The 57,671-nt window shown below is 67.5% G+C and carries 46 protein-coding genes and 1 tRNA gene (2 of these 47 cut by a window edge); 29 read left to right on the forward strand and 18 right to left on the reverse strand.

What is annotated here, in order from left to right:
- Nucleotides 1-471, forward strand: partial view of a hypothetical protein gene (locus VYI76_RS02155; RefSeq protein WP_326523127.1) — the 3' portion only. The gene continues 66 nt to the left of window position 1, outside the view; the window shows 471 of its 537 coding nt (coding positions 67-537); its start codon lies off the left edge, out of view; its stop codon occupies nt 469-471.
- Between the two features lie 2 nt (nt 472-473).
- Nucleotides 474-1,826, forward strand: coding sequence for a DGQHR domain-containing protein (locus VYI76_RS02160; RefSeq protein ID WP_326523128.1), 1,353 nt, complete (start codon nt 474-476; stop codon nt 1,824-1,826).
- A gap of 235 nt (nt 1,827-2,061) precedes the next feature.
- Here the strand turns inward: VYI76_RS02160 and VYI76_RS02165 are convergent, their stop codons facing one another.
- Nucleotides 2,062-2,691, reverse strand: coding sequence for a DUF3363 domain-containing protein (locus tag VYI76_RS02165; protein WP_326523129.1), 630 nt, complete (start codon nt 2,689-2,691; stop codon nt 2,062-2,064).
- 41 nt (nt 2,692-2,732) lie between these two features.
- Here VYI76_RS02165 and trbE point away from each other — a divergent pair, with 41 nt between their 5' ends.
- The 8 genes from trbE (at nt 2,733) to VYI76_RS02205 (ending at nt 10,809) form a co-directional block, all read left to right on the forward strand.
- Nucleotides 2,733-5,192, forward strand: a complete 2,460-nt coding sequence (trbE, locus tag VYI76_RS02170; RefSeq protein ID WP_326523209.1) for a conjugal transfer protein TrbE — start codon at nt 2,733-2,735, stop codon at nt 5,190-5,192.
- Entirely contained in the window at nt 5,192-5,938 is a 747-nt protein-coding gene (gene trbJ / locus VYI76_RS02175) for a P-type conjugative transfer protein TrbJ (RefSeq protein ID WP_326523130.1), read from the forward strand. The genes trbE and trbJ overlap by 1 nt, the downstream gene beginning before the upstream one ends.
- A gap of 134 nt (nt 5,939-6,072) precedes the next feature.
- Nucleotides 6,073-7,368 carry a P-type conjugative transfer protein TrbL gene (gene trbL / locus VYI76_RS02180; RefSeq protein ID WP_326523131.1) on the forward strand — a complete coding sequence of 432 codons (1,296 nt, stop codon included), beginning with the start codon at nt 6,073-6,075 and terminating at the stop codon, nt 7,366-7,368.
- A gap of 5 nt (nt 7,369-7,373) precedes the next feature.
- Nucleotides 7,374-8,186, forward strand: a complete 813-nt coding sequence (gene trbF / locus VYI76_RS02185) for a conjugal transfer protein TrbF (RefSeq protein WP_326523132.1) — start codon at nt 7,374-7,376, stop codon at nt 8,184-8,186.
- Nucleotides 8,183-9,136 (forward strand): P-type conjugative transfer protein TrbG, encoded by a 954-nt coding sequence (gene trbG, locus VYI76_RS02190; protein WP_326523133.1) that lies wholly within the window; start codon nt 8,183-8,185, stop codon nt 9,134-9,136. The genes trbF and trbG overlap by 4 nt, the downstream gene beginning before the upstream one ends.
- 103 nt (nt 9,137-9,239) lie before the next feature.
- Nucleotides 9,240-10,364 (forward strand): TrbI/VirB10 family protein, encoded by a 1,125-nt coding sequence (locus VYI76_RS02195; RefSeq protein ID WP_326523134.1) that lies wholly within the window; start codon nt 9,240-9,242, stop codon nt 10,362-10,364.
- A gap of 2 nt (nt 10,365-10,366) precedes the next feature.
- Nucleotides 10,367-10,597: a DUF2274 domain-containing protein gene (locus VYI76_RS02200; RefSeq protein WP_326523135.1), complete on the forward strand. Its 231-nt coding sequence runs from the start codon at nt 10,367-10,369 to the stop codon at nt 10,595-10,597.
- Nucleotides 10,594-10,809 (forward strand): DNA-binding protein, encoded by a 216-nt coding sequence (locus VYI76_RS02205; protein ID WP_326523136.1) that lies wholly within the window; start codon nt 10,594-10,596, stop codon nt 10,807-10,809. The genes VYI76_RS02200 and VYI76_RS02205 overlap by 4 nt, the downstream gene beginning before the upstream one ends.
- A 121-nt stretch (nt 10,810-10,930) precedes the next feature.
- Here VYI76_RS02205 and VYI76_RS02210 read toward each other — a convergent pair whose 3' ends face one another.
- Together VYI76_RS02210 and VYI76_RS02215 are read right to left on the reverse strand one after the other, a co-directional pair.
- Entirely contained in the window at nt 10,931-12,148 is a 1,218-nt protein-coding gene (locus VYI76_RS02210; protein WP_326523137.1) for a tyrosine-type recombinase/integrase, read from the reverse strand.
- A gap of 176 nt (nt 12,149-12,324) precedes the next feature.
- Nucleotides 12,325-12,411: transfer RNA gene (locus VYI76_RS02215), tRNA-Leu, on the reverse strand.
- A 121-nt stretch (nt 12,412-12,532) separates the two neighbouring features.
- Here VYI76_RS02215 and VYI76_RS02220 point away from each other — a divergent pair.
- The 5 genes from VYI76_RS02220 to gltB all read left to right on the forward strand — a co-directional run bounded on the left by VYI76_RS02220 (nt 12,533) and on the right by gltB (nt 21,086).
- Nucleotides 12,533-13,462 carry a complex I NDUFA9 subunit family protein gene (locus VYI76_RS02220; RefSeq protein WP_326523138.1) on the forward strand — a complete coding sequence of 310 codons (930 nt, stop codon included), beginning with the start codon at nt 12,533-12,535 and terminating at the stop codon, nt 13,460-13,462.
- Between the two features lie 3 nt (nt 13,463-13,465).
- Nucleotides 13,466-14,263, forward strand: coding sequence for an undecaprenyl-diphosphate phosphatase (locus VYI76_RS02225; RefSeq protein ID WP_326523139.1), 798 nt, complete (start codon nt 13,466-13,468; stop codon nt 14,261-14,263).
- A gap of 159 nt (nt 14,264-14,422) precedes the next feature.
- Nucleotides 14,423-15,880, forward strand: a complete 1,458-nt coding sequence (locus VYI76_RS02230) for an NAD(P)-dependent oxidoreductase (protein ID WP_326523140.1) — start codon at nt 14,423-14,425, stop codon at nt 15,878-15,880.
- On the forward strand, nt 15,877-16,572 hold the full coding sequence (locus VYI76_RS02235; RefSeq protein WP_326523141.1) for a hypothetical protein: 696 nt from the start codon (nt 15,877-15,879) through the stop codon (nt 16,570-16,572). The genes VYI76_RS02230 and VYI76_RS02235 overlap by 4 nt, the downstream gene beginning before the upstream one ends.
- On the forward strand, nt 16,572-21,086 hold the full coding sequence (gltB, locus tag VYI76_RS02240) for a glutamate synthase large subunit (RefSeq protein WP_326523142.1): 4,515 nt from the start codon (nt 16,572-16,574) through the stop codon (nt 21,084-21,086). Before VYI76_RS02235 ends, gltB begins: the two co-directional genes overlap by 1 nt.
- Before the next feature lie 147 nt (nt 21,087-21,233).
- Here gltB and VYI76_RS02245 read toward each other — a convergent pair whose 3' ends face one another.
- From VYI76_RS02245 to VYI76_RS02255, 3 genes are all read right to left on the reverse strand, one after another.
- The gene (locus tag VYI76_RS02245) at nt 21,234-22,676 is read right to left on the reverse strand and encodes a M48 family metalloprotease (RefSeq protein ID WP_326523143.1); all 1,443 of its coding nucleotides are present in this window, start codon (nt 22,674-22,676) and stop codon (nt 21,234-21,236) included.
- Nucleotides 22,677-22,770: 94 nt separating this feature from the next.
- A complete protein-coding gene (locus VYI76_RS02250) occupies nt 22,771-24,588 on the reverse strand; it encodes a DUF885 domain-containing protein (RefSeq protein ID WP_326523144.1) in 1,818 nt (605 codons plus the stop codon).
- A 101-nt stretch (nt 24,589-24,689) separates the two neighbouring features.
- The gene (locus VYI76_RS02255; RefSeq protein ID WP_326523145.1) at nt 24,690-24,869 is read right to left on the reverse strand and encodes a DUF4169 family protein; all 180 of its coding nucleotides are present in this window, start codon (nt 24,867-24,869) and stop codon (nt 24,690-24,692) included.
- A 50-nt stretch (nt 24,870-24,919) separates the two neighbouring features.
- Between VYI76_RS02255 and ssb the strand changes: the two genes are divergently transcribed.
- Complete coding sequence (ssb, locus tag VYI76_RS02260) at nt 24,920-25,474, forward strand: single-stranded DNA-binding protein (RefSeq protein WP_326523146.1); 555 nt, start codon at nt 24,920-24,922, stop codon at nt 25,472-25,474.
- 60 nt (nt 25,475-25,534) lie between these two features.
- The gene (locus VYI76_RS02265) at nt 25,535-26,707 is read left to right on the forward strand and encodes a GNAT family N-acetyltransferase (protein ID WP_326523147.1); all 1,173 of its coding nucleotides are present in this window, start codon (nt 25,535-25,537) and stop codon (nt 26,705-26,707) included.
- A gap of 3 nt (nt 26,708-26,710) precedes the next feature.
- On the opposite strand, the gene VYI76_RS02270 is transcribed toward VYI76_RS02265, so the two are convergent.
- From VYI76_RS02270 to VYI76_RS02285, 4 genes are read right to left on the reverse strand one after another with little or no spacing between them, the layout of a single operon-like run.
- Entirely contained in the window at nt 26,711-27,487 is a 777-nt protein-coding gene (locus tag VYI76_RS02270) for an energy transducer TonB (RefSeq protein ID WP_326523148.1), read from the reverse strand.
- 48 nt (nt 27,488-27,535) lie between these two features.
- Nucleotides 27,536-28,483 (reverse strand): aldo/keto reductase, encoded by a 948-nt coding sequence (locus VYI76_RS02275; protein ID WP_326523149.1) that lies wholly within the window; start codon nt 28,481-28,483, stop codon nt 27,536-27,538.
- Entirely contained in the window at nt 28,480-28,671 is a 192-nt protein-coding gene (locus tag VYI76_RS02280; RefSeq protein WP_326523150.1) for a hypothetical protein, read from the reverse strand. Before VYI76_RS02280 ends, VYI76_RS02275 begins: the two co-directional genes overlap by 4 nt.
- The gene (locus VYI76_RS02285; RefSeq protein WP_326523151.1) at nt 28,671-28,982 is read right to left on the reverse strand and encodes a hypothetical protein; all 312 of its coding nucleotides are present in this window, start codon (nt 28,980-28,982) and stop codon (nt 28,671-28,673) included. The genes VYI76_RS02280 and VYI76_RS02285 overlap by 1 nt, the downstream gene beginning before the upstream one ends.
- Before the next feature lie 157 nt (nt 28,983-29,139).
- Here VYI76_RS02285 and VYI76_RS02290 point away from each other — a divergent pair, with 157 nt between their 5' ends.
- From VYI76_RS02290 to metH, 4 genes are all read left to right on the forward strand, one after another.
- Nucleotides 29,140-30,093: an ArsR/SmtB family transcription factor gene (locus VYI76_RS02290; protein ID WP_326523152.1), complete on the forward strand. Its 954-nt coding sequence runs from the start codon at nt 29,140-29,142 to the stop codon at nt 30,091-30,093.
- On the forward strand, nt 30,093-31,031 hold the full coding sequence (gene metF / locus VYI76_RS02295) for a methylenetetrahydrofolate reductase [NAD(P)H] (protein WP_443018888.1): 939 nt from the start codon (nt 30,093-30,095) through the stop codon (nt 31,029-31,031). The genes VYI76_RS02290 and metF overlap by 1 nt, the downstream gene beginning before the upstream one ends.
- Nucleotides 31,028-32,074 carry a homocysteine S-methyltransferase family protein gene (locus tag VYI76_RS02300; RefSeq protein WP_326523154.1) on the forward strand — a complete coding sequence of 349 codons (1,047 nt, stop codon included), beginning with the start codon at nt 31,028-31,030 and terminating at the stop codon, nt 32,072-32,074. Before metF ends, VYI76_RS02300 begins: the two co-directional genes overlap by 4 nt.
- A 100-nt stretch (nt 32,075-32,174) precedes the next feature.
- Nucleotides 32,175-34,826, forward strand: a complete 2,652-nt coding sequence (gene metH / locus VYI76_RS02305; protein ID WP_326523155.1) for a methionine synthase — start codon at nt 32,175-32,177, stop codon at nt 34,824-34,826.
- A 57-nt stretch (nt 34,827-34,883) separates the two neighbouring features.
- Here metH and VYI76_RS02310 read toward each other — a convergent pair whose 3' ends face one another.
- The gene (locus VYI76_RS02310; protein WP_326523156.1) at nt 34,884-35,618 is read right to left on the reverse strand and encodes a Crp/Fnr family transcriptional regulator; all 735 of its coding nucleotides are present in this window, start codon (nt 35,616-35,618) and stop codon (nt 34,884-34,886) included.
- A gap of 125 nt (nt 35,619-35,743) precedes the next feature.
- Here VYI76_RS02310 and murA point away from each other — a divergent pair, with 125 nt between their 5' ends.
- Nucleotides 35,744-37,027, forward strand: a complete 1,284-nt coding sequence (gene murA / locus VYI76_RS02315) for a UDP-N-acetylglucosamine 1-carboxyvinyltransferase (RefSeq protein ID WP_326523157.1) — start codon at nt 35,744-35,746, stop codon at nt 37,025-37,027.
- Between the two features lie 40 nt (nt 37,028-37,067).
- Nucleotides 37,068-38,585, forward strand: a complete 1,518-nt coding sequence (locus VYI76_RS02320; protein ID WP_326523158.1) for a serine hydrolase domain-containing protein — start codon at nt 37,068-37,070, stop codon at nt 38,583-38,585.
- Between the two features lie 39 nt (nt 38,586-38,624).
- Here VYI76_RS02320 and VYI76_RS02325 read toward each other — a convergent pair whose 3' ends face one another.
- Nucleotides 38,625-39,119, reverse strand: a complete 495-nt coding sequence (locus VYI76_RS02325) for a hypothetical protein (RefSeq protein WP_326523159.1) — start codon at nt 39,117-39,119, stop codon at nt 38,625-38,627.
- A gap of 106 nt (nt 39,120-39,225) precedes the next feature.
- Here VYI76_RS02325 and ppc point away from each other — a divergent pair, with 106 nt between their 5' ends.
- Nucleotides 39,226-41,901: a phosphoenolpyruvate carboxylase gene (ppc, locus tag VYI76_RS02330; protein ID WP_326523160.1), complete on the forward strand. Its 2,676-nt coding sequence runs from the start codon at nt 39,226-39,228 to the stop codon at nt 41,899-41,901.
- Nucleotides 41,902-42,001: 100 nt separating this feature from the next.
- On the opposite strand, the gene VYI76_RS02335 is transcribed toward ppc, so the two are convergent.
- Complete coding sequence (locus VYI76_RS02335) at nt 42,002-42,769, reverse strand: competence/damage-inducible protein A (protein WP_326523161.1); 768 nt, start codon at nt 42,767-42,769, stop codon at nt 42,002-42,004.
- Nucleotides 42,770-42,817: 48 nt separating this feature from the next.
- On the opposite strand from VYI76_RS02335, the gene map reads away from it, so the two are divergent.
- The 3 genes from map (at nt 42,818) to glnA (ending at nt 45,657) form a co-directional block, all read left to right on the forward strand.
- A complete protein-coding gene (map, locus tag VYI76_RS02340; RefSeq protein ID WP_326523162.1) occupies nt 42,818-43,639 on the forward strand; it encodes a type I methionyl aminopeptidase in 822 nt (273 codons plus the stop codon).
- A 171-nt stretch (nt 43,640-43,810) separates the two neighbouring features.
- A complete protein-coding gene (locus VYI76_RS02345) occupies nt 43,811-44,149 on the forward strand; it encodes a P-II family nitrogen regulator (RefSeq protein ID WP_326523163.1) in 339 nt (112 codons plus the stop codon).
- Between the two features lie 95 nt (nt 44,150-44,244).
- A complete protein-coding gene (glnA, locus tag VYI76_RS02350) occupies nt 44,245-45,657 on the forward strand; it encodes a type I glutamate--ammonia ligase (RefSeq protein ID WP_326523164.1) in 1,413 nt (470 codons plus the stop codon).
- Between the two features lie 265 nt (nt 45,658-45,922).
- On the opposite strand, the gene VYI76_RS02355 is transcribed toward glnA, so the two are convergent.
- Both VYI76_RS02355 and VYI76_RS02360 read right to left on the reverse strand, forming a co-directional pair.
- A complete protein-coding gene (locus tag VYI76_RS02355) occupies nt 45,923-46,282 on the reverse strand; it encodes a response regulator (protein WP_326523165.1) in 360 nt (119 codons plus the stop codon).
- Nucleotides 46,279-48,057 carry a PAS domain-containing protein gene (locus tag VYI76_RS02360; RefSeq protein ID WP_326523166.1) on the reverse strand — a complete coding sequence of 593 codons (1,779 nt, stop codon included), beginning with the start codon at nt 48,055-48,057 and terminating at the stop codon, nt 46,279-46,281. Before VYI76_RS02360 ends, VYI76_RS02355 begins: the two co-directional genes overlap by 4 nt.
- Nucleotides 48,058-48,150: 93 nt before the next feature.
- Between VYI76_RS02360 and VYI76_RS02365 the strand changes: the two genes are divergently transcribed.
- Both VYI76_RS02365 and VYI76_RS02370 read left to right on the forward strand, forming a co-directional pair.
- The gene (locus tag VYI76_RS02365) at nt 48,151-49,473 is read left to right on the forward strand and encodes a M20/M25/M40 family metallo-hydrolase (protein ID WP_326523167.1); all 1,323 of its coding nucleotides are present in this window, start codon (nt 48,151-48,153) and stop codon (nt 49,471-49,473) included.
- Nucleotides 49,474-49,572: 99 nt separating this feature from the next.
- Nucleotides 49,573-50,997 (forward strand): aldehyde dehydrogenase family protein, encoded by a 1,425-nt coding sequence (locus tag VYI76_RS02370; protein WP_326523210.1) that lies wholly within the window; start codon nt 49,573-49,575, stop codon nt 50,995-50,997.
- Between the two features lie 6 nt (nt 50,998-51,003).
- On the opposite strand, the gene VYI76_RS02375 is transcribed toward VYI76_RS02370, so the two are convergent.
- From VYI76_RS02375 to VYI76_RS02385, 3 genes are all read right to left on the reverse strand, one after another.
- A complete protein-coding gene (locus tag VYI76_RS02375; RefSeq protein ID WP_326523168.1) occupies nt 51,004-52,557 on the reverse strand; it encodes a Fic family protein in 1,554 nt (517 codons plus the stop codon).
- Nucleotides 52,558-52,754: 197 nt separating this feature from the next.
- Nucleotides 52,755-56,948 carry a translocation/assembly module TamB domain-containing protein gene (locus tag VYI76_RS02380; protein WP_326523169.1) on the reverse strand — a complete coding sequence of 1,398 codons (4,194 nt, stop codon included), beginning with the start codon at nt 56,946-56,948 and terminating at the stop codon, nt 52,755-52,757.
- Nucleotides 56,945-57,671: the 3' end of an autotransporter assembly complex protein TamA gene (locus VYI76_RS02385; RefSeq protein WP_326523170.1), read on the reverse strand. Its footprint extends 1,247 nt past the window's final position; only the last 727 of its 1,974 coding nucleotides appear in the window; the start codon falls outside the window, past its right edge; its stop codon occupies nt 56,945-56,947. Before VYI76_RS02385 ends, VYI76_RS02380 begins: the two co-directional genes overlap by 4 nt.

Consider the following 57,671-nt stretch of genomic DNA (forward strand, 5'->3'; position numbering starts at 1 on the left):
AATCGGCCCAAAGCACAGATTTCCTTCTGGACATTCCTGGCCGTCGGCATCGTGCTGCTCGGCGGCCTAGCAGTCTGGATCGAGTTTTATCGATACGCATTCATCTCCCCTGCGCCAAAGTCTCTTCCTGATCTTCACCCGTTGCAGCTCGCGCTTGCGACGGCGGGCCTTGCGATCGGGGGCCCGGCCGCAATGCAAATGCTTTATAGCCGGGACAAGCTCTGCATCGTCACCGCTGTTATTCTGTTCACGGTCGTAATGATCTTCGCGATGTATCTGATGGTTTTCGGCGAGGCGCATCAGACCGGCACGCTGGTCGGGGGTCTCATTTGTCTCATACCAGCCATTTTGGCGTGGGTGCTCGCCAATGGCGAAGACGATATCTTCCAGGATGAGGTCCGTGACGACGCCTCCACCGGTGGAAACCCGATGCGGCCGCTTGGGTCTCCTACGACGGCCGTGAAGGTTTAGCGATGGCCCAGACCGTCTATCCGCTCCGGGTGCCCGCCCTGCGTGTCGACCAACCCGTCGGCACCTTCTTCGCCGTGGTCCTGACGGCGCGCACGCTCCTCGACGTGGCGTTCAGCGATGTGGTCAGCGCCAAGCTGAACCAGCTGACTGGGGGCTATGACGTCGATGGCGCGCAGCGACTGTCGGACCCGCGCCGGCTGGACGCGATCGCGCGCTACATCAATCGCGTCGATGCCAGCTTTCCGAACTCGATCATTCTCGCCGCGAACATGCACAGCACGTCGACACGCATCGAAGGCGATATCGATGTCGACGATGACGAGCAGGGAGACGAAGCGGAGGAGCAAGCCGAGCTCGCCAAGCGCTGGTCGATCGAGCAGGTGCCGCCGCCCCAAGCCGCTGAAGGCCCCCAAGCCGGAGCCGAGGCGAACGCGGTAGCCGATGCCGGACTAGAGATTGCTGTAGAGGGTGAAGAATATTTCCTGACCATTCCGACCAGCGAGAAGCTTGCCGCGGTCATTGACGGCCAGCACCGCCTGTTCGCCTTTGCGAGAGCCGACCCGGCGCGGCTCGACGATCGCTTGCTATGCTCCGTATTCATCGATCTGCCGAAATCGATGCAGGCGCAGATCTTTGCGACGATCAATTCGAACCAGAAGGCGGTCGACAAGAGCCTCACCTACGAATTGTTCGGCTATAATCTCGCGGACGAGCCCGAGGATCAGTGGAGCCCCGAAAAGCTCGCCGTCTTCCTGGCCCGGCGCATCGCGACCGACCCCGATTCGAAGATGAAGGGCCGGGTCGCCGTGGCACCGGTCAACGATTTCGCCTCGGCCGCCGCGATCGCCAAATCAACGATGAAGATCTCTTTCGCGGTGATCGTGGGCGGCATTGTCCGTCTGATCAGCTCCAATCCGAAAGAGGATGCCAACAAGCTTAAAAAGACCGCTGCCACCAAACGCAGCGCGCTCCCGCTCAGCAAGCCACCACTCCGAAGCGTCTACATCGAGGGAGATGATGCGTTCCTGTACGCAGCGACACGCAATTTTCTGAACGCATGCGACACCCTCTTCTGGGCTGAAGCGCCGCCCAGTTCCTTCATCAGGAAAACGGTCGGCGTGCAGGCGCTGTTCGACATCTATCGCGAGATCGCGAAGTCCATGTTCGAGGAAGGCGACATGACCGAAGAGGCTTTCATCGCACGACTGCAGCCCGCGGCCGGTGTAGATTTCGCCAACGTCAGGTTTCAGAACGCTTCCGGGTCAAACCGCACGGCGATCCGGCGTATCATTCGCGTGCGAATGGGCCTCCTCAGTGCGAATGAATTGCCTCCGGGAGATGAGCAATTTCTCTAAGCATGATTAGAATGCGCTGGGATCAAAGATGGTTAGTAATATCGGTCTGTTGTAAATCGGGGCTTCGGAACTACGGCGCAGGTTCCCATGTTTACCGATACCACCTGCCCGCAGCGTTCGCTTAATGGTCTGCAACCGCTAAGATTTGGCGGAAACAGAATTGCAAGCGCTGAAGCGAGTGATATCGACAGCGGAGCGCCATCGACCGGCGAACGGAACGACACAGAACGGTGGCTCAACCGATCGTGGGGCCTGTACGAGCGGGCCCGAACTGCCAGTTGATGCCGTCCGCGCGCATGATTCCCGAAGCCGCTTTGCCGATGTTGCGCTCCAGCATCTCGCGCCACGGCACCAGGGTAAAATCCCGCGACCGCTCCACCAACCCATAGCTTCCGCTCTCAAGGTCGACACGACGCGCAATCACGCCCTCGATCCGATCACCCATGCGGGACGGCTCGAACGGCTTGCCGAGATGCTCGCTAAGCCGGCCGCCAGCGGTTGCCAGCTCACGTTCCCGTAACTCTTCTAGCGCGTTGCTCCGCAAGCGGAACAACTGCGGCTTGCCATTGGCAAGCTGCTGCTCGACAAGCCACTGGCGCCGAGCCGTCAGTGCAGTCCGAACCTCACGGCCGAAACCCGCATCGCGCACCGATCTGGAGGCGCCCGATTCCAGCTGAAGGTCGAGCCAGGTCGGCGCCTCCTTGGTCGCCAGCTCGGCGATCGGCGTCCGGGACAGAATGGAGAGCACCACCGGCCGGTCGCGTTGCTGGCGCTGGGCGAACGTCTCCGCCCGGGCGAGATGGTCGCGAGGAATGGTCCAACTGCCGTCGTCGTGGCGCTCCGGGCCAGCACCTGCGCGACGCATGACTTCAAGCCTACGGACATGACTGGTGGCGAATGCCTCGCTTGCTGAGCCTGCGCGAATATCGCAACCGGGCCGACCGGCTCGCCGACCATCTGCCCTGGGCGTCGCTGATCGCGCCGGGCGTGATCCTCAACAAGGATGGCAGTTTCCAGCGGACGGCGCGGTTCCGCGGACCGGATCTCGAGTCCGCTACCGAAGCCGAGCTGATCTCCGCCTGTGCCCGTGCCAATAATGTGCTCAAGCGCTTCGGCACTGGCTGGGCGCTGCACTTCGAGGCCGAACGCCGCGAGGCGCTGGGCTACCCGGTGAGCGCCTTCCCGGAAGCGGCGTCGTGGCTGGTCGATGAGGAGCGCCGCGCCGGATTCGAGAATGCCGGACAGCATTTCGAGAGCCGCTATCACCTAACGCTCACATTCATGCCGCCCGCCGATCAGGCCGACACCGCCGGACGCGCGCTGGTCGAGCGTAGCGACGATCACCAGGGTCGTGACTGGCGGCAAGCGCTCGACGCCTTCGTGGCGGAGACCGACCGCGCGCTTGATCTCTTCTCAGGGTTCATGCCGGATGTTCAGGCGCTCGACGATGCCGAGACGCTGACCTTTCTGCACGGCACAATCTCGACCGCGCGGCATCACGTCGCCATGCCCGAGACGCCAATGTATCTCGACGCCGTGCTCGCCGACACGTCGCTGACCGGCGGGCTCGAGCCCCGGCTCGGCAACCAGCATCTCCGCACGTTGACTATTCTCGGATTCCCGAACCTCAGCCGCCCCGGAATCCTCGACGCGCTCAATCATCAGGATTTCGGCTATCGCTGGGTCACGCGCTTCATCGCGCTCGACAAGACCGATGCGACCAAGGCGCTGACCAAGCTGCGCCGGCAATGGTTCAACAAGCGCAAGTCGGTGACCGCGATGCTGCGCGAAGTCATCTACAACCAGCCGGTCCAGCTGCTCGACAGCGACGCCGACAACAAGATGGTCGATGCCGATCTCGCGCTCCAGGCGCTTGGCGGCGATCATGTCGCGTTCGGCTACCTGACCACGACGATCACCGTGTCGGACGCCGACCGGGCCCGCGCCGACGAGAAGGTCCGTGCGGTCGAGCGGATCGTCAACGGCCTCGGTTTCACCACGATCCGCGAAAGCATCAACGCGGTTGAAGCCTGGCTCGGCTCGCTGCCCGGCCATGTCTACGCCAATGTCCGCCAGCCGATCATCCATACGCTGAACCTCGCGCACCTGATGCCGCTGTCGTCGGTCTGGGCAGGGCCGGTGCGCAACGCACATCTCGATGGGCCGCCCTTGCTCTATGCCGAGACCAGTGGCTCGACGCCGTTCCGGCTCAGCACCCATATCGGCGATGTCGGCCATATGCTGATCGTCGGACCGACCGGCGCCGGCAAATCGGTGCTGCTCGCGCTGCTGGCGCTCCAGTTCCGTCGCTACGCCGGGGCGCAGGTCTATGTCTTCGACAAGGGCTTTTCCGCGCGCGCCGCGGTGCTGGCGATGGGCGGCGCGCATCATGCGTTGGGTCTGGGCAGCGAACATGACGGCGAGGCCCGCGCCATTGCCTTCCAGCCGCTGCGCCACATCGACCGCGGCGATGAGCGTGCCTGGGCAGCCGAGTGGATCGCTGCCCTGCTGGTTCACGAGCATGTCGCGGTCACGCCCGAGATCAAGGAAGCACTGTGGTCGGCACTCAACAGCCTCGCCACCGCGCCGGTCGAAGAGCGGACGCTCACCGGGCTGTCGCTGCTGCTGCAATCGACCGCGCTCCGCTCGGCGCTGTCGCCATACACGCTGGAAGGTCCATTCGGCCGGCTGCTCGACGCGGCCGAAGACGATCTCGCCATCGCCGATGTCCAGTGTTTCGAGACCGAAGCGCTGATGGGACAGGCGGGCGTCGTCGCGCCCGTGCTGACCTATCTGTTCCACCGGCTCGAGGAGCGGTTCGACGGGCGTCCGACCTTGCTGGTGCTCGACGAGGCTTGGATCTTCCTCGACCATCCGCTGTTCGCCGCGCGCATCCGCGAATGGCTGAAAACGCTGCGCAAGAAGAACGTCGCGGTGGTGTTCGCGACCCAGAGCCTCGCCGACATCGCCGACAGCTCGATCGCGCCGGCGATCATCGAGAGCTGCCCGCAACGCATATTGCTGCCGAACGACCGCGCGATCGAGCCGCAGTCGCGTGCCGCCTATGAGCGGTTCGGCTTGAACGACCGGCAGATCGAGCTGGTCAGCCGCGCGACTCCGAAGCGGCAATATTATCTGCAATCCGCGCGCGGCAACCGCCTGTTCGAGCTGGGCCTTGGCCCGATCGCGCTCGCGCTGTGCGGAACCTCCGATCCCGCCACCCAGGCGCGCATCGACGCGGTGCTTGCCGAGCATGGGCAGAGCGATTTCGCTGCGCGGTTCCTGAGCGATGCCGGCCTCGACTGGGCAGCGGCTCTGCTCGCCGATTTTCCCGAATTCCAAGCCCCCCAAGAAGGAGAAGTGTAGTGCGTATTTTCACCCGCAAGATCCTGATCGCCTCGGCGCTCAGCATCGGCACCGCCGGATCGCTGGCGATGGGCCTCATGACGGCCAGCACGCCAGCGCAGGCGCAGATCAGCGTGTTCGATCCCACCAACTATAGCCAGAATCTGCTCACCGCGGCGCGGACGCTCACCCAGATCAACAACCAGATCCAGTCGCTCCAGAACGAAGCGGCGATGCTGATCAACCAGGCCAAGAACCTCAGCCGGATCGACTTCCCCCAACTCCAGCAGCTCAACCAGAACCTCGCTGCGATCGACCGGCTGATGGGGCAGGCACAGGGCATCGACTTCCGCATTGACGGATTGGACCAGCAGTTCAGCCAGCTATTCCCAAAGGACTTCAACAACGCGCTGACCGGTAACAGCCAGGTGGTCGCGGCCAAGGCGCGGCTCGATGCGGCGATGTCGGGATTCCGGCAGGCGATGGGCGTGCAGTCGCAGATCGTGACCAACGTCCAGAGCGATGCCGGCGTGCTTCGCGACATCGTTGCCCGCAGCCAAGGCGCCGAGGGTGGCTTGCAGGCGCAACAGGCGACCAACCAGCTGCTTGCGCTGACCGCGAAGCAGCAGTTCCAAATCCAGACCCTGATGGCGGCGCAATACCGTGCCGAAGCAACCGAAGCCGCACGCCGTGCGCAGGCTGAGGCCGAAGGGCGAGCGCGGACCAGGAAGTTCCTCGGCACCGGCCAGGCCTACACGCGCCAGTAACGGCACCGACGAGCTGAGGCGGCGTGCTCCTCGCTCCCCGAACACGCCGTCTCGCCGCGGGGTCCGCAGGGCCTTCCCCCCTCATGGCCGCCGGACCCCGCGGCACCTTCCCTCGATATGAAAGCAGCTGAGCCGTGCAGGACCTAGGTGTCATCGATCGCTTCATGCAGGCCTTTATCCGCTACATCGACAGTGGCTTCGGCCTGCTGGGTGGCGATGTCGGCTTCCTGACCACGACGCTGATCGGGATCGACATCACGCTCGCCGGCCTGTTTTGGGCGATGGGCGGGGAAGACAATGTCCTCGGCCGACTGATCAAGAAGATCCTCTATGTCGGCGTGTTCGCGTTCATCCTGAACAGCTTCTCGACGCTGGCTGACATCATCTTCAAGTCGTTCGCACAGGCCGGGCTCACGGCCGGGGGCGGAACGCTCAGCGCCGACGATCTGCTTCGCCCGGGCCAGGTGGCCTCGACTGGCTCCTCGGCGGCATGGCCGCTGCTCGACCAGGCGTCGAGCATGATGGGGTTCATCAGCTTCTTCGAGAACTTCATCACCATCATGGTGCTGCTGTTCTCCTGGGCGATCGTCATCCTCGCCTTCTTCATCCTCGCCGTGCAGATGTTCGTGACGATCATCGAGTTCAAGCTGACCACGCTCGCCGGCTTCATCCTCGTGCCCTTCGCGCTGTGGAATCGCACCAGCTTCCTTGCCGAGCGGGTGCTGGGCAACGTCGTATCCTCGGGCATCAAGGTGATGGTGCTCGCCGTTATCGTCGGCATCGGTTCCAATTTCTTCTCCGAGTTCGTCTCGTCGATGCAGGGCCAGGAGCCCGACCTCGGTGCTGCGATGAGCCTGGCGCTCGGCGCGCTGTCGTTGTTCGGCCTCGGTATCTTCGGCCCCGGTATCGCCTCGGGATTGGTATCAGGCGCGCCGCAGCTCGGCGCGGGTGCCGCGCTCGGCACCGCGGTCGGCGCGGCCGGCGTCACCATGCTCGCTGGCGGCGCTACGATGGGCGCGGCGCGCGCAATTGGCGGTGGCGCGCTCGGCGCGATCCGAGCCGGCACCAGCATGGGCAGCGCCGCTTCAACCGCGGCGCAGCTCGGCAAGGAAACCGGCGGCTCTGCGATTGGCGGCATGGTATCGGCAGCCAAGGGCGCCGCCGCGCAGAAAATGGAAAGCACGTTGGGCTTGGGCGCTGCCGCCGAGCGCGGGCGCAGTGCGGCCTGGTCCGCGCTCAATCGCTCGCCCGCATCGTCGTCTGCGGGCGGCGGCGTCGGCGGCGAGGCTACCAATGGAGCGCCGGCTTGGGCACGCTCGATGCGCGCGCAGCAGACCGCCCGCCATCACCGCCAGATCGCGGTTCACACGCTTCAGCAAGGTGACCGCGGCGGCGGGTCTGCAAACCCCGACATCAAGGAAAAGGAGTAACTCGCATGCGATTCAAGCGCGCGGTACAGCGCTACGGGCGAACCCCCGAGCCTGAGACCCCCTATCAACGCGCGGGCCAGCTGTGGGACGAGCGGATCGGTTCCGCGCGTGTCCAGGCCCGCAACTGGCGGCTGATGGCATTCGGCGGTCTATTCCTGACCACCGGTCTCTCCGGCGGGCTGGTCTGGCAGTCGATGCAGAGCCGCGTCGTACCCTATGTGGTCGAAGTCGACAGTCTCGGCGAAGCCCGCGCGGTGACTCCGGCAGCGACCGACTACAAGCCCACCGATCCCCAGATCGCCTGGCATCTCGGACGGTTCATCACCAACATCCGCGCAAAGTCGCTCGACGCAGTCCTGATGCGCGAGAACTGGCTGTCCGCTTATGATTTCGCGTCGCCGCGCGGCGCGATCTTCCTCGGCGAATATGCCCGATCGGCCAATCCGTTCGGGGACGTTGGCGACAAGACGGTCTCGGTCCAGGTCACCAGCGTCGTTCGGGCCTCCGAGACCAGCTTCCAGGTGAAGTGGCTCGAGAATGCCTTTGAGCGCGGCAGCCTGGCTGGGACGTCGCGCTGGACGGCGATCCTCACCGTCACAGTCAAGCCGCCTAGGAATGCCGAGACGCTGCGCAAGAACCCGCTCGGCCTCTATGTCGACGCGATCGACTGGAGCCGCGAACTCGACACGCCGGCGCCCGCGACGCCGCAGCCCCCGCCGACGTCCGGGGTGCCACCGGCTTCGAACCTGCCGCTCGGCTCGCCCCTCGATTCCAATCTTGCTGCGCCCACGCAGCCGCAACTGGAGAACCGTCAATGAAAGCCGTCTTGTTCGCGGCGACCATGCTGGTCGGCGCCACCGCCTCCGCGCAGACAGCCGCGCCGCCGCTGTCTGTGCCCTTTCCGTCCCCGACCGCAACACCGGCTCCAGTGCCGGTCGCGACGCCAACCCCGGCACCAGCGCGAGCCCAAGTCCGCCATCGGCCCAAGCCGCCATCGCCGGCCATGGTCCGAGTCCGTACCGCCAACCGAGAGGCCATGCAGGAGCCGCAAGCCCGCGGGTTCCTCAATGCGGTGCAGGTCTATCCGTTCAGCGACGGCGCGCTCTACCGGCTTTACGCAGCACCCGAGCGGGTGACCGACATCGCCTTGCAGCCCGGCGAGGCGATCATCTCGGTCGCGGCAGGCGATACCGTCCGCTGGACGGTCGGCGACACGACCAGCGGCTCGGGCGAAGCCAAGCGCATGCACATCTTGGTGAAGCCGTTCGCGGCAGGCCTGAGCACGAACCTCATCATAACGACGGACAGGCGCGCCTATCATGTGCAGCTCGAAAGCACCGCGGCGACAGCGATGGCGGCGCTGTCCTGGACCTATCCGCAAGACGAGCTGATCGCGATCCGCCGTGAGGTCGAGCGGGAGAAAGCGACGGCGCCGGTTGCCAGTGGTCTTGCCATCGAACAGCTCAATTTCGGCTATGTGATCAGCGGCGACAATCCCGCGTGGCGACCGCTTAGGGCATTTGACGATGGCCGCCAGACGTTCATCGAATTTCCGTCGAGCATCACGGTCGGCGAGGCGCCTCCCTTGTTCGTCCTCGGCGCAACCGGCGACGCGCAGCTGGTCAACTACCGCGTCGCCGGCCGCTTCTATGTCGTTGATCGGCTGTTCGCCGCGGCGGAATTGCGTCTCGGAGAGAAGAAGCAGGCGATCGTCCGGATCGTCCGTGGGGGCGGTAATCGCCGATCGAACCGTCGGAGGGCGTCATGAACGATACCCCTCCCGAAACACCGATCCCGGCAAAGACTGATCCCGAAACCCTCGTGCTGCGGGGAGAAGTCCCGGGCGCGTGGTACGATTCCGGCGCGGGGCCGTGATTGCGATCGCCGCGCTCGGCTCCACCGCGATTGTCGGGACAGCGTGGGTCGCGCTCAAGCCGGCAGCATTTCATGTTGTTGCCGGGAGCGATGATCGCGGCGCGGCGGGCGCCAAGGCACCGGCCGACGCGCTTGCCAATGCACCGAAGAGCTATGGCGATGTGCCGCAGCTTGGCCCGCCCTTGCCTGGCGATCTGGGACGGCCGATCCTCGAGCATCAACGTGCGATCGGCGCGGCCATGCCGCCTGCCGGTCTGGATCAGGCGGCGCAGGCGGCTGAAGCCGAGCGCCAACGTGTCGCCGCCGAGCGCAAGGCAGCACGCGAATCCGGGGTGATGGTGCAGGTATCCGGCGCAAAAGCCGGAGCGGCCAGCGAAGCACCTGGAGGAACGGCGGCATCAGTTCAGACGGCGGCCGCGACCGGAGCCAACCCCCGCCTCGCGCTCGATCCCGAGCGCGACCCAAACGGGCAGCAGCGCAAAGCCGACTTTCTCGCCGGCAAGGACGGCGGCGCGGACATCAACCCGCATGCGCTCGTCGGTCCAGCGTCGCCGTGGACGCTGAGCGCAGGCAGCGTCATCGCCGCGAGCCTGATCACCGGGCTCAACTCAGATCTGCCGGGGCTCGTCACCGCACAGATTACCGAGAATGCCTATGACAGCGTGACGGGAAGGACGTTGCTCATTCCCCAGGGGGCACGGCTGATCGGCAGCTACGATAGCGTCGTGGCGTTCGGCCAGAAGCGCGCGCTGGTGGTGTGGCAACGCATCATTCTTCCAGACGGTAGCTCGATCCGCATCGACAATGTGCCTGCGACGGATACCGCCGGTTATGCTGGACTATCCGACAAGGTCGATGTCCATACTTGGCAGTTGCTCAAGGGCGTTGCGCTATCGACCCTGCTCGGGGTCGGCTCGGAGTTGAGCTTCGGCAGCAGCGAAAGCGATCTCGTTCGCTCGATTCGTGAATCCGCTCAACAAAGTGGTTCGCGCGCCGGCGACCAACTTGTGACGCGCAACCTCAACATCCAGCCGACGCTTCGCGTGCGCCCCGGCTGGTCGCTGCGAGTTGTGGTGCACAAGGACATCATCCTGCGCCCTTGGCGCTTCGCCGGGAGGTAGCCGTGGCTGATCTTAAACTCGGCAAGCTGCCTGATCGAACACCGGTCAAGCTCGCGGTGACGATAACGCCGGCCCTGCAAGCCGCCCTGCAAACTTACGCGACGATCTATTCCGAGACTTACGGAGTGGAGGAGCCGATTGCCGAACTGGTGCCTGCGATGCTCGCTTCCTTCCTCGACAGCGACCGAAGCTTCGTGCGCGAGCGCGACGCACGGCAGCGGGGGCAAAAATGATCGAGCGGGCGTGGGAGCAGAAGATCGAGCCGCTGACCGTTCGTGTCTCGACCGCGGTGCGGATCACTGGTCTCAGCCGATCGCGGATCTATGAGTTGATCCAGTCCGGCGACCTGGAGACGACGAAGGTCGGACGCGCGACGCTGGTGCAGTATCGGAGCCTGAAGCTGTTGACGGGCAATCACGCCTCAAACGCGGATGGGCCGGCATGAATGTATCAAAGCCTCGCTGGGCACTCCATCCACATAGTCGTCGATCCTGTGACAAATCCTCGGACAGGATGGAGCACTATCCGAGGAAATGTCACATCGAGGTCGCGCGCCGTGCCGCTTGCTAACCTCCCTTGAATTCTAGCAGGAGCGGCTTGTCGCCGCGGCGCAGGAGGTCGAGCTGGTCGGACCAGTGCTGCATCATCCGTACCCGCTCGTCCCAATATTCGCCACGGGCATAGATACGCCGCACCTGATTGGTATCCACATGCGCGAGCTGCCGTTCGATCGCGTCGGCATGCCATAGGCCCGACTCGTTGAGTAGGGTTGCCCCCATCGCGCGGAACCCGTGCGCGGTCATCTGATCGGTGGTGTAGCCGAGCTTACGCAGCCCCTGGTTGACCGCGTTCTCCGACATGGCCTTGCGCGGCTTGCCCAGGCACGGGAACAAATACTTCCACCAGTGCGTGTGCTCGTGGAGTTCCTTCAGCATTGCGATCACCTGACGCGAGAGTGGCACCCTGTGCGGGCGCCGCATCTTCATTCGCTCCGCCGGGATCGACCAGACGGCATCCTCGAAATCGATGTGCGCCCACTCCGCCTGCCGGAGCTCGCCGGGGCGCAGAAGCACATGCGGCGACAGGCGCATTGCCACGCGTGTCACCAGATGGCCGGAATAGCCGTCGATGGCGTTGAGGAGTTTGCCGACCTCCTTTGGATTGGTAATCGCCGCGAAATGCTTCGGCTTCGGAGTCGCGATCGCACCACGCAGGTCGGCCGCGACATCCCTGTCGCAGCGCACTGTAGCCACGCCATAACGGAACACGCGGCTCAGGACGCTACGCATCCGCCGCGCGCTTTCGTAGGCGCCGGTCGCTTCGACCTTGCGAAGCACCGCCAGCGCCTCATGCGGGGTAATGTGGGCGATAGGCAGGCTACCGATGACGGGATAGGCCTTGCAAAGCAGCCATTCGATCTTCTCGATCGTTACCTTTGCCAGCCCGTCGCGCTCGCATTTGATAAGCCACTCCTCCGCCACCGCCTTGAAGGTGTTGGCTGCGGCGAATTTCGCGGCGATCCGCATTCGTTTTCGCTCCATCGCTGGATCGATGCCCTCGGCAATCTGCTTTCGCGCCGCCTCCCGCTTCCCTCGAGCGTCGGCGAGGCCCAGCATCGGGTATGCGCCGAGGTGCAGGGTCTTCTGCTTGTCGAGGTATCGGTAGTTCATGCGCCAGAGCTTTCCTCCGGCCGGGGTGATGGTGAGATAAAGGCCAAGGCCATCGCGCAGGTTGTAGGCCTTCGCCGCGGGCTTGGCGGCGGTGATCTGGATGTGAGTCAGCATGTTGGTCGTCCCAGCAAGCCGGGTCGATCCGAGACCATCGAAAACACCAACAATTTGATGGTGCTTTTGGTGGTCCTAACCGGATTTCACCGGACGGTGTCCGGCGATCCTCGGTCAAGAAATGCTGTGAAACCAGCCGCTTACTGGACGCTGCTGGACCTATCCAGAGCCAGTATTGGTGCCCAGAAGAGGACTCGAACCTCCACGCCCTTGCGAGCGCCAGCACCTGAAGCTGGTGCGTCTACCAATTCCGCCATCTGGGCACGGGGTAGGCCGGCGCCTCTAGGGGAGCGTGGCGGGCGTTGTCAACTGTCCTGGTGGGTTGCGGGCGGGCGCCGGGCGCGGCATGGCGGTCCGCGCATTCCAGACGAAGGCTTGAGAGCGATGAAGGACAGGTTGGTCACGCTGGTCGGCGGCGGCGGTTTCGTGGGGCGCTATGTCGCCCAGGCGCTGCTGACGGCCGGCGCCCGGGTGCGTGTGGCGCAGCGGGCGCCGCAGCGCGCCTTCTTCCTCAAGCCGCTGGGCGGGCTCGGCCAGACCCAGTTCGTCGCCGCCGACGTGACGCGGCCGGCGAGCCTGGCGCGCGCCGTCGCGGGAAGCGACGCGGTGGTGAACCTGGTCGGCAGCTTCGCGCGGATGCAGGCGATCAACGCCGATGGGGCAGGCGCGGTCGCGCAGGCAGCGGCGGACGCGGGCGCCGCGGCGTTCGTCCATGTCTCGGCGATTGGCGCCGATGACGAATCACCCTCTGCCTATGGACGCAGCAAGGCGGCAGGTGAGGCGGCGACGCGCGCGGCCTTCCCGGACGCGATCGTCGTGCGGCCGTCGATCGTGTTCGGGCGGGAGGATGCGTTCACCAATCGTTTTGCCGGGCTGGCGGCAATGCTGCCTGTGATGCCGGTGCTGCGCGGCGCGGCGCGGTTTCAACCGGTCTACGTCAAGGATATCGCGCGTGCCGTCGCGGCCGTGCTGGCCGATCCGGAAGCGCATGCCGGCAAGACCTATGAACTGGGCGGGCCGGACGTGATGACGATGCGCGATGTCAACGAGGTGCTCGCGAGGATGGTCGGCCGCGATGTCGGCATCGTCGACGTGCCGGACGCGGTCGGCGCGGGCATTGCGATGCTGGGCTTCCTGCCCGGCGCGCCGATCACCGCTGACCAGTGGAAGATGCTCCAGCGCGACACGGTGGTGACGGGCGAAGACGGATTCGCGGTGCTGGGCATCGTGCCGGTGCCGCTGGCGGCGGTCGCGCCCGACTGGCTGGTGCGGTTCCGCCGCCACGGCCGCTTCGGCAAGCGCCAGCCGGCCTGACGGATGGACATCCTGACCGCGATCATCCTCGGCATCGTCGAGGGTATCACCGAGTTCCTGCCGGTTTCGTCGACCGGGCATCTGATCCTGGCGACCGAGCTGATGGGCTATGACGCGGCGCGCTGGTCCGTCTTCAACATCGCGATCCAGCCCGGCGCGATCATGGCGATCGTCGTCATCTACTGGCGGACGTTCGTCGCGGTGGCGCGGGGCCTGCTGACGTGGGAACCGGCATCGGTCGCGTTCGTGCGCAACCTGTTGCTGGCGTTTTTCCCCGCCGTCATCCTGGGGCTAGCGTTCGGCGACCAGATCGAGGCGATGTTGGAGAATGCCGTGATCGTCGCCTGGGCCCTGATCGTGGGCGGGGTCGCGATCCTGATCGTCGAGCGGCTGGCCAAGACCGACAATGTGCTGGGCATTTCCGGCGTGTCGATCGGCCAGTCGATCAAGATCGGGCTGGTCCAGTGCATCGCGATGATCCCGGGCGTCAGCCGTTCGGGCGCGACGATCATGGGCGCGATGGCGCTGGGGATCGATCGGCGGACGGCCGCGGACTTCAGCTTCTTCCTGGCCTTGCCGACGCTGTCGGGCGCGACGGTGCTCCAGCTCTACAAGCATCGCGACGCGATTACCGTAGGCGACCTGCAACTGATCGCGATCGGATCGGTCGTGGCGTTCGTCGTGGCGCTGATCGTGGTGAAGGCGTTCCTGAGCGTCGTGACGCGGTACGGCTTCGGGCCGTTCGCCTGGTATCGAATCGTCGCGGGATCGGCCGCGCTGGTGTGGCTCTCGACAAGATAGGTCCGTATCGGAATTATAATTCTGTTAGATTGTTGCACCGCGGTGAAATAAGCGCAAAATCCGCCCTGTAAAAGGTCAGTTATATTGCCCTTTATGGATAAAATGACGTGACATCATAGCGTTTCTCCGCCTAGCCGCACGGTCGAAAGGATGTGTGCGATGGCCGGGGAACAGATGTTGAAGTTCGTTGACCGCGATCAGGCCTATCCGGCGAAGCGGACGGCGGCCGAGCGGGCGGAGGATTTCCGCGAGATCGCGGAGCGCTATGCGGTGCCGACCGCCGAGGACCAGGCGGCGCGCTGTTCGCAATGCGGCGTCCCCTATTGCTCGGTGCATTGCCCGCTGCACAACCATATCCCCGACTGGCTGCGCCTGACCGCCGAGGGGCGGCTGCGCGAGGCGTATGAACTGTCGAACGCCACCTCGACCATGCCCGAAATCTGTGGCCGCATCTGCCCTCAGGACCGGCTGTGCGAGGGCAATTGCGTGATCGAATTTTCCGGTCACGGTGCGGTGACGATCGGATCGGTCGAGAAGTTCATCACCGACACGGCGTGGGAGGAGGGCTGGGTCGAACCCCTGGTGCCCGGCCCGGCGCGTGGCCAGTCGGTCGGGATCATCGGCGCGGGGCCGGCGGGCCTCAGCACGGCGGAATATCTGCGCGGCTACGGCTATGACGTCCATGTCTACGACCGGCACGATCGCGCCGGCGGGCTGCTGACCTACGGTATCCCCGGCTTCAAGCTGGAGAAGGAAGTGGTGATGCGCCGCGTCGATCGGCTGAAGGCCGCCGGCATCATGTTCCATGAAGGTTTCTCGGTTGGAGAGGATGCTTCGCTCGACCAGCTCAGGGCGAAGCATGATGCGCTGCTGGTCGCGACGGGCGTCTACAAGCCGCGCGCGATCGCAGCACCCGGGGTCGGCGCGGCGGGCGTGGTCGAGGCGCTCGACTATCTCACCGCGTCGAACCGCAAGGGCTTCGGCGATGCGGTGCCCGCGTTCGACGACGGGTCGCTCGATGCGAAGGGCAAGCATGTCGTCGTGATCGGCGGCGGCGACACCGCGATGGATTGCGTGCGCACCGCCGTGCGCCAGGGCGCCGCCAGCGTGAAGTGCCTCTATCGCCGCGATCGCGCCAACATGCCGGGCAGCCAGCGCGAGACGCAGAATGCCGAGGAGGAAGGCGTCGAGTTCGTCTGGCTCTCCGCGCCCCAGGCGTTCGAGGGTGGCGACGTGGTGACGGGGGTGAAGGCCAATGCGATGCGGCTGGGCGCCCCCGACGCGAGCGGCCGTCGCGCGCCCGAGGTCGATCCCGACGGCGGCTTCTCCGTGAAGGCCGATCTGGTCATCAAGGCGCTGGGCTTCGATGCCGAGGACCTGCCGACGCTGTTCGGCGCGGCGGAGCTGGGCGTCACCCGCTGGGGCACGCTGCGCGTCGATGCGAAATCGATGATGACCAGCCTCGACGGCGTGTTCGCCGCCGGCGACATCGTGCGCGGCGCCAGCCTGGTGGTGTGGGCGATCCGCGACGGGCGGGACGTCAGCGCGGCGATGCACGGGTATCTGAAGGCGCGGGCGCGGACGGCGCGGGCGGACAGGGTGAAGGTGGCGGCATGAGCATGGTTCTTGCCCTGCTGCTCGCGACGCAGGCCGCTCCGGCGGGGGCTGCGGCCCCGGCGCCGGTGGCGGTAGATCCCGCGCGCCTGCCCGTCGCCACCCGCGTTGCCGGGCGGTTGATGCCGGACGGCACCTATCGCACGATGATGAAGGCGATGACCGATCAGGTGATCGGCATGATCTCCGGTCAGATGAGCGACCTCCCGATGCGCGACATCGTGCGTCTGGGCGGCCTGTCGGAAGACGAGGCGGCGAAGCTCGGCCCGGCGACGATCAACGACATGATGGAGGTTCTCGACCCCGCCTATCAGCGACGCACCGACATCACGATGCGGGTAATCTTCGACGAGATGGGCGAGCTCATGACGGGAATGGAGCCGGAATATCGCGCCGGTCTGGCCGACGCGCTTGCGTCGCGTTTCACGCGCGAACAGCTCGGCGAACTCGACGCCTTCTTCGCGACGCCGACGGGCGCCGCCTATGCCGGCCAATCGCTGGCGCTCTACACCGACCCTACGTTGATGGCGCGGATGCAGGGCATGATGCCCAGGATCATGAGCGCGATGCCGGGGATCATGAAGAAGGTCGAGGCCGCCACCGCAGACCTGCCCAAGGCGCGCGACCCCGAAACGCTGACCACCGAGGAAAGGGCGCGGTTGGAAGCGCTGCTCCGGCTTGAGGACGACAAGTGATGACGACGCTGGCATCCGAACGCGCCCGCCTTGGGCGCGAGGGCATGTACCGCCCCGAATTCGAAGGCGACGCCTGCGGCGTAGGCATGGTCGCCGCCACCGATGGCCTCCCGTCGCGGCGCGTGGTGCAGGCCGCCGTCGATGCGCTGAAGGCGGTGTGGCACCGCGGCGCAGTGGATGCCGACGGGATGACCGGCGACGGCGCTGGCATCCATGTCGATCTGCCGGCCAAATTCTTCGACGATTGCGTCGTCGCCTCCGGCCACCGCGTGCTGCCGAACCGGCTGGCGGTGGGCATGATGTTCCTGCCGCGCACCGATCTGGGCGCGCAGGAGGCGTGCCGCACGATCGTGGAGAGCGAGATCATCGCGGCGGGCTGGACGATCTACGGCTGGCGGCAGGTGCCGGTGAACGTCGCGGTGATCGGCCAGAAGGCGCAGGCCACCCGGCCGGAGATCGAACAGATCATGATCGCCGGCCCCCTGCCCGACGAGGCGACGGCGGCCGAGTTCGAGAAGGAACTCTATCTCGTCCGCCGGCGGATCGAAAAGGCGGTGATCGCCGCGCAGATCCAGGGTTTCTACGCCTGTTCGCTGTCGTGCCGATCGATCGTCTACAAGGGGCTGTTCCTGGCCGAATCGCTGTCGGTCTTCTACCCCGACCTGACCGACGACCGGTTCGAAAGCCGCGTCGCGATCTTTCACCAGCGTTATTCGACCAACACCTTCCCGCAATGGTGGCTGGCGCAGCCGTTCCGCTGCCTCGCCCACAATGGTGAGATCAACACGATCCGCGGCAACAAGAACTGGATGCTCAGCCACGAGATCAAGATGGCCAGCATCGCGTTCGGGGAACGCAGCGAGGATATCAAGCCAGTGATCCCGGCCGGCGCCAGCGACACCGCCGCGCTCGACGCGGTGTTCGAGGCGATTTGCCGTGCCGGTCGCGACGCGCCGACCGCCAAGATCATGCTGGTCCCAGAGGCGTGGCAGGCCGGAGAAATCCCGCAGGCGCACCTCGACATGTACCGCTATCTCGCGAGCGTGATGGAGCCGTGGGACGGCCCCGCCGCGCTGGCGATGACCGATGGGCGCTGGGCGGTGGCGGGGATGGATCGCAATGCACTGCGCCCCTTGCGCTATACGCTGACCGGCGACGGCCTGCTGATCGTGGGTTCGGAAACCGGCATGGTCGTGGTGCCGGAGACCAGCGTGATCGAAAAGGGCGCGCTGGGCCCGGGCGAGATGATCGCGGTCGATCTGGACGAGGGACGCGTGCTCCATGACCGCGAGGTCAAGGATCGCATCGCGGGCGAGGCCGACTATGCGTCGATGATCGGCGAATTCGTTGGCGTCGACGACCTGCCGGATGCGCCGGCCTCGCTGCCCGTGTGGGACCGCGCTGCGCTGTCGCGCCGCCAGGTCGCCGCCGGCCAGACGCTGGAGGACATGGAGCTTATCCTGAGCCCGATGGTCGAAGGCGCCAAGGAGGCGATCGGATCGATGGGCGACGACACGCCGCTCGCCGTCATCTCCGACAAGCCGCGGCTCATCAGCCAGTTCTTCCGCCAGAATTTCAGCCAGGTGACCAACCCGCCGATCGACCCCCTGCGCGAACGGCACGTCATGTCGCTCAAGACGCGGTTCGGCAACCTCGCCAACATCCTCGACCAGCAGGCGGCGCCGTCGAAGGTGCTGGTGCTCGAAAGCCCGGTGCTGACCAACGGCGACTGGGATCGGCTGAAGGCGCATTTCGGCGCTTCGGCGGCCGAAATCGACTGCACCTTCCCGGCAGGCGGCAGCGCCGACGACCTGCGCCGCGCGATCGCCGATATTCGCGCGCAGGCCGAACAGGCGGTGCGCCAGGGCAAGTCCGAACTGTTCCTGACCGACGAACATGTCTCCGCCGATCGTGTCGCCATTGCCGGCGTGCTGGCGGCTGCGGCGGTGCACACCCACCTCGTCCGCCGGGGGCTGCGCAGCTACGCCAGCATCAACATCCGTTCGGCCGAATGCCTCGACACGCACTATTATGCGGTGCTGATCGGTGTCGGCGCGACGACGGTGAACGCCTATCTGGCCGAAGGCTCGATCCGCGATCGCCACTCCCGCGGACTGTTCGGCGACCTGTCGTTCGACCAGTGCCTGAGGCGGCACCGCACCGCGATCGACGAGGGGCTGCTCAAGATCATGTCGAAGATGGGGATCGCGGTGATCTCCAGCTATCGCGGCGGCTATAATTTCGAGGCGGTCGGCTTGAGCCGCGCGCTGGTGGCGGACCTGTTTCCGGGGATGCCGGCCAAGATCTCGGGCGAGGGCTATGCCTCGCTGCACCTGAACGCCACGCTGCGGCACGACGCGGCGTATGACAGCGCGGTAGCGACGCTGCCGATCGGTGGCTTCTATCGCCAGCGCCACGGCGGCGAGACCCACGCCTTCTCCGCACAGCTGATGCACACGCTGCAGACGGCGGTGGCGACCGACAGCTTTTCGACCTACCTCGCCTTCTCGCGCGGGGTGCGCGATCTGCCGCCGGTCTATCTGCGCGACTTGCTGGAGTTCAATTTCCCGCGTGACGGCGTGCCGATCGATTCTGTCGAGGCGATCACCGAGATCAGGAAACGCTTCGTCACGCCCGGCATGTCGCTCGGCGCGCTCAGCCCCGAAGCGCACGAGACGCTGGCGATCGCGATGAACCGCATCGGCGCACGCGCGGTCTCGGGAGAGGGCGGCGAGGCGTCCGAGCGCTACACGCCCTATGAGAACGGCGACAACGCCAATTCGGGCGTCAAGCAGATCGCCAGCGGTCGCTTCGGCGTCACCGCCGAATATCTGAATGCCTGCGACGAGATCGAGATCAAGGTCGCGCAAGGGGCCAAGCCTGGCGAGGGCGGCCAGCTGCCCGGCTTCAAGGTGACCGAACTCATCGCCAAGCTGCGCCACGCGACGCCGGGCGTCGGCCTCATTTCGCCGCCGCCGCACCACGATATCTATTCGATCGAGGATCTGGCCCAGCTGATCTACGACCTGAAGCAGATCAATCCGCGCGCTCGGGTGTGCGTGAAGCTGGTCAGCTCTGCGGGCATCGGCACGGTCGCGGCGGGCGTAGCCAAGGCGCATGCCGACGTCATCCTTGTCGCCGGCCACAACGGCGGCACCGGCGCATCCCCGCAGACCAGCATCAAATATGCCGGCACGCCGTGGGAAATGGGTCTGTCGGAGGTCAACCAGACGCTGACGCTCAATTCCTTGCGCGGGCGGGTGAAGCTGCGCACCGATGGCGGGCTGAAGACCGGGCGCGACATCGTCATCGCCGCGATTCTTGGCGCGGAGGAATTCGGCATCGGCACGCTCTCGCTGGTCGCGATGGGCTGCATCATGGTGCGCCAGTGCCATTCGAACACCTGCCCGGTCGGCGTCTGCGTGCAGGACGAGAAGCTGCGCCAGAAGTTCACCGGCGCGCCGGAGAAGGTCATCAACCTGATGACCTTCATCGCCGAGGAAGTGCGCGAGATCCTGGCCCGGCTGGGCGTCACCAGCCTGGACGAGGTGATCGGCCGCACCGAACTGCTCCGCCAGGTCAGCCGCGGCGCCGAGCATCTCGACGATCTCGATCTCAACCCGATCCTCGCCAAGGTCGACGCGACCGACGCCGAGCGCCGCTATTCGCTGCCGACGTGGCGCAACGCCGTGCCCGACAGCCTCGATGCGCAGATCATCAAGGACGCGGCGGCGGTGTTCAGCCGGCGCGAGAAGATGCAGCTGACCTACAGCGTGCGCAACACCCATCGCGCGGTCGGCACCCGCCTGTCGAGCGAGGTGACGCGCGCGTTCGGGATGACCGGGCTCGACGACGGCCATGTCACCGTGCGGCTGCGCGGTTCCGCCGGCCAGTCGCTGGGCGCGTTCCTGTGCAAGGGCATCACGCTGGAGGTGTTCGGCGACGCCAACGACTATGTCGGCAAGGGGCTGTCGGGCGGGATCATCGCGGTGCGCCCGATGGTGTCGTCGCCGCTGGCGTCCAACGAGAACACGATCATCGGCAACACCGTGCTGTACGGCGCGACGGCGGGCAAGCTGTTCGCCGCGGGCCGCGCGGGCGAGCGGTTCGCGGTACGCAATTCGGGCGCCCAGGTGGTGGTCGAGGGCTGCGGTGCCAATGGCTGCGAATATATGACCGGCGGCATCGCGGTGATCCTGGGCCATGCCGGCGCGAACTTCGGCGCGGGCATGACCGGCGGGATGGCGTTCGTCTATGATGCCGACGACGGTTTCGAACGACGGGTCAACCCGGAGACGCTGACGTGGTGCCGCCTGTCGTCGTCGCATTGGGAGAATGTCCTGCGCGGCCTGATAGAGGCGCATGTCCGCGCGACCGACAGCAAATGGGCTGCCGGCCTGCTCGAGGACTGGGACCGGGCAAGCGCGCGTTTCTGGCAAGTCTGCCCGAAAGAGATGATCGCGCGCCTCGACTATCCGCTCGACGATGCCGAGGCGCTGGTCGCGGCGGAATAGCAAGGACGGGTCGACATTCAGGTCAGACGCAGCCGAAAATGGCGGTTTCGCGTGACCCGGAGCGCAGCGTACTTCCGGTACGTGAGCACCGGAAGCACACGGAACCGCCGTTTGCGCAGCCGAAATGACCTGAATGTCGATCCGGCCTTACCCCCCAACCACCAGTTTCACCAGCGTGCCGGGGCGCAGCGCGGCGTTCGCCGCCAGCCCGTTGAGCGTCAGGAAACGCTCGCGCTGGAAGGACGGATAGGCCATCTGGCGCGCCAGGCTGTCGATCGTATCGCCGGCGCGGATCGTGTGGATGCGGATGCGCTTGCCGCGCACCGCTGCCGCTTCCGCCTGCGTCATCGTCGTGAAGCTGGCGAGCAGCGGATCGAACGCGCTCGCGCCGCTGCCGGCCGGGGTGACGATCGTCCAGACATAGGTGGTGGCGGGAAAGCCGATCGCGATCACGGTCGCGTCCACGCGCTGGTTGTTGGCGGAAGCGGTGACGCTCGCCATCGCCGCCTGGCGCCCGTTGATCGTCGTGCCGCGGATCTGGCCGGGGTCGATCTGCCCGCCCAGCGTCTGGAAGCGCTGGGTGACCGCCGCCGCTGGGTTCGTCGCGCCGCCGCCCGCCGTCAGCTGCGCCTGGCCGCGCTGGCCCGCCACCGTCACCGCCTCGGTCGAATTGGCGATGGTGTAGCCCGCGGGCGCGGTGAACCTGATCCGCATTTCCGGGTGAAGGAAATTCTGGCCGTCGATCACGCCCTGCGCGGGATCGTCATCGTAGGGCATGCCGTCGAGCATGCGCAGGAATGCGGTATCCTGTCCCGTGGCGGGCCTGCCCGCGCGGCTCTGTTGCGCCAGCGTGCGGGCGCGGTTGACGCGCTCGGCGCTCGACGGGTGGGTGCTGAGCCATGACGGTGTGGTCGCGGCGGTACGCCCCGCGACGCGCGCGCCCAGCGAGGTGCTCGCCCCTAGCTGATTGAGGATCAGCGGCGCGGCATTGGGGTTGTAGCCGGCGCCGGCGACATAGCGGACACCCAGTGTGTCGGCCTGATATTCCTGATCGCGACCATATTTGAGCGAGTAGAGCCCGGCTGCCTGCTGCGCGCCGGATCCGATCAGCTGACCCAGCGTCGAATCTCCCGCCACCGCACCGACCACCCCGGCCAGGATGCCGCCGATCGTGGAGGTCTTCTGTCGTCCAGCCGAATGGCGCGCGGCGACATGGCCCACTTCATGCCCCAGCACGAAGGCCAGTTCGTCCTCGCTGTTCATCAGCGCGAGCAGCTGGCGCGTCACGTAGACATAGCCGCCTGGAATGGCGAAGGCGTTCTCCACCGGCGAGTTGAGTAACTGGACGGTGAAGTCGTTCTGCGAGTTGGACAGCCCGGATTGCAGCGCCACGCGCTTGCCCACCCGCTCGACGAACGCCGCCTGCGGGCCGTCGTAGCGCCCGCCGAATTCGGCGACGAGCTGCGGATTCGCCTGTGCCCCCTGTGTGCGGTCCGACTGGGTGATCGCCCGCGCCGCCTGGGCCGAGGCGGCAACGGGTGACAGCGCGAGTCCGGCGGCAGCGGTGGCGAGGGTCAGGCGGCGCAGCATGGATCAATCTCCCTTGTCGTCGGGAGAAAGCAGATTTGGCCGGCGGGTTCCACAGGTGATCGCCGCATCCCCTGACGGAAGCGCCCTCCCCTCATCAGGCCAGCGCGCGTGCCCGCTCCTCGACCAGCCGCTCGAGGATCGTCAGCGGCACCGCGCCGTCGTGCAGCACTTCGTGGAACTTCCTGATGTCGAACTTGGCGCCCAGGATCTTCTTCGCATTGTCGCGCGCGCGCAGCCACGCGATGTGGCCCACCTTGTAGCTGCATGCCTGCCCCGCCTGGGTGCAGTAACGCTCGACCTCGCGCTGCGAGCGCGGGCGGGCGAAGCCGGTGGTCGCGACCATATAGTCGGTCGCCTGTTCGCGGGTCCAACGCTTGGCGTGAATACCGGTATCGACCACCAGCCGCGCGGCGCGAAACAGGAAGGATTGCAGATATCCCGCCTTCTCCAGCGGCGTCGCATAGCCGCCCAGTTCGTCGGCGACCTGTTCGGCATAGAGCGCCCAGCCCTCGCTGTACGCGCTGAAGCCGCCGACCTTGCGGATGATCGGCTGGTCGCTGCCCTGCGCGATCGTGATCTGCAGGTGATGGCCCGGCACGCCTTCATGATAGGTCAGCGAGGGCAGAGTGTATTTTGGCCAGTCGCCGACCGATTTCAGATTGATCCAGTAGATCGCCGGCCGCGACCCGTCGAGCGCGGCGCGGGTATAATAGCCGTTCGACGCGCCGTCCTGGATCTCGACCGGCACGGCCTGGATCATCAACGGGGCGTTGGGCGGATCGTTGAACGCGCGCGCCAGCTTCGCCTGCATCGCCGCGTTGCCGGCATTGAGGCCGTCGATCAGTTCCTTCTTGCTGGCCGGCGTGTCGAGGTACAGCTGGTCGGCGCGCGCGTTGAGCGCGGTCAATCGCTCGCCGACACTGCCCCTGGTCAGCCCCTGGCTCTTGAGGATCGCGTCGAGCTGCGCGCCGATCTCCGCCACCTGCTGCTGGCCGAGCCGGTGAACCTCGTCGGGCGTGAACTTCGTCGTGGTCGCCTGTTCGAGCGCGGCGGCGTAGAGTTCGGCGCCCTTGGGCACGTCCCACAGGCCGGCGGACTTGCGTGCGGTGCGGCGCAGCTTCGTCACCAGCGCGATCTGGCGGTCGAGCGCGGGATAGACCTCGCCCTCGACGATCTTGGCGCAGCGCGCGCCCCAGTCGCCGGGGATTTTCGTATCCGTCCGCCGCACGATCGAGCGGGTCAGCGTGCTGTCGACGGCGGCGGGCTTGCGCAGCGCGGCGAGCTGGCCGAGCGCAAGGTCGAGCGAGAAGTCCGGGGCGAGATAGCCGCGCGAAGCCTGTTCCGCCTGGTTCGCGCTGTCCTGGTCAAGCGCCCTGGCGAAGGCTGAGGTTCGCGCCAGATAGGCCTCCGCATCGGCGGCGTCGGCGATGCTGTGCGACGTGTTCAGAAAGTCGGGCGTCGAGAAATAGGCGCCGCCGTTCTGGGTGATGACGAACGGGCGCTGCGGCGAATCGAGCCCGAATTTCTCCGGCGCGACGGTCTGCGAAGCGAGCTGGTAGAGCACCACGTCGCGGTTGAGCACGGCGCCCTTTGACAGGGTCTTGGGATCGACCGCCGCGATCGCCGCGATCGCCGCCCTGGTGCGCGCGAGGTTCTCCGCCTTCGCCGCCGGGCTGCGATCCGACAGCCGGCTCTTGAGCGGCGCGCCCGGCCCCTTGTCGAAGCCGAGCGAGGTGGCGAGTTCGGGCGAGCGCATCACCGCCTCGCGGAAAGTCTTGTCGAACAGCGCGTTGAGCCCGGCGTCGCCCGGTCCGGCGGAGGGCTTGGGCGTCGCCTGCGCCATGACAGTGCCGGGCAGCAGGGCGACAGCGCCGGCCGCGGTGCCGGATGCAAGGAAATGACGACGGTCCATGGGCATTCTCCGGACGTGAGAGCGGTTGCGCGGAGCTTACGCCTGCCGGCGCGCCGGGCAAGCGGGGTTACGTGGTGCCTCGCGCAAGTGTGGCGCCGCCGTCAGTCGTCCATCCGCTTCGCTCCGTCGAGCAGCGCGACCCGTTGCGCGTCTTCCAGCGCCGTACGCTGCTTCTCGCCTTTGGTCCGGCCGAACTTCGCGCGGTTCGCCTGGGCCTCGCCCGCCCTCGCCGCTTTGGCCTTCGCCTTGCGGACGCGGTTGAGATTGACGATTTCGGCCATGGCTTCCTACATGCCGGTTCGACCCCTCGAATCCAAGGCAGAAGCGAAACATGGCCGGCAGCGTCAACAAAGTCATCCTCGTCGGCAACCTGGGGCGCGACCCCGAGAGCCGGTCGTTCCAGAACGGCGGCAAGGTGGTCGAGCTGCGCATCGCCACGTCGGAAAGCTGGAAGGATCGCAATTCGGGCGAGCGCAAGGAAAAGACCGAGTGGCACACGGTCAAGGTCTTCAACGAAGGTCTGGCCAACGTCGCCGAACGCTATCTGCGCAAGGGCAGCAAGGTCTATATCGAAGGCGCGCTGACCACCCGGAAATGGCAGGACCCGCAGGGCAACGACCGCTACTCGACCGAAATCGTGCTGCAGGGCTTCAATTCGGTGCTGACGATGCTCGACGGCGCGCCGGGCGGCGGGGGCGGTGGTGGTGGTGGCGGCTACCAGCGCGGCGGCGGGGATGATTTCGGTGGCGGCGACGATTTCGCCGGCCAGTCATCGCGCGGGGGCGGCAATTTCAACGCGGGCGCGCAGAAGAGCTCGGGCGCCGGGCGTGGCAATGATTTCGGCGGGGGTTACGGCGACGATCTCGACGACGACGTGCCGTTCTGATCGCTCGCTGTCCGGCCTGCGCTTACCTTCTGGCAGGATTTGCCGGCTACATCCTCGTGAATGCAGCCGATCAAAGCTCCATCGACCGTCACGGTCGAGTGCGTCGCCGGCTTTCCGGCGGAGATCGACGCGCTCGCCGCGCGCGGGCCGGTCGATCGCGGCTTCCTGCGCGCCGCCTGGTTCGCCGCCGCGACCGGAGATGACGGCCGCACGCTGATCGCGCGGCGCGATGACGGATCGCCGCTGCTCGCCATTCCCACCGCGCCCGCCGGCCCCGCCCTCGTCGGGATGCGTGCGGTGCCCGGCAGCTACTGGCCGTTCCGCTCGATCCTGATCGCACCCGATGCGACCGCCGAGGAACTGGTGGCCGCGCTGCGGCACCCGGTCGCGGGCGACATGCTGATGCCGATGTGGCGCCTCGGGCCGGTCTACGCCGACGACCCTGCCGTGCCGAAGGTCAAGGCGGCGGCGGGCCGGGCCGGCTGGACGGTGCTGACCCGGCGCGTGGGGCACAGCTTCACCTTCGATCTGGCCGCTGCGGCGGACGACGGCTGGCCGCGCAAATCGACCCGCCGGCGGCTCGCGGGCTATGAACGGCAGCTGGCCGAGCACGGGCCGGTCGCGGTGCGCCACCTGCACGGGGCGGCATGGGACGACGCCGTGCTCGACACGCTGGGCGCGATCGAGGCGAACAGCTGGATCGCCCGCACCACCGACGGCAGCGGGGCCAAGTTCCTGACCGCGGCGCAGCGTGACCTGTGGCGCCGCGCGCTCGCCGATCCGGCACTCGCCGGCAGCCTCTCGGCGACGATCCTGTCGGTCGGTGACGCCGCAATCGCCTTCTCGTTCGATCTGCGCGCCGGCGACCGGCAATATGCCATCGCCAGCAGCTATGACGATGCCTGGGCGGCCTTTCGCCCCGGACGGATCGTCACCTTCCATCAGTTCGGGCAGGCGCACGCGCAGGGCGTGCGGACGATCGATCTGGGCACGGGCGACAGCGGCTACAAGCGCGAGATGGGCGCGCGGGCGGGCTGCGAAATCCTCGACCTGCTGGTCGTGCGGAGCCGGCCGGCGGCATCGCTGCTGCGCATCCGATGGGGCGAGGAATCGCGGATCGGCCGCGCCGGATTTCTGGAGGGCGCCGGGGAGCGCCGCCGGTTCGGCGACCGGATCGAACCCTGGCTGGCGGCCGGCGCCATGGCCGCCGCTGCGCTTACGCTCGCCGAATAACCGTTACCGGCCGCGCCGGCGGCGGACGGGGGGCGGTTCTTCGAGGTCGACCGCAGTCATCTCGTTCACCCATTCATGCGTCTCGACGATGTCGGCGGCGACCGGACGTCGGGCGGCGTCGCGCGACGGGCGGAAACGGAAGCGTTCGACGATCAGGCGGCAGGTCATCTGGTCGAGCAGCGGAACCCCGCTGGTTCGGGTGATCCGGCAATTGCCGACGCGACCGCTGGTCATCACCGTATAGCGCACCCCGACGGCGCCGCCGCGCGTCGTTTCGCGGAGCGCGTCGGGAAAATCGGAGTCGCGCAGCCGGCCGCTGCGCCATTCGGGCGGGGTCTCGTCGCCGCCACCGCCGTCGCCGTCACCGCCCGCGCCGCTGCCCAGCCCGTTGCCGGTCCCGCCCGCGCCGGTTCCCGGCCCGGCGATGTCGGCCGATCCCGTCGAGGCATCGGTGCCAGTCAGCGGGACGGGCGCCGCGATCACCACCGGCGGCAGCGGCAGGGCCGGCGGGGGCGCCACAAGCTCGGTCGCGCGCGATCGCAGGTTGGGCGGAGACGCCGCGCCCTCGGGGCGTCGCGAGGGGGAGCTGCGCTTCTCGACTGTCTTCGGCTCGGTTCGCGGCGAGGGCTCGACCGAAAACACGCTCATCGCCTCGTCGTTGGTCGTACGAAAGGTCGTCGTGAGCCCGACGATCAGCGCCCACAGCAACGCGGCCTGGATCGCCACCGCGACGATCGCGGCGGGCAGACGGTCTCGGGTCGGAGGCGCATAGCCGGACATGCCGCCCGGCTAAACGCATCAAACTGAACCTCGGTTGAGTCGCGCGGATCAGGCTCCGGCGGCGGTCAGGCGATCCTGCTGGTCACGGCGCAGCGTCACGTCCCAGGCGCCGACCAGTTCGCGAAGCTGTTCGACGCCGGTCGCGCTGGCGATCGGCGCGACGACGCCTGGCTGTGCCATCAGCCAGGCCAGCGCGATCTGCGCCAGGCTCGCGCCCGTCTCCGCGGCGACCGCGTCCATCGCGGTGAGCATGGCCGCTCCCCTGCCCGACAGCAGCTCGCCCATCCGGCCACCACGGACGCTCTTGGTCAGGTCGTCGGGGGAGCGATACTTGCCGGTCAGAAAGCCTGACGCCAGCCCGTAATAGGGCAGGGCCGCGATATTGTGGGTGACGCAATAATCCTGCAGCTCGCCTTCGAAGCGGTGCCGGCTGACGAGGTTATATTCGGGCTGGAGCACATGATAGTGCGGCAGGCCGGCGTCGCGCGCGACGTCGTTGGCCGACTTGAGCCGCGCGGCGGAGAAGTTGGACGCTCCGACCACGCGGACCTTGCCGGCGTCGACCAGCCGGCCGAACGCCTCCAGCACCGCATCCTGCGGGACGGCGTCATCGTCCTGGTGCGCGTAGTAGAGGTCGATGCGATCGGTGCAGAGGCGCTGGAGCGAGGCCTCCGCCGCGGCGGCGATTCGCGCCGGTGCGAGCTTTTCGCCGCCCTCGCCAGGCAGCATGCCGACCTTGGTCGCGATCTGCACCCGGTCACGCTTGCCCGACGCCGTCAGCCAGCGGCCGATCACGCCTTCGGATTCGCCGCCCTGATGCCCCGGCACCCACGCCGAATAGACGTCGGCGGTATCGATCATCGTCCCGCCGGCGTCGACGAAGGCGTCGAGCAGGGCGAAGCTCGTCGCCTCGTCCGCCGTCCAGCCGAACACGTTGCCGCCCAGCACCAGCGGCGCGATCTCAAGATCGGTCGCGCCCAGGCGGCGCGGGGTCACGTCCCGTTCCCGGCGGGCGGCAGCGCGTTCGCATCGACCGCGTCGGGGTCGAGCATTTCGGCGGCTTCGTTGAGCTCCTGCGCCTCGTCGGCCGAGATTCCGCCCGGCTGGTCGGAATCGCCGGATCCACAGGCGGCCAGCGCGAGCAGCGGGGCGGCGGCAGCGACAAGGCGCAGGCGCATCTTCATCAGTCGCGGATCGTGTTGCCGGCGGAAACCAGGGCGTTGCCGGTGGCATCGGCGGCGCGGTCGGCGGCGTTGGCGGTGGCGTCGCCCGCCCGCTCCAGCGCCCGGCCGGTGGCGTCGGCCGCATTCTCGGTCGATCGTTCCGCCGATTCGAACGCGGCATCGACGTCGGAGCCCGCCTCGCGCATCGTCGCATTGGCATCGGCGGCGGCATTGTCGGCATCGTTTGCCATCGATTGCTGGGTCTGGTCGCTGCAGGCGGCAAGGCCGAGCGCGGCGGCGAGGCCGACGGCGGCGAGGGTCGATTTCTTCATTACGGGCACTCCTGTTGCTTGCGGGATACGTCGCAATGCGGAGCCAAACGCTAACGGAGGCGAAACGGTCTCACAACCCGTCGCAATTTTTGCTTGTCCACCGGCACAGGTCACGTGCGTTGACCTCATATAAAGATATCTTTATATCGTTATTCCGATGACCGCCGCACTCGATATCTTCCGTGCCCTCGCCGATGCGACGCGGCTGCGCGTGCTCGCCCTGCTACGCTCGATGGAGCTGTCGGTCGGCGAACTCGCGCAGGTGCTGGGCCAGAGCCAGCCGCGGGTCAGCCGCCATGTGAAAATCCTGTGCGACGCCGGCCTCGCCGAGCGGCGCAAGGAAGGCAGCTGGGTATTCGTCGCGCTGGGTGCGGAGGCCCAGGTGGCGCCGGTGCTCGCCGCGCTCGACGCCTGGTGCCATGGCGAGCCCGATCACTGGGCGGTCGCCGACGCCGCCCGGCTCGCCGCCGTCCGCGCCGATCGCGCCGTCGCGGCGGCCGAATGGTTCGAGGCGCACGCCAGCGACTGGGACGCGATCCGGTCGCTGCACGTGGCCGAGGAACAGGTGGAGGCGGCGATGGCCCGCGTCGTCGGCCAGGCGGCACTGGGCACGATTATCGACATCGGCACCGGCACCGGGCGGATGCTCGAACTGTTCGCGCCGCAGGCCGCGCGCGCGCTTGGCATTGATCGCTCGTCGGAGATGCTGCGGCTGGCGCGCGCCAAGCTCGATCATCAGGCCAATGCCGAACTGCGCCAGGCCGATCTCTACGCGCTGCCGCTGCGTGACGAGGACGCCGATCTGGCGATCCTCCACCATGTCCTGCATTTCGCGCAGCAGCCGGGCGCCGCGATCCGCGAGGCGGCGCGGGTGCTGCGCGGCGGCGGACGGCTGCTGATCGCCGATTTCGCGCCCCATGATCGCGAGGATCTGCGAAGCCGCGACGCGCATACGCGCCTCGGCTTCTCCGACGATCAGATGCTCGGCTGGTTCGAAGCTGCGGGCCTGGCGCCCGCGCAGGTCGAGACGCTGGAAGGTGGCGAACTGACGGTGAAACTGTGGCTGGCGCGCAAGGCGTCGGCGACTCTCAAGGAAGTGAAGGCGGCGTGATGGTATCGCTTGTTGCCATGGAAGAAGCGCGGCGTGCGCTCGACGTGCCCTTGTTCGCGGATGTCGCGGGGGATGTGGGCGTCAGCTTCGAATTCTTCCCGCCCAAGACCGAGAAGATGGAAGCGACGCTGTGGGATTCGATCGAGACGCTCGGGCCGCTCGATCCCCGCTTCGTCTCCGTCACCTATGGCGCCGGCGGCACCACGCGTGAGCGGACCCACGCGACGGTCGCGCGAATCGCCCGCGACACCGCGATCCCCGCCGCGGCGCACCTGACCTGCGTCGAGGCGAGCCGCGACGAAATCGACGCGGTGGCACGCGATTATTGGGCGGCGGGCGTACGGCATATCGTGGCGCTGCGCGGCGATCCGCCGACGGCGGGCGCGAAGTTCATCTCGCCCGAGGGCGGTTACGAGAACGCCGCCGCGCTGGTCGCGGGGTTGAAGAAGCTCCACCCGTTCGAGATTTCGGTCGCGGCCTATCCCGAATGCCACCCTGACTCGCCCGATGCGACGCACGACCTCGACAATCTGAAGCGCAAGCTCGACGCCGGGGCGACGCGCGCGATCACCCAGTTCTTTTTCGAACCCGAGACCTATTTCCGCTTCCGCGATGCGGCCGCCGCCGCCGGCATCACCGCGGAGATCGTACCCGGCATCATGCCGATAATGAGCTTCGCCGCGGTCCAGCGCATGTCGGCGATGTGCGGCACCGCCGTCCCGCCGTGGATGGCGCGGCTGTTCGAGGGGCTCGACGACCATCCCGCCGCGCGCCAGCTGGTCGCGGCGACGGTGGCGGCGGAGCTGTGCCGCAAGCTCTACGCCGGCGGCGAGCGCAACTTCCATTTCTACACGCTCAACCGGGCGGAACTGAGCTACGCGATCTGCCACCTGCTGGGCCTGCGGCCGGTGGCGACGACGCAGGAGACAACGGCATGACCCCGCGCGAATCCCTGCTGGCCGAAGCCGCGAAGCGCATCCTCATCACCGATGGCGCGTTCGGCACCGAAATCCAGAACTGGAAGCTTTCGGAAGCCGATTATGCCGGCACGCTCACGCTGGGCCACGACCAGAAGGGCAACAACGACATATTGGCGATCACGAAGCCGGAAGTGCCGGAGACGATCACCCGCGCCTATCTGGACGCGGGGTCGGACATCGTCTCGACCAACACGTTCAGCGCCAACGTCATCAGCCAGGCCGATTACGGGGCCGAGGCCCTTGTCGCAGACATCAACATCCAGAGCGCGAGGATCGCGCGAACTCTTGCCGACGAATATGCGGCGAAGGACGGCCGCCCGCGCTTCGTCGCCGGCGCGATCGGGCCGACCAACAAGACGCTGTCGCTGTCGCCCGACGTCAACGACCCCGGCTATCGTGAGATCGACTTCGACTATCTGAAGCAGGTTTACCGCGACCAGACCGACGCGCTGGTCGAAGGCGGCGCCGACTTCATCCTGATCGAGACGGTGTTCGACACGCTGAACGCCAAGGCCGGGGTGATGGCCGCGATCGAGGCGGGCGAGGCGCTGGGCCGCGACCTGCCGATCATGCTGTCGATGACGCTGACCGACCTGTCGGGCCGCAACCTGTCGGGGCACACGGTCGAGGCGTTCTGGCACGCGGTGCGCCACGCGCGGCCGGTGACGATCGGGCTGAACTGTTCGTTCGGTGCCGAACAGCTTCGGCCGCACGTCAAGACGCTGTCGGCCATCGCCGACACGCTCATCATGGTCTATCCCAACGCGGGCCTGCCCAACGAACTGGGCGCGTATGACGAACTGCCGGAAACCACCGCCGCGCTGGTGCGCGAATGGGCCGATGCGGGGCAGGTCAACGTGCTGGGCGGTTGCTGCGGATCGACGCCCGCCCACATCAAGGCGATCGCCGACACGGTGCGCGGGCTGACCCCGCGCGTGCCGGCGGAGCCGCCGGTGCGGACACGCCTCGCCGGCCTCGAACCGTTCACGATGGCGGCGTGACACACGGGCTTCGCTCCAGCGCACGCTGGGGCATCGCTGTTATGAAGCGTGCGCTTGCCGCACGATATCCCAGCGTTCGCTGGGATGACGGGACTGATTGATGACCTCCACCTCGACCAATTTCGTCAACGTCGGCGAACGCACCAACGTCACCGGCTCCGCCGCGTTCAAGAAGCTCATCATGGCCGGCGATTACGCCAAGGCCGTTGAGGTCGCGCGCCAGCAGGTGGAAAACGGCGCGCAGGTGATCGACGTCAACATGGACGAGGGCCTGCTCGACGCCCATGAAGCGATGACGACCTTCCTCAAGCTGATCGCCGCCGAGCCCGATATCGCGCGCGTGCCGGTGATGGTCGATTCATCCAAGTGGGACGTGATCGAGGCCGGGCTGAAATGCGTGTCGGGCAAGCCGATCGTCAATTCGATCAGCATGAAGGAAGGCATCGACCAGTTCCTTGAACATGCCCGCAAGTGCATGGCTTACGGCGCCGCCGTCGTCGTGATGGCGTTCGACGAGGTGGGACAGGCCGACACCCAGGCGCGCAAGATCGAGATCTGCGAGCGCGCGTACACGATCCTGACCGGCATCGGCTTCCCGCCCGAGGACATCATCTTCGATCCCAACGTCTTCGCGGTGGCGACGGGGATCGAGGAACACAATAACTACGGCGTCGATTTCATCGAGGCGACGCGCGAGATCAAGCGCCGCTGCCCGCACGTCCACATCTCGGGCGGCCTGTCCAACCTGTCGTTCAGTTTCCGCGGCAACGAACCCGTCCGGCGCGCGATGCACAGCGTGTTCCTGTACCACGCGATCCCCGCCGGCATGGACATGGCGATCGTCAACGCCGGCCAGCTCGACATCTATGACCAGATCGACCCGGAACTGCGCACCGCGTGCGAGGACGTCATCCTCAACCGCGATCCCGATGCCGGCGAACGGCTGGTCGCGCTGGCCGAGAAATATCGCGGCACCGATGCGGTGGCGGAAAAGGCGGCGGCCGAATGGCGTTCGCTGCCCGTCACCAAGCGGCTGGAATATGCGCTGGTCAAGGGCATCGACCTGCACGTCGTCGAGGATACGGAGGAATGCCGCCTTCAGTTCGCGCGGCCGATCGAGGTGATCGAAGGCCCGTTGATGGACGGGATGAACGTCGTCGGCGACCTGTTCGGCAGCGGCAAGATGTTCCTGCCCCAGGTGGTGAAATCCGCCCGCGTGATGAAGAAGGCAGTCGCCCACCTGCTGCCCTTCATCGAGGCCGCGAAGGAACCCGGCGCCAAGGGCAAGGGCAAGGTGGTGATGGCCACCGTCAAGGGCGACGTCCACGATATCGGCAAGAACATCGTCGGCGTCGTGCTTCAGTGCAACGGCTTCGAGGTCGTCGATCTGGGGGTGATGGTGCCCTGGTCGAAGATCCTGGAGGCGGCGAACGAGAATGACGCCGACATGATCGGCCTTTCCGGCCTCATCACGCCGTCGCTCGACGAAATGGTGACGGTGGCCGAGGAGATGAAGCGCACCGGCATGACGATGCCGCTGCTGATCGGCGGCGCCACCACGTCGAGGGTGCACACCGCGCTGCGCATCGCGCCGGCCTATGACGGGCCGGTCGTCCATGTGCTGGACGCATCGCGCGCGGTGGGCGTGGCGACCACGCTGGTCAGCGACACGATCCGCGACGAATTCGTCGCCAAGACCGCGCAGGATTATGAAGCGGTGCGGATATCACGCGCCAACAAGGGGCAGAACGAACTGCTTTCCCTGGCGAAGGCGCGGGCCAATCCGTTCGTCGCCGACATGGCGCTGAAGCCGCCGGCGCCGGCAAAGCCCGGCGTGCACATCTTCCGCGACTGGGACTTGAACGACCTGCGCCAGATGATCGACTGGACCCCGTTCTTCCGGGCATGGGAACTGGCTGGCAATTTCCCGGCGATCCTCGACGACGCGGTGGTCGGGGAGAGCGCGAAATCGCTCTACGCCGACGCGCAGGCGATGCTCGACCGCATCATCGCCGAGAAATGGCTGACCGCGCGGGGAGTCGTCGGGCTGTGGCCGTGCGCGCGCTACGAGGACGATGTCGTCGTCGACCTGAAGGGCGATTTCAACGCCGACGAACTGCGCGGCTTCGACATGCTCAATCTTGTCGAGGGCACCGATATCGTGCGCCTGCCGTTCCTGCGCCAGCAGATCGCCAAGCGCGAGGGACGGCCCAACATGTGCCTGACCGACTTCATCGACGAAAAGGGCGACTGGATCGGCGGCTTTGCCGTCAGCATCCACGGCATCGAGCCGCATCTCGCCCGCTTCAAGGCGGCGATCGACGATTATTCGGACATCCTGTTGAAGGCGCTGGCCGACCGTTTCGCCGAGGCCTTCGCCGAACGCCTCCACCAGCATGTCCGCACCGAGCTGTGGGGCTATGCGGCGGGCGAGCAACTGACCAACGAGGCGCTGATCCGCGAGCAATATCGCGGCATCCGCCCCGCGCCGGGTTATCCGGCGTGCCCCGAACACAGCCTGAAGCCGATCCTGTTCGACATGCTCGACGCCCATCACGCGACCGGCGCGACGCTGACCGAAAGCTTCGCGATGCTGCCGACGGCGGCGGTCAGCGGCTTCTACTTCGGCCACCCCCAGGCCGAATATTTCGGCGTCGCGCGGATCGGGCCGGACCAGTTGGAGGATTATGCCGCGCGGCGCGGGGTGGACGTCGAACAGGCGACGCGGTGGTTGCGACCGAATCTGGATTGAGGAGGGTAGAGAAGAAGGGGATGTTTGGGCGCCCGGAACCCGCCTTTCTTCTTCTGCCTACCGCGCCGCCGGCAGCCAGCCCAGTTCCAGTCCGGCATAGCGATCGACATAGTTCGCCGCCCGCGCCAGCGCGCGCTGGTCCCGGATCGTCATGCGGCCGCCCTCGCGTGCGATCAGCCCGTCTTCCTCCAGCTGACGCAGCATGCGGTTGACGTGGACGGCGGTCAGCCCGGTCGCGTCGCCGATTTCTTCCTGCGTCAGCCCCAGCGAGAAGGTGTCGGTGATCGACTTGTCCTGCGCGGCCATGCGGTTGCGCATGTCGAGGATCAGCGCCGCGACGCGTGCCTTGGCCGACGTGCGGCCCAGCGCCGCCAGCCGGTCGGTCAGCGCGACGCGCTCGACCTGTGACAGTACCAGGATCATCGTGGCGACCCGCGGATGTTCCTCGAACAACCGACTGAGCGCCGCGCGGTCGAACGGGCACACTTCCGAATCGACCAGCGCGGCGATCGTCTCCGGCGATTCGCGATAGATCATCGCCGGCACGCCCAGCATGTCGCCGGGGAAATAGAATCGCAGGATCTGGCGGCTGCCGTCGTCGAGCAGCACATAGCTCATCAACAGGCCCCGGCGGACGATGTGCAGGTCGCCCGACGGCTCGTTTTCGCGCTGGAGCACCGCACCGCGGCGTATGTCGCGCGACTTCTCCTCCAGCCGCGCCAGCGCGGCCTTCTCGTTCGACGTCAGATCGATGCGCTCGCCCAGCACTTCGGCGAAACAACTCGCACGCACGTGATCGTTACCCCCCACTAGCCTCCTGCAAAGCAGTCCCGCGAAATCAATGCATTAAAGTCGATCAAGCGAAAGCGTTCCGCCCGCCGCTTGCCTGTGGGCAAAGGGGCGATACAAGTCCGCCCATGGACCGTATCCTTATCCGTGGCGGCAATGTGCTGAAAGGCCGTGTCGCGATTTCCGGCGCCAAGAACTCGGCGCTGACGCTGATGCCGTGCGCGCTGCTCACCGACGAGCCTCTGACGCTCAGGAACCTGCCGCGCCTGGCCGACGTCGACGGCTTCGGCCACCTGCTCAACCAGCTCGGCGCATCGACCGCGATCGAGGGGACGCGGCCCGAGGATTTCGGGCGGGTGATGACGATCCGCGCCGGCCGCCTGACCTCGACGGAGGCGCCCTACGACATCGTTCGCAAGATGCGCGCGTCGATCCTGGTGCTCGGCCCGATCCTGGCGCGGATGGGTGAGGCGCGCGTGTCGCTGCCCGGCGGCTGCGCGATCGGCAACCGCCCGATCGACCTGCACCTGAAGGCGCTGGAGGCGCTGGGCGCGGAACTGGAGACGTCGGCGGGCTATGTGACGGCGCGCGCGCCAGGCGGCAGGTTGAGCGGGGGGCGCTATCGTTTCCCTGTCGTCTCGGTCGGCGCGACCGAGAACGCACTGATGGCCGCCGCCACTGCCAAGGGCACGTCGGTGCTGGAAAACGCCGCGCGCGAACCCGAGATCGTCGATCTGTGCAGGCTGCTGGTCGCGATGGGCGCGGCGATCGACGGCATCGGTACGGAGACGCTGACGATCGAGGGCCGCGATCGCCTGCACGGCGCGACCTATGCGGTGATGCCCGACCGGATCGAGGCGGGCAGCTATGCCTGCGCCGCCGCGATCACCGGCGGCACGATCGAGCTGGTCGGCGCCGACGCCAACGACATGGCGGCGACGCTGTCCGCGCTGGCGGATTCGGGTGCGGTGATCGAGCTGCGCAAGGGATCGATCGTGGTGTCCGCGCCCGATCGGCTGCGCCCGCTGACGCTGTCGACCGCGCCCTTCCCCGGCTTCGCCACCGACATGCAGGCGCAGTTCATGGCGATGCTGACGAAGGCCGACGGCGCGTCGATGCTGACCGAGACGATCTTCGAGAACCGCTACATGCACGTGCCCGAACTCGCGCGGATGGGGGCCGACATCTCGGTCAGCGGTCGCACCGCCGTTGTCCGCGGGGTCGACCGGCTGGTCGGCGCGCCGGTGATGGCAACCGATCTGCGTGCGTCGATGAGCCTCATCATTGCCGGGCTGGCGGCGGAGGGGGAGACTTCGGTCAGCCGCGTCTACCACCTCGATCGCGGCTACGAGCGGCTCGAGGAGAAATTGCAGGGCGTCGGCGCCGACATCGAACGCGTCGGCGACGGCTGAGCGGCGCCCGACAGATAGGCATCGGGGCAAAGGGGGGAAGATGATCGGAAAGCTGCGCAAGGCGATGTTGTTGTGCGCGGCGATCGCGCTGCCCGTGACGGCACAGACGCCCCAGACGCCGGCGGCGGCGGCCCCGACCAGCGCCGCCCAGCGCCACAACCCGCCGGCCGACGGTGTCGCGCTGGCGGAGGCTCTGCGGCTCGTCGATATCTGGCTCGATTCGGTCCAGGTCTACAAGCGGTTGCCCTCGCTCACCGCCGCAGTCGTGCAGGGCGACCGTATCGTCTGGGCGGGTGCCTACGGCCATATCGACGCCGCGCGGACGATCCCGACCACGCCGTCGACCATCTATTCGATCTGCTCGATCTCGAAATTGTTCACCGCCATCGCGCTGATGCGCGAGTGGGAAGCCGGCAAGGTCCGCCTCGACGATCCGGTGACGACCTATCTGCCCTGGGCGAAGCTCGCGGCTTCGGGGGAGGACAGCGTGCCCGTCACGGTGCGCGGGATCCTGACGCATTCGGCCGGCCTGCCGCGCGAATCGGCGCACCCCTACTGGACCGGCCCCGACTTTCCGTTCCCGACCACCGACGAGATCAAGGCGACGATCGGCGGCCAGGCGCCGCTCTATCCCGCGTCGCGCTGGTTCCAGTACAGCAACCTGGGGCTGACCCTGGCCGGAGACATCGCCGCCGCGACCGGCGGCGAGGCCTATGACGCCTATGTCCAGCGCCACATCCTGGGCCCGCTCGGCCTCAAGGACACGCGCCCGACCTTTCGCGGAGACGAACTGGGCAAGCGGATGGCGGTCGGCTGGGGGGCGCTGAAGCGCGACGGCACCCGCGACCTGCTCAAGCCGTTCGATACCCGGGGAATCGCACCCGCCGCCGGCTTCACCTCGACGGTCGAGGATCTTGGCCGCTTCGCGATCTGGCAGTTCCGCCTGCTGCGCACCGGCACGCCCGAGGTGCTGAAGGCGTCCACCCTGCGCGAGATGCAGCGGGTGCAGTACACCGATCCCGATTTCCGAACGACCTGGGGGCTGGGCTTCGCGGTGCGGCGACAGGGCGACCGCACGTTCGTCGGCCACGGCGGCGACTGTCCGGGCTATCGCACGACGCTGCAGTTGCTGCCCGAGACCGAGACGGCGGTGACCGCGATGGCGACCGGCGCGGAGAATCCGGCGCCGCAGGTCGCGCAAATTTTTCAGTTGCTGGCGAAGCGCCAGGGCCACAGCTTCAAGGCGCCCGCTCCGGCGTCAGTCGATCTGGCACCGTTCACCGGCGTCTATTCGTCGCAGCCGTGGGGCAGCGAGTTCGTGCTGGTGCCCTGGGCCGGCGGACTGGCGATGCTCAGCCTGCCGTCGGAAACGCCCGCCGACGACATCGCCTTCCTCAAGCCCAGGGGCGGCGACGTGTTCCGCCCGGTCCGCGCCAGCGGCGGCGAGATGGACGAGGTCCGCTTCGTGCGCGACGCGAGAGGCCGGGTGACGGGGCTCAGCCGCTTCGGCAACATATCGAAGAAGACGCGCGACCTGCCGGCGTTCCAGATGCGGTAGGCGACGGTCCGTCCAGGATGACCTGCGGACGGGCCGGATTTACCCCCCAATCGAGATCACGCTCTCGCTCTGCCCGCCGCCGGCCGGCTTGGTGGTCAGGCGGAACGGCTTGCCCTCCTCGGTCGTGCCGCTCAGCGCGTCGCCGTCCGCTTTCAGCGTGAAGCCTTCGGCCGCCAGCCGCCCCTGGAACCAGTCGCGCACCGCCGCCGTGCCGACCGGGCTGGTGAAATTCACCTCCACCCCGCCGCCGTTGCGGCCGGCAACGTTCATGCTGGTGATCTTTGATCCCGTCGGCAGCGACACGCCGTTCATCTTGAAATCATTGGCGTCGAGCTGGATGCTGGGCAGGTCGATGTTCGCCTTGAAGCCCGGCACGTCGATCGCGACGCGGCCGTCCTTGCCCAGGTTGGCGCTGAACGCGTTGCCGTCCTCGCCCTTGATCGAGATCGACGTGCCCTCGTCCTTCGCGGCTTCGTCGGCCGAACCGCAGCCCGCCAGCAACAGGGCGGGGACGATCAGGAAAGCGCTGCGCATCGCGGAAACTCCCGTATTAGTCTAGCAATACACGTAAGTGCGGCTTGCGCCGTCGTCAACCAATTGTCCGTTGACCGCGGTGTCCGTTGCGGTGCAGCAATCGATCATGGCCAGCCTTCCCCCGATCGCGAACAATGCGGACGTCCGCTTCCTCGGCAAGCTGCTCGGCGACGTCATCCGAGCCTATGGCGGCGAGGCGCTGTTCAAGCGGATCGAATATATCCGCGCCACCTCGGTCGATCGCGCGCGCGGCGTCGCGGGGGCCGACGCGATCGATCCGGGGCTGGAGCGCCTCAGCCTCGACGACACGCTCGATTTCACACGCGGCTTCATGCTGTTCTCGATGCTCGCCAACCTGGCCGAGGATCGCCAGGGCGTCGCGGCGGAGGAAGGTGCCGACGTCGCCCATGCGCTGGCGAAGCTGGAGAAGGACGGTATCGATCGTGCCGCCGTGCTGGCTCTGCTGGAAGATGCACTGGTCGCCCCCGTCCTGACCGCGCACCCCACCGAAGTGCGCCGCAAGTCGATGATCGATCACCGCAACACGATCGCCGATCTGATGGCGCTCAAGGACCGCGGGCTCGACGAGACGTTCGACGGCGACCGCATCGACGACGCGATCCTGCGCCAGATCGCGCTGCTGTGGCAGACCCGCGTTCTGCGCCGCGAACGGCTGTACGTCGCCGACGAGGTGGAAACCGCGCTCAGCTATCTGCGCGACGTGTTCCTGCCCGCGCTGCCCGCCCTCTACGCGCGGTGGGATCGCGCGCTCGGCACCCGCGTGCCGTCGTTCCTGAAGCCGGGGAGCTGGATCGGCGGCGACCGTGACGGCAATCCGTTCGTCACCGCCGACAGCCTGGCGCTGGCGCTCGGCCGCGCGAGCGAGGCGGTGCTCGGCCATTATCTCGATCGCGTCCACCTGCTCGGCGCCCAGCTTTCGATCTCCACCGAGCATGCCGTCGTCGACGACGGGGTGCTGGCGCTTGCCATCATCAGCGGCGACACCGCGCCGAGCCGCGAGGACGAGCCCTATCGCCGCGCGCTTTCCGGCATCTACGCACGGCTCGCCGCCACCCATCTGGCGCTGACCGGCAAGCCCGCGCCGCGCCCCGGCGCGCTGAAGGGCGATCCCTATCCCGATCCGGCCGCCTTCCGCCGCGATCTGGCGGCGATCGCGCACGGTCTGGCCGGCACCGACCACGGCCCGCTCTCGTCGGGCGGCAAGCTCGGCCGGCTGATCCGCGCGGTCGAGACGTTCGGCTTCCACCTCGCCACCCTCGACCTGCGCCAGAACAGCGCGGTGCACGAGCGGGTGGTCGCCGAGCTGCTGAAGGCGGGCGGGGTCGAGGACGATTATATCGCGCTCGACGAGGATGCGCGCGTCGCCCTGCTGCGCCGCGAACTCGCCAGCCAGCGTCCGCTGACCAGTCCGTACGCGACCTATTCGGAGGAGACCGCGAGCGAATTGTCGATCGTTCGCGCCGCGGCCCAGGCGCAGGCGACATACGGCCGCGCCTGCATCCGGCAATATATCGTGTCGATGGCGCAATCGGTGTCGGACCTGCTCGAAGTCCACCTGCTGCTCAAGGAAGCCGGGCTCTACGTGCCGGGCGATCCGCCGCGGGCGCACATCATGGCGGTGCCGCTGTTCGAGACGGTCGCCGATCTCGAACGCGCGCCCGGCATCATGCGCGAGTGGCTGGCGCTGCCCGAGGTCGCGGCAATCGCCGCCGCGCGCGGCGTGCAGGAAGTGATGATCGGCTATTCGGACAGCAACAAGGACGGCGGCTACCTCACCTCGACATGGCAATTGTCGAAGGGATCGTCGGCGCTCGCCCCGGTGTTCGAGGAAGCGGGCGTGCGGATGCAGCTGTTCCACGGTCGCGGCGGGGCTGTCGGGCGCGGCGGCGGATCGTCGTTCCAGGCGATCCAGGCGCAGCCCGCCGGCACGGTGCAGGGCCGTATCCGCGTGACCGAACAGGGCGAGATCATCGCCGCGAAGTACGGCACCCGCGCGAGCGCGATGACCAACCTGGAGGCGATGGCATCGGCGACGCTGCTCGCAAGCCTTGCCCCGGCCGAGCTGCCCCCGGCCGACAAGGCGCGGTTCGAGGCGGCGATGGACGAACTCTCCGACACCGCATTCCGGGCCTACCGCGACCTCGTCTACGGCACCGAAGGCTTCCGCAGCTATTTCCGCCAGGCCACGCCGATCGCCGAGATCGCCGGGCTGAAGATCGGCTCGCGCCCCGCCAGCCGCAAGAAATCCGACGCGATCGAGGATCTGCGCGCCATCCCCTGGGTGTTCAGCTGGGCGCAGGCGCGCGTCATGCTGCCCGGCTGGTACGGCGTCGGCCAGGCGCTGGAGGCGTTCGAGGACAAGGGCCTGCTGCGCGAGATGGCGGCGAGTTGGCCGCTGTTCCAGTCGACGCTCGGCAACCTCGAACAGGTACTCGCCAAGTCCGACCTGGGGCTGGCCGCCCGCTACGCCGCGCTGGTCGAGGATCGCGCGCTGGCCGACGCGGTGTTCGGCCGCATCAAGGGCGGCTGGCAGGCGACCCACGACGGCCTGCTCCAGGCCACCCGCCAAACCCGGCTGCTGGAGAAGAACCCCGCGCTGGAGGCGTCGATCCGCCTGCGCCTGCCCTATATCGAACCGCTCAACCTGCTCCAGATCGAACTCCTCAAGCGCCACCGCGCCGGCGAGGACGATCCGCGCATCGGCGAGGGCATCCTGCTGTCGATCAACGCGATCGCGACGGCGCTCAGGAATTCCGGCTAGCGGGCAGCGGGGCGGCCAGCCGCCCAGCCTGACGACATGCCAGGGAGCTTATGGGATGACAACCTTGGGCCCCCGCCTGCGCGGAAGCGCGGCGGGAGCCTCAAATTCCTCCGTCCGTGACGGCGCGCCCCTCGCCCTCCAGCCGTGCCGCCAGGTCCGCCATGCACGCCCCCAGCTTCGCCGCATCGGGGCTGCGCACCACGAAGTTTGCCCCGACCCGTCCGTCGCGGAAGAAAGGGTAGCTGCCGATCTGCACCGCACCGTCATCACCCGCGTGGGCCCGCTCGACAGCGCCGAGCAGGTCGGCGACTTCGCTTTCCGCGACCCAGCAGCCGATCGTCGCCGAAAGCACCGGACGCCCGCCCTCCAGCGTGCCGGTCAGCGCGTCGAGCATGCCGGCGGTGATATGCGGCACCCCCGCCATCACAAAGATGCTGCCGATGCGGATGCCGGGCGCACCCGACAGGCGATTCTCGATCAGTTCGGCGCCGGCCGGCACACGCGCCATGCGCAGCCGCGCCTCGGTCAGGCCGCCGCGCTTGGCATAGTATCGTTCCAGCATCGCGCGCGCCGCCGGATGGACTTCAACCCCGACGCCCAACGCCTTCGCGATCGCATCGACGGTGATGTCGTCGTGCGTCGGTCCGATCCCGCCGGTCGTGAACAGATAGTCGTTGCGGGCGCGCAGGGCGTTGACCGCCTCGACGATCGCGCCCTCGACATCGCCGACGATCCGCACCTCGGCCAGGCGGATTCCCTGGACGTTGAGCCACGCGGCGATCTGCGCGACGTTGCGGTCCTGGGTGCGGCCCGACAATATCTCGTCGCCGATCACGACGAGGGCGGCAGTCCAGATACGCTCGCTCATGGCGACAGCGCATAGCGAAACCGCGCGCGAGCCGCTATATGCGCCGCCATGACCGAATATGTGACCGCCGACGCCCCGCTCTCGCGCACGGGCGCGATCCGCCTGCACGGGGCTCAGGGCTTTGCCGGTATGCGCGCCGCCGGGCGCGCCGCCGCGGAGGTGCTCGATGCACTGGTGCCGCACGTCGTGCCCGGCGTCACCACCGCCGAACTCGACGCCATCGCCTTTGCCGAGATGACGGCACGTGGCGGGGTGCCGGCGACGCTGGGCTATCGCGGCTACACCCATAGCTGCTGCATCTCGATCAACCATGTCGTATGCCACGGCATCCCGAGCGAGCGGACGCTGAAGGACGGCGACATCGTCAACATCGACGTGACGCCGATCGTCGACGGCTGGCATGGCGACACCAGCCGCATGTACCTGGTCGGCGACGCGGTGCCGATCAAGGCGAAGCGACTGGTCGACGTCACCTATGAATGCCTGATGCTCGGCATCGAGCAGGCGAAGCCCGGCAACCACATGGGCGACGTCGCGCACGCCATCCAGCGCCATGCGGAAAAGCATCGCTACGGCGTGGTGCGCGATTTCTGCGGGCATGGCCTCGGCCAGCTGTTCCACGACGCGCCGGAAGTCGTCCATGTCGGGCGCCCCGGCACCGGGCCGGAACTGCGGCCGGGCATGTTCTTCACGATCGAGCCGATGATAAACATCGGCAAGCCGGACGTGAAGCTGCTCGACGACGGCTGGACCGCGGTTACCCGCGACCGCTCGCTCAGCGCCCAGTTCGAGCACTCGATCGGCATCACCGAGGACGGTTGCGAGATCTTCACCCTGTCACCCGGCGGGTTCCACCAGCCGCCCTATTGATGCCCGATATTTGGGCAGCGGCGCTCCATCTGCACAAAGTTCAGGCACCGCCTCGCCCCCTTCGCATCGACCTCGCGAGACAAATCGCGCCACCATCAACTGGCACGCTTGCTGCAACGCACGCAATCGGAGACATTGGCGCCCTTCCGGCAGCCAGGGGGTGGGATTCGCGTGAAGAAGATCGAAGCGATCATCAAGCCGTTCAAGCTCGATGAGGTGAAGGAGGCGCTGCACGACGTCGGCGTCAGCGGCATCACCGTGACCGAGGCCAAGGGCTTCGGCCGGCAGAAGGGCCATACCGAACTGTATCGCGGCGCCGAATATGTCGTCGATTTCTTGCCCAAGGTGAAGCTGGAGGTGGTCGTCGAGGATTCGCTGGCCGAGCGGGTGGTGGAAGCGATCGCCCAGGCGGCGCAGACCGGCCGCATCGGAGACGGCAAGATCTTCGTCATCCCGGTCGAGACCGCGTTGCGCATCCGCACCGGCGAACGCGACGACGACGCGATTTGACGCGACGCAACATAGCATGATTTGAAGGCGCCGCGGCGCAACATGATTCTGTCGCCCGTGGGCGGCACATCTCTGGAAGAGCAAAGGGTTACATCATGGCGAATTCGCCCAGCGACGTTCTGAAGATGATCGAGGAGCAGGAGATCGAGTGGATCGACCTGCGTTTCACCGATCCGAAGGGCAAATGGCATCACCTGACCATGGTCGCATCCGTGATGGGCGAGGACGAGTGGACCGACGGCCTGATGTTCGACGGTTCGTCGATCGAGGGCTGGAAGGCGATCAACGAGAGCGACATGATCCTGAAGCCGGATTTGGACGCGGTGTACGTCGATCCTTTCTCGGCCACGCCGATGCTGATCGTCGTATGCGATGTCGTCGAACCTTCGACCGGCGAGGGCTATTCCCGCGATCCACGCACCACCGCCAAGCGCGCCGAGGCCTATGTCCAGACACTGGGCATCGGCGACACCGTCTATGTCGGGCCGGAAGCTGAATTCTTCATGTTCGACGACGTGCGGTTCGAAAACAGCTATTCGACCAGCTATTACAAGATCGACGATATCGAACTGCCGGGCAATTCGGGCCGCGAATATGAAGGCGGGAACATGGGCCACCGCCCGCGCGCAAAGGGTGGCTATTTCCCCGTCGGGCCGGTGGATTCGGCGGTCGATATCCGCGGCGAGATGGTCTCGACCATGCTCGAGATGGGCCTGCCCTGCGACAAGCACCACCATGAGGTGGCGGCCGCGCAGCACGAACTGGGCCTGACCTTCGGCACGCTGACCACCACCGCCGACCGGATGCAGATCTACAAATACGTCGTGCACCAGGTCGCGCATGCGTACGGCAAGTCGGCGACCTTCATGCCCAAGCCGATCAAGGACGACAACGGCAGCGGCATGCACACCCACTTCTCGATCTGGGAAGGCAAAACGCCGCTGTTTGCCGGCAACGGCTATGCCGGCCTCAGCGACATGTGCCTCTATTTCATCGGCGGCGTCATCAAGCATGCCAAGGCGGTCAACGCCTTCACCAACCCGACGACCAACAGCTACAAGCGGCTGGTGCCGGGTTACGAGGCTCCGGTGCTGCTCGCCTATTCGAGCCGCAACCGTTCCGCCTCGTGCCGCATCCCGTACGGGACGGGCGCCAAGGCGAAGCGCGTCGAAGTGCGCTTCCCCGATGCGCTGGCGAACCCGTACCTGGCCTATGCCGCGCTGCTGATGGCGGGCCTGGACGGCATCCAGAACAAGCTCCATCCCGGCGAGGCGATGGACAAGAACCTGTACGATCTGCCCCCGGCCGAACTGGCCGAGGTGCCGACCGTCGCCGGTTCGCTGCGCGAGGCGCTCGACAGCCTCGAGGCAGACATGGACTTCCTGTTGAAGGGTGACGTCTTCACCAAGGACCAGATCGAGGCGTACATCGAGATCAAGCGCGGCGACGTCGCGCGCTGGGAAATGACGCCCAGCCCGGTCGAGTTCGATATGTACTATAGCGGGTGAGGCGCGGGGCGCACGTCGATAGCGAAAGCTGTCGGCGAGACGCCCAAGCCCGGCCGGCGGGCGCTCAGCCCGTCCGACGACGCGGCTTTGCCGCGGCGGGATCTGATACAAGGGGCGTCCGGAGCGATCCGGGCGCCCCTTTCCCATGCCTCTCATTCCCGCGCAGGCGGAAACCGATAGTCGCCAGACGCGGTAGGCTTCACGAAGGCCAGCCAGAATGGATTCCCGCCTGCACGGGAATGACGATCGAGAACGAAACGCTCCCCTACCCCGCCAGCGCCCGCCCGAGCGCCGCGACGATATCCTCGCGCGAATAGGGTTTGCCGATCAGCTCGGCGCGGATCGCCTCGGGCGGGTCGGCGCGCGCATAGCCGGTCGCGAAGACGATCGGCACCGCACGGTCGGCGAGCACGCTGGCGATCGGATAGCTGGTTGCCTCGCCCAGGTTGATGTCGAGGATCGCGGCGTCGAGCACCGCACCGCGCGCCTCGGCCAGCCCCTCGGCGACCGTGGCCGCCGGGCCGACCACGGTGCAGCCGAGGTCGGCCAGCATATCCTCCAGGCACATCGCGACGATCGGCTCGTCCTCGACCACCAGGATCGTCAGCCCGGACAGATCGATCATCCGCGCCTCTCGCCGAGCGGCGCATCGACCGTGCAGCGCAGGCCGTCGGCGGCGAAATCGATCGTCACGCTGCCGCCCAGTTCGGCCGACAACCCCCGCTCGATCATCCGGGTGCCGAACCCGCGTCGCGCGGGCTCCAGCACCGGCGGCCCGCCGCATTCGACCCATTCAAGCATCAGGCGGGACGGCGCGCCGCGATCGATCGTCCAGCGCACCTCGACCCCGCCACCCGGCACCGACAGCGCGCCATATTTGACCGCGTTGGTCGCCAGTTCGTGCATCGCCAGCGACAGCGACACCGCGGTGCGCGTCGACACCGCGAAATCAGGGCCCGACAACGCCATCGCCCCCGCCGGGCCATGGGGGGCCAGCGCATCGCCGATAACCTGGGCCAGCGAGATGTCGCCCCAATGCCGCGCGGTGAGCAGGTTGTGCGTCTGCGACAGCGCACGCAACCGCCCGTCGAACGCGGCACGCGCCGCGGCCGGATCGGCGCCCGCCTTGAACGTCTGCTGGGCGATGCCCTGGATGATCGCCAGCATGTTCTTGACGCGGTGGTCCAGCTCGTCGATCAGCAGTTGCTGGCGCGCCTGCGCCTCACGCATGTCGGTCACGTCGAACGAGACGCCGACGAACCGGTCGGGGCGCCCGTTGTCGCCATCGATGCGACTGCCGTGGCTCTGCAGCCAGCGCTGCTCGCCGGTATCGGCGCGGCGGATGCGATAGACGATCGTGTAGGGCGTCCCGTCGGCGATGCAGGCGGCGAGCGCGTCGCTGGCGATCCCGCGATCCTCCGGGTGGACCCGATCGAGCCACGCCTCGATCGTCCCGTCGCCGTCGCGCGCGCGCGGCAGGCCGAGCAGGTCGAACCGGTTGGCCGACCAGCTGCCACGTTGCGTCTCAAGGTCGAGGTCCCACGCCGCCATCCCGGCGCCCTCGATCGCCAGCCGCAGGCTGCGCTCGCTGCGCCTGAGCGCCACCTCCGCAGCACGGCGTTCGCTCACGTCGATGCTGATCGCCAGCACGCCATAGGGGGTGCCGTCCGCGCGGCGGATCACCGCGACCGAATTGTTGACCCAGACATTCGATCCGTCGGGGCGGACATAGCGTTTCTCGTGCACATATGGCGTACCGTCGCGCACCGCCGCCTCGAACAGCGGCAGGTTGCATGGCAGGTCGTCGGGGTGGGTGATCGCCTGCATCGTCAGGCCGGCGAGTTCCTCGCGGCTGCGGCCGGTGATCTCGCAAAACCGGTCGTTGACCAGGGTGAAGCGCCCGTCGAGATCGACCTGGCCGAACCCCGCCGCCGTCTGGCCGACGAAGGCGCGCAGCTGTGCCTCGCGCTCCGCGAGTTCATAGGAGGCCAATCGCGCCTCGGTAACATCGTGCGCTACCCCGACATAGCCAATGTGCCGCCCCGTGCCGTCCCGGCGCGGCTGCGAGGTCGATTGCAGGATGCGCCAGACGCCGTCGGCACGCCGATAGCGCCCCTCCAGCGTGAAGGCGGCGAGGCTCGCCTCTCCGGAGATCGATTCGGCGACGATGCGCGCGACATCGTCGGGATGGAGGATCGTGCGCCAGTCGAGCCGCAGCGCCCCGGTATAATCGCCCCCTGCAAAGGCGACATAGGCGCGGTTGACGAAAGTCCGCACACGATCGAGGCCTGTCACCCACATCAGCACCGGCGCCGAATCGGCGATCAGCCGGAACTCGTCGTCGGTCTGCCCGGCGGTACGCGCCACGGGATCGCTCCCCGGCTGGTCGGGATGGTGCATGGCGCGCGTGTTGAATCATGGTCTTGCGGCGACGTCCAGCGTGAAATCACAACGGGCATTTGCCGTGCCGGACAGCCATGTTAGCCCTCGCCCATGACACACCCGCTCCGCGTTCGCGCCCTCGCCGCCGCATTGGCCCTCGGCATCGCCGTCTCGCCTTCGACCGCCACCGCGCAGACACCCGCGCAGATCACACGGATGAAGGCGACGATCGCCGCCGACGAGGGGCGCAACATCGCGTTGCTCGAACGGCTGGTGGCGCAGAATTCGGGCTCGCTCAACATCGACGGCGTGACGAAGGTCGGCGCGATGATGCGCGCCGAGCTGGAGCCGCTGGGTTTCCAGGTGACGTGGGAGGATATGCGCGCGACCGGCCGCGCCGGCCATCTGGTCGCGACCAAGCCGGGCAAGGGCGCCCGCATCCTGCTGATCGGGCACCTCGACACCGTGTTCGAACCGTCGAGCCCGTTCCAGGCGTTCGAGCGCAAGGGCGACCGCGCGATCGGCCCCGGCGTCGGCGACGACAAGGGCGGGATGGTCGTCATCATCGCGGCGCTGCGCGCGATGCAGGCGGCCGGCACGCTGAAGGACGCGGCCATCACCGTCTATCTGACGGGCGACGAGGAAAAGACCGGCACGCCGCTCTCCACCGCCCGCGCCGGACTGATCGCGGCGGGCAAGGCGGCCGACTATGCGCTGGAATATGAAGGGCTGGTGGTCGACGACGGCCGCGACATGTCGACCATCGCGCGGCGCGGCGCGGGCAGCTGGGAAGTGAGGACCACGGGCGTCACCGGCCATTCGTCGGGCGTGTTCAGCGCCGGCATGGGCTATGGTGCGTCGTACGAGCTGGTCCGCATCCTCGACGCCTTCCGCCGGGAGTTGCCGGAGCCGAACCTGACCTACAATATCGGCGTGATGGCCGGCGGCACCCCGGCGACGCTCGACCCCACCGGCGAGGTCGCGAGCGCGACCGGCAAGACCAACATCACCGCCGCCCAGGCCGTCGCACGCGGCGACCTGCGCGCGCTGACCCCGGAACAGGAGGAACGCGTGCGCGCGAAGATGCGCGACATCGTCGGCAAGCACCTGCCCAGGACGACCGCGACGATCGAGTTCTTCGACAGCTACCCCCCGATGGCCCCGACGCCGGGAAACACCGCGCTGCTGGCGAAACTCAATGCGGTGAACCGCGACCTCAGGCTGTCCGAAATGCCGCCGCTCGATCCGCTGCGGCGCGGCGCGGCCGATTCGGGCTTCGTCGCCGCCGACGTGCCCACGCTGGGCGGGCTCGGCACCGCAGGCTCGGGCGCCCATGCGGAAGGGGAATGGGTCGATCTCGCGTCGATTCCGCGCCAGGCGCTGCGCTCGGCGGCGCTCATCACCCGCCTGTCGAAGGAACGCGCGCGGAAATAGCCCGGCATAGGGGGGCGGTCCGTTCACCCGTTTCGACTTGCAACGCGCATGGCTGACCGCCATGTCCATACCCGGAATTCGAACTTCCCGGAGGCGACGATGCGGCAGCAACTCAACCACTATATCGGCGGCGCCTGGACCGAGAGCGAGGGCGGCACGCCGCACCACGTCATCAATCCGGCAACCGAGGCGCCATGCGCCGAGATCATGCTGGGCTCCGACGCCGACGTGGACAAGGCCGTCGCCGCCGCGCGCACCGCCTTCGACGGCTGGTCGCGCACTTCGGTCGATGAGCGCGTCGCGCTGCTCGAAGCGATCCTGGTCGAGTACAAGGTCCGCGCCGGCGACATGGCGAAAGTGATCGCCGAGGAAATGGGCTGCCCCATCTCGTTCGCCGGCACCGCGCAGGTCGGCACCGGCATCGGCCACCTGACGGCTGCGATCGCCGCATTGAAGGCGTTCCCCTTCACCGAACAGGTCAACCAGAGCCTGGTCGTCCATGAACCCATTGGCGTCGTCGCGCTCATCACGCCGTGGAACTGGCCGCTCAACCAGATCGTCGCCAAGGTCGCGCCGGCGCTCGCCGCGGGCAATACGATGGTGCTCAAACCTTCGGAGGAAGCGCCGTCCTGCGCCGCGATCTTCGCCCAGGTGCTCGACAAGGCGGGCGTGCCGGCCGGCGTGTTCAACCTCGTCAACGGCGACGGCGCCGGTGTCGGCACCGCGCTGTCGCGCCATCCGCAGATCGACATGGTCAGCTTCACCGGTTCCACCCGTGCCGGCATCCAGGTCGCGAAGAACGCCGCCGACACGGTCAAGCGCGTCCATCAGGAACTGGGCGGCAAGTCGCCGTCGCTGGTACTGGAGGGCGCCGACCTGGCGAAGGCGGTGCCCGGCACGCTGGCGAGCGTGCTGATGAATTCGGGGCAGAGCTGCATCTCGCCCACCCGCCTGCTCGTCCACAAGAGCCAGCATGACGAGGCGGTGGCGATCGCCGCACAGGTGGTGAAGGCAGCACAGACCGGCGATCCGATGGCGGAGGGCCGCCACCTCGGCCCGCTCGTCAACAAAGCGCAGTTCGACAAGGTCCAGGCGCTGATCCGCAAGGGCCTGGAGGAAGGCGCGGTGCTGGAGGCCGGCGGCCCCGGCCGGCCCGACGGCGTCGAGACCGGATGGTTCGTCAGGCCGACCCTGTTCTCGGGCGTGCGCAACGACATGACCATCGCGCGCGAGGAGATTTTCGGACCCGTCCTGACGATCATCCCCTATGAGGACGAGGAGGACGCGATCCGCATCGCCAACGACACCGAATACGGCCTGTCGGCGGTGGTGTTCGGCGACGCGGAAGGCGTGAAACGCGTCGCCCCGCGCCTGCGCGCCGGCATGGTCTACATCAACGGCGGCCAGCCCGATTCCTCACTGCCGTTCGGCGGCTACAAGCAGTCGGGCAACGGCCGCGAATACGGCAAATACGGCCTCGCCGAGTTCATGGAGGTGAAGTCGATGGTCGGCGCGCTGGCGTAGGCGCGATCACCCGATCGCAGGGTATGATGGCGGCACGCCGGCGCGCGCGACCGCCGCCTCCATCCGGTCGAGTTCGGCGTCGGTCAGCGCCGGAAAGAACTCCGCGCGCTTGCGGGCCGACAGCCGGCCATCGTTCTGGGCGCAGAACTGGATGAACAGGCTGGCGAGGCGATCCGGCAGATCGATCGCATCGGCCAGCCGCCGCTTGGCCTCGTCGAAGCGCTGGAGATAGTCGAGTTCGGCGGGCAGCGAGAATCGGATCGTCCGTTCGATCCGGTCGATCAGATATTCAGCCTGACGCGTCGCGTCGAAATAGCGGTAGAGGTACGCGGTATCGTTGAGCACGCGGACGTTGCCGTCGTCCGTCGGCATCCATTCGATGTGCGGCAGGGCGACAGACGAATAATCCTCCAGCGCCACGCGATAGCCGGGCAGGTCCTCCAGGATCGCCGCCGATACCGGCAACACGACGCCGGCCGGATTGAATCCGGTTTCCGCCAGCGCCTTCTGAATCAGGAAGCGGTGCAATCGTCCGTTACCATCGCCGAACGGGTGAACGAAAACGAAGCCGAAACCCAGCAAGGTCGCCGTCAGGATCGGATCGAAGCGCGATCGCAGGCACAGATCATAGGCGGCGAAGATCGCGTTCAGCAGCGACGGCAGATCGTCGGACCGGGCCGAGATGTGATCCGGCACGGGCGTCTGATCCCGATGATCGTGGCGTCCGACAAAGCCGCCATCGGCACGCAGGCCATACACCACGAAGCGGTCGGCGGCCGGATCGAACAACGACCGGTGAAGCTGTTCCAGGCTGGGCAGCGACAGCGCGACATCGCGCGCCTCCGCGATCACCCGGCCCCAGCGTTCGAGCCGGTTCCGCGGCGGTGTCTCGCCCTCGATACCGAAAGATCCCTTGCTCTCGTTGAGCAGCAGGAAGTTGGTCGCCCGGCGCAGGATCGCCGGATCGGCGCGATCGACCGCATCCCTGGCTTCCGCCTGCAGCGCGTCGATCCGATCGCTCCCCAACCGCTCGGTACGTCGGATCAGCGGGCAGAAGCCGGGGACGCCGGGCAGGTTGTTGGCGATCTTGTGCCGCACAGAACGCGTAGGGCGACGGCCGATATACAGGTTGGGATCGAGCAGAGGGATGTAGGATACCCCCTGAACATCGTCGATCGGCAATCGCTGGCCGGTCATCCATTCGTACAGAAACCACGCACGGCGGGTGTAGATGCCGCGCGGGTTGCCCTCGATGTGCCGCGTCAGGGCCGGCGCGACATCTGGACGGGCGAACAATCGATCGAGGACGCGCAAATCGACGCCTTCGTGCTTCAACGCGACTGAAATATGCTCGATCGGATCGTTCGGAACGCGGTAGTTGGCGTTGCGGGACAGCAGCAGCCAATCGATACCGTCTCGCGTCACCACGGCCTTTTGCCCGACCGTGGACAACGCCGTCAGCCGGCGCGGCGGCGGGCAATCGAGCTGGAAATGCTCGATCAGTTCCGCATATCCCATAAGCTGGGCGTCAGCGGGGCGACCGGGAATTTCGATGGCCATCGTCGCGATTCGTCCGATTGAGAAACCAAAATCTCGATTGAAAAAACCCAAAATTTGCCCTGCCGTCAAATTTTTCCCAATTTTGGTGTCTTTTTCCCCATTAATGGGAAAAGGTCGCAATTTCTGCCCAATCGAAATTGAAACGATCCATCACGGGCGAAACGGCGGTTCTTTTCCCGAAACGTTCCGCCCCGCGCTCAATAATCCTTCGAAACGCGTACGTTCGCGCTCTGGCGGCCGATCGTGGAGATGGAGGACAGCAGCGACAGCCAGCGCGTGACCTGGAATTCGACGCGCGTCGCCGAATAGCCCTGACCGTCGCTGATAATTTCCGCATAGACGCGGCGGGTCAGGAACTTGCCGGCGGCGATCGCGGTGCCGGCGCCGGTCTGGGCATCGGCGGGCAGGATGCGCAGCCGGTCGAGCCCGGCCGCGCGGCGCACCGCGTTGATCGGATCGAGGCCCGCGCCGGAATTGAGCGCAGCGACGGCGGACGCGAGCTGGAGCGCTTCCGGCGCCGACAGGCTGGTGATCGACGTGCCGAACAACAGGCGCGACAGCAGCTCGTCCTCGGGCAGCGCGGGGATGCTGGCGAAGCTGATCTCGGGCTTTTCCGAATTGCCGGTGACGCGGATCGTTGCGCTCAGCCCCTGCATGCTGGCGTTGGCCGCGATGTCGAGCGCAGGATTGGCCGGCACGCTGCCGTCGAAGCGGATGATGCCGCGTTCCAGCTCGAACTCGCGGCCGGCGAACTCGTAATCGCCGCGCACCAGGTCGAGCCGGCCGGTGATGCGCGGGTTGGTCGGCTCGCCGGCGATCTTGAGGCTGCCCGACCAGATGCTGTCGAGGCCGAGGCCGCGCACGACGAAGCCGTCGGCGATCCGCGCGTCGAGATCGAGCCGCCACGGATCGGCGGGCGCGTCGTCAACCTCGTCACCGCCCGGCACGTTGATCTCGCGAATCGCGATACGCGGCACCGCCGCCGCCTGTGCCGCCTGTCCCAGCCGGTAGCGCCCGCGATTGACGACGACCTGGCCCGAGATGACGCCGCCCGACCCGTCCGACCGGAAGCGCAGCGGGCCGGTCACCGTCGCGGCGATATCGTCACGGCCGATCAGTTGGGCGTTCTGCGCCTCCACGTTCAGGTCGATACCGAAACCGCGCGCGGCGGCGAGATCGAAGGTGCCGCTGCCCGAGACGCGGCCCTGCCCGGCGTCCTGCGCGGTGAAGCTGTCGATCACCAGTTTCGATCCGCCGAACCGGCCGGTCGCGGCGATGTTGCGCAGCACCGTGCCGGTCGTCGCGCTTTCGATCCGCGCCGTCTGGGTGCGCAGCGATCCGCGTATCTCGGGATCGGCCAGCCGCCCGGTGAGGTCGGCGCCGATCGCGACCGGGCCGCTGAGGTCGAACAGCTCGACCCCGGTCAACCGCCACAGCGTGTCGGCCGGCCCGGAATAGCGCAGCTGGCCGACCAGCGGCGCGTTGGCCAGCCGCGTGACGAGATCGCCCCCGGCAAGCGGCGAGAGCAGCATCTGTGCGCGGCCGATCGTCTGCCCGCCCGACGCCATCACCGCGCGCACCCCCGCCTTGCCCGCATCCAGCGTGCCGGCCAACCCGACGTCGATCGGCCGCGACGAGAGGACGAGGCCCGATCGCGTCAGCCCGCGCACCGTCATGTCGATTGCCCCGGTCGGCGCCGCATCGCCGCGCGCGGCGTAGCGCAGGGTGCCGGTTGCGCTGCCGCCCAGCCCCAGCCCAGGATAGGCGATGTCGAGCACCGAGAGCGGCATCCGCGCAAGACTTGCCTCGAACGCGGTCTCGACCGCCGAGAAGCGCCCGCCGACCTGCGCCTCGCCGCCGGCGAAGGTCAGTTTCGCCGGTTGCAGCCTCCAGGCACCTGCCCCGGACCCCGATCCGGGGTCGCCCTCGCGCACCAGCACCGCCGGCCCGGCGAGCGCGATCGGGCGCCGATCGACCGTCCCCTGCGCCTGCACGGTATACCGATCGGGTGTGATGCCGATCACCGACTGGATCGCGAAGGCCCGCCCCTGGCTGCCAGCGAACGACGCGCGTGCCTCGCCCACCCCGTCCTTCAGCTTCACGTTCGCCGCCAGCCGCGCGAGCGACAGCGCCCCGCGCCGCAGGCCTGTCGCGCTGATCGTCGCGTCGATATCGGTGCCGGCAGGAGCGAGCAGCACCGCCGCCTCGACCCGGCCGCGCCGGATGCGCAGCCCGTTCGCCAGCTGCGCGGCGCGCGCGTCGAGCGCGATGTCGATGCGCTGGATGTCGCCCTGCGGCCGGAAGGCAAGGTTGCCCGACAGGCCGCCGCCATTCACGTCGAGCCGTCCGCTGAAGCCGCCCGCGACGACGTCGAGCGCGCCGCTCGCGCGGGTGCCGGCGACGTCGAGCCGCGCGACCTGGATGCGCGCGTCGCCACCGGAGGGCAGCAGGATCGCGCCCGCGCCGGTGAACGGCCCGAGGCGAGATCCGCCCGCCGCGGTGAAGGCGAACCCCTCCGGCGTCGGATCGAGATGCGCGCGCACATCGCTCAGCCCCATCGCCTCGTTGGGCCGGCGCAGCAGCAGGTCGATCACCGGTTTCTCGATCGGCCCGTCGAGCCGGAGCGTCAGCGCGCCGTAATCGGCCTGCGTACCCGCCCCCTCGAAGAAGAATGTTCCGTCGCGCCGCCGATAGCCGTTACCGCGAATGGTGAGGCCGGGCGAAGTCAGCACCAGCCCGCGCAGGTGGAGGATGCCGTCTGCCCCGCGCTCCAGCCCGGTGACGATGCGGGGCAGGCCCTTGGTCAGGCTGGCGAAGAAGGCGTTGTCGAGCCGCACGACATTGGCCGATCCGCTGCCGATCACGCGGGTGCCGCGTCCGCCGGGGCCGGGCACCACGCGTAGCCGCGATTCTACGTCGACCAGTCCGATGCCGGGGATCAGATAGCGCCGGAGCCCGCCGGTCAGCCCGACCTCGTACACGCCGGTGCGCAGGTCGAGGAACAGCGTGATCCGCCCGTTGAGCTGGTCGGACGACAGGCGCAGGCCGTCACCGGTCAGCTCTCGCGCGGTGACGCGCAGCGGCCCGGTGACGCGCAGGTTGCGCAAGATGCCGCCGGCCACGTCGCCGACGCCGGTCACCCGCGCGGCCGTCAGATCGACCGGCACGATCACCGGCGGGTCGCTCCAGCGCATCCGTCCGGCGGCGCGCACCACCTCGAACCCGGTATCGTCGAACTGGACCTGATCGGCGGTCAGGCGATAGTCGATCCCGGCGGTGGCGAACGCGCCGTCGATCACCGCGCGCAGCTGGATGTTGCGCCCGGCCATGTTCGGGAACAGCGCCGGGGGCTGCAACAGCCGCGCCGCCACGCGCACGTTGCGGAAGCTGCTGTCGCCCAGATCGATCTCGCCCGTCGTGTCGAGCGTCAGCGCCGGCGAGCGCAGCGAGAGGTTGCCGTCGATCCGCCGCCGCGCCAGCGTCGCCGCGCCATTCACCAGCACGCGCGGCGCCGTCAGCCGCTGGACCTTGCCCTGCGTAATCGCCGACGGCGCGACGCTGCCGGTCAGCGCATAGCGGCCCGCGTCGTTGGACAGACGAAGATCGACGATCCGTGCATCGCCCGCATCGGCGGTCGCGGTGCCGCGCCACGCCGTCCACGTGCCGTCGCCAGATACCTGCGCGGCCAGGCGGCGATCGATACCGGCGAGCTTCGCCAGCACCCCGCCGCGCTGCCCTTCCGCCTTCAGCGCGAAATCGAACCGGTCGCGATCGGGTTCGGCATCGAGCGTCAGGCGCAGCGCGTCGCTGCCCCGCACCACCGCCGCCAGGTCGACCAGCGCGCGGCCCGACCTGATATCCGCCCGACCCCTGATCGACCCGCTCCGCGCGATGCCGCTCACCGCCGGGGCGACGTTCAGCCGATCGACCCGCAACTCGCCGATCGCGATGTCGATCTTCGGCAGGATCGGCCCCTTGCGTCCGGTCTTCAGCGTACGCGGCAGCTTGTGCAGCGTCGCCTGCGGGATCGTCAGGCTACGAATGTCGATGCGGTTGACCAGCCAGGTCAGCGGCCGCCAGTCGAGCCTCGCGCGCGGCGCCTGGAACACCAGGCCATCTGGATCGCGCACCCGCACGTCGACCAGCACCGCCTTGCCGTACAGCGACCCCTCGATCCGCCCGATCGAATAGCGCAGGCCATTCGACGGCCGCTGCTTGGCGATCTGGTCCGCGACGAAGCGGTGCCCCATCTGCGTGTCGAGCAGCGCGGCGGCGGCGAGCAGCAGGGCGGTCAGCAGGATCCCGGCGACGACGAACCGCCCGATCCACAACCGCGGCGTGCGGCGCCGCGGCGGGGGCGGCAGGGTTTCGGCCTCGACCGCCTCGTTCAAAACGCCTGCCCCAGCGAGACGTAGACGCCGATCCGCGAATCGCCCGGCTGGCGGTTGAGCGGGGTACCGACATCGACGCGGATCGGCCCGAAGTTCGAATAATAGCGTACGCCCACGCCCGCGCCGAAACGGAAGTCGGTGAACTTGGGCAACGGCGAGGTGTAGATATTGCCGCCGTCGAAGAAGGGCACGATTCCGAAATTGCCGAACGCCTTCACCCGCGCCTCGATCGAGAATTCGGTCAGGCTGCGCCCACCGATCGGATCGTTGTTGGGATCGCGCGGGCCGATCGACTGGTAGCCATATCCGCGCACCGACGCCCCGCCGCCCGCGTAGAAGCGTCGCGAAGGCGCGATTGCGTCGCGCGGCGCGCCGGCGATCGTCCCCATCCGCAGCCGCCCGGCCATCACCACAGTCGGCGTCACCGGCTGATAGGCGCTGGCGTCGAGCTGGATGCGGGCATAGCCGAATGCGCTGCCCACCAGCGACAGTTCGGGGCTGAACCGCCCGCCCAGCCGGAACCCGCGCGTCGGGTTGAGCAGGTCGTCGGACCCGTCATAGGTCAGGCTGGTGGGCAGCGCGCCGACGAAATAGGTTCGGCGCCTGGGCGCGCCCGTCGCCAGAATGACGTCGCGCTCGTCGGTCGCGACCAGTTCCGCCCCCAGCGACCATGTCCATGCCTTCTGGAAGAAGATGTTGGTCTGCCTTTCCAGCGTGCCCGAC

The sequence above is a fragment of the Sphingomonas sp. genome (assembly GCF_035910975.1).
Lineage (GTDB): Bacteria > Pseudomonadota > Alphaproteobacteria > Sphingomonadales > Sphingomonadaceae > Sphingomonas.

Coding starts and splice junctions, on each gene's coding strand:
- VYI76_RS02165 (WP_326523129.1), bottom strand. CDS start 2,691: ATGCGTCGCGCAGGTGCTGGCCCGGAGCGCCACGACGACGGCAGTTGG.
- VYI76_RS02220 (WP_326523138.1), top strand. CDS start 12,533: ATGAAGGACAGGTTGGTCACGCTGGTCGGCGGCGGCGGTTTCGTGGGG.
- VYI76_RS02365 (WP_326523167.1), top strand. CDS start 48,151: ATGACACACCCGCTCCGCGTTCGCGCCCTCGCCGCCGCATTGGCCCTC.
- VYI76_RS02375 (WP_326523168.1), bottom strand. CDS start 52,557: ATGGCCATCGAAATTCCCGGTCGCCCCGCTGACGCCCAGCTTATGGGA.
- ppc (WP_326523160.1), top strand. CDS start 39,226: ATGGCCAGCCTTCCCCCGATCGCGAACAATGCGGACGTCCGCTTCCTC.
- metH (WP_326523155.1), top strand. CDS start 32,175: ATGACCTCCACCTCGACCAATTTCGTCAACGTCGGCGAACGCACCAAC.
- murA (WP_326523157.1), top strand. CDS start 35,744: ATGGACCGTATCCTTATCCGTGGCGGCAATGTGCTGAAAGGCCGTGTC.
- VYI76_RS02335 (WP_326523161.1), bottom strand. CDS start 42,769: ATGAGCGAGCGTATCTGGACTGCCGCCCTCGTCGTGATCGGCGACGAG.
- VYI76_RS02360 (WP_326523166.1), bottom strand. CDS start 48,057: ATGCACCATCCCGACCAGCCGGGGAGCGATCCCGTGGCGCGTACCGCC.
- VYI76_RS02280 (WP_326523150.1), bottom strand. CDS start 28,671: ATGAAGATGCGCCTGCGCCTTGTCGCTGCCGCCGCCCCGCTGCTCGCG.
- trbG (WP_326523133.1), top strand. CDS start 8,183: ATGAAAGCCGTCTTGTTCGCGGCGACCATGCTGGTCGGCGCCACCGCC.
- VYI76_RS02320 (WP_326523158.1), top strand. CDS start 37,068: ATGATCGGAAAGCTGCGCAAGGCGATGTTGTTGTGCGCGGCGATCGCG.
- trbF (WP_326523132.1), top strand. CDS start 7,374: ATGCGATTCAAGCGCGCGGTACAGCGCTACGGGCGAACCCCCGAGCCT.
- VYI76_RS02250 (WP_326523144.1), bottom strand. CDS start 24,588: ATGGACCGTCGTCATTTCCTTGCATCCGGCACCGCGGCCGGCGCTGTC.
- VYI76_RS02355 (WP_326523165.1), bottom strand. CDS start 46,282: ATGATCGATCTGTCCGGGCTGACGATCCTGGTGGTCGAGGACGAGCCG.
- glnA (WP_326523164.1), top strand. CDS start 44,245: ATGGCGAATTCGCCCAGCGACGTTCTGAAGATGATCGAGGAGCAGGAG.
- VYI76_RS02160 (WP_326523128.1), top strand. CDS start 474: ATGGCCCAGACCGTCTATCCGCTCCGGGTGCCCGCCCTGCGTGTCGAC.
- VYI76_RS02255 (WP_326523145.1), bottom strand. CDS start 24,869: ATGGCCGAAATCGTCAATCTCAACCGCGTCCGCAAGGCGAAGGCCAAA.
- VYI76_RS02290 (WP_326523152.1), top strand. CDS start 29,140: ATGACCGCCGCACTCGATATCTTCCGTGCCCTCGCCGATGCGACGCGG.
- VYI76_RS02370 (WP_326523210.1), top strand. CDS start 49,573: ATGCGGCAGCAACTCAACCACTATATCGGCGGCGCCTGGACCGAGAGC.
- VYI76_RS02235 (WP_326523141.1), top strand. CDS start 15,877: ATGAGCATGGTTCTTGCCCTGCTGCTCGCGACGCAGGCCGCTCCGGCG.
- metF (WP_443018888.1), top strand. CDS start 30,093: ATGGTATCGCTTGTTGCCATGGAAGAAGCGCGGCGTGCGCTCGACGTG.
- VYI76_RS02270 (WP_326523148.1), bottom strand. CDS start 27,487: ATGTCCGGCTATGCGCCTCCGACCCGAGACCGTCTGCCCGCCGCGATC.
- VYI76_RS02285 (WP_326523151.1), bottom strand. CDS start 28,982: ATGAAGAAATCGACCCTCGCCGCCGTCGGCCTCGCCGCCGCGCTCGGC.
- VYI76_RS02225 (WP_326523139.1), top strand. CDS start 13,466: ATGGACATCCTGACCGCGATCATCCTCGGCATCGTCGAGGGTATCACC.
- ssb (WP_326523146.1), top strand. CDS start 24,920: ATGGCCGGCAGCGTCAACAAAGTCATCCTCGTCGGCAACCTGGGGCGC.
- gltB (WP_326523142.1), top strand. CDS start 16,572: ATGACGACGCTGGCATCCGAACGCGCCCGCCTTGGGCGCGAGGGCATG.
- VYI76_RS02230 (WP_326523140.1), top strand. CDS start 14,423: ATGGCCGGGGAACAGATGTTGAAGTTCGTTGACCGCGATCAGGCCTAT.
- VYI76_RS02210 (WP_326523137.1), bottom strand. CDS start 12,148: ATGCTGACTCACATCCAGATCACCGCCGCCAAGCCCGCGGCGAAGGCC.
- VYI76_RS02205 (WP_326523136.1), top strand. CDS start 10,594: ATGATCGAGCGGGCGTGGGAGCAGAAGATCGAGCCGCTGACCGTTCGT.
- VYI76_RS02325 (WP_326523159.1), bottom strand. CDS start 39,119: ATGCGCAGCGCTTTCCTGATCGTCCCCGCCCTGTTGCTGGCGGGCTGC.
- VYI76_RS02300 (WP_326523154.1), top strand. CDS start 31,028: ATGACCCCGCGCGAATCCCTGCTGGCCGAAGCCGCGAAGCGCATCCTC.
- VYI76_RS02265 (WP_326523147.1), top strand. CDS start 25,535: ATGCAGCCGATCAAAGCTCCATCGACCGTCACGGTCGAGTGCGTCGCC.
- VYI76_RS02245 (WP_326523143.1), bottom strand. CDS start 22,676: ATGCTGCGCCGCCTGACCCTCGCCACCGCTGCCGCCGGACTCGCGCTG.
- map (WP_326523162.1), top strand. CDS start 42,818: ATGACCGAATATGTGACCGCCGACGCCCCGCTCTCGCGCACGGGCGCG.